Origin of the sequence: Chromobacterium vaccinii (genome assembly GCF_001855275.1) — a bacterium.
Classification (GTDB): domain Bacteria; phylum Pseudomonadota; class Gammaproteobacteria; order Burkholderiales; family Chromobacteriaceae; genus Chromobacterium; species Chromobacterium vaccinii.
Window position 1 is genome coordinate 898,841 of the sequence record NZ_CP017707.1, and the last position, 57,671, is coordinate 956,511.

Annotated in this window: 48 protein-coding genes (2 of these 48 running past the window's edge); 15 read left to right on the forward strand and 33 right to left on the reverse strand. The window is 64.7% G+C overall.

Going from position 1 to position 57,671, the window contains the following annotated elements; all coding sequences use genetic code 11:
- From BKX93_RS03975 to BKX93_RS03990, 4 genes are all read right to left on the reverse strand, one after another.
- Positions 1-270, reverse strand: the 5' portion of a protein-coding gene (locus BKX93_RS03975) for an ABC transporter permease (RefSeq protein WP_046159047.1). It extends 783 nt beyond the left edge of the window; the window shows 270 of its 1,053 coding nt (coding positions 1-270); the start codon lies at positions 268-270; the stop codon falls past the left edge of the window.
- Positions 271-282: 12 nt separating this feature from the next.
- Entirely contained in the window at positions 283-1,224 is a 942-nt protein-coding gene (locus BKX93_RS03980; protein ID WP_046159048.1) for an ABC transporter permease, read from the reverse strand.
- Positions 1,225-1,274: 50 nt separating this feature from the next.
- Positions 1,275-3,071 (reverse strand): ABC transporter substrate-binding protein, encoded by a 1,797-nt coding sequence (locus tag BKX93_RS03985; protein WP_046166578.1) that lies wholly within the window; start codon positions 3,069-3,071, stop codon positions 1,275-1,277.
- 179 nt (positions 3,072-3,250) lie between these two features.
- The gene (locus BKX93_RS03990) at positions 3,251-4,087 is read right to left on the reverse strand and encodes an SDR family NAD(P)-dependent oxidoreductase (RefSeq protein ID WP_070978822.1); all 837 of its coding nucleotides are present in this window, start codon (positions 4,085-4,087) and stop codon (positions 3,251-3,253) included.
- A 152-nt stretch (positions 4,088-4,239) separates the two neighbouring features.
- Here BKX93_RS03990 and BKX93_RS03995 point away from each other — a divergent pair, with 152 nt between their 5' ends.
- From BKX93_RS03995 to BKX93_RS04010, 4 genes are all read left to right on the forward strand, one after another.
- Positions 4,240-4,473, forward strand: coding sequence for an exodeoxyribonuclease VII small subunit (locus tag BKX93_RS03995; RefSeq protein ID WP_021476069.1), 234 nt, complete (start codon positions 4,240-4,242; stop codon positions 4,471-4,473).
- Positions 4,463-5,359 carry a polyprenyl synthetase family protein gene (locus BKX93_RS04000; protein ID WP_070978823.1) on the forward strand — a complete coding sequence of 299 codons (897 nt, stop codon included), beginning with the start codon at positions 4,463-4,465 and terminating at the stop codon, positions 5,357-5,359. Before BKX93_RS03995 ends, BKX93_RS04000 begins: the two co-directional genes overlap by 11 nt.
- A 68-nt stretch (positions 5,360-5,427) precedes the next feature.
- The gene (gene dxs / locus BKX93_RS04005; protein ID WP_046166582.1) at positions 5,428-7,278 is read left to right on the forward strand and encodes a 1-deoxy-D-xylulose-5-phosphate synthase; all 1,851 of its coding nucleotides are present in this window, start codon (positions 5,428-5,430) and stop codon (positions 7,276-7,278) included.
- Positions 7,278-7,865, forward strand: coding sequence for an ion channel (locus BKX93_RS04010; protein WP_046159053.1), 588 nt, complete (start codon positions 7,278-7,280; stop codon positions 7,863-7,865). The genes dxs and BKX93_RS04010 overlap by 1 nt, the downstream gene beginning before the upstream one ends.
- On the opposite strand, the gene BKX93_RS04015 is transcribed toward BKX93_RS04010, so the two are convergent.
- The 5 genes from BKX93_RS04015 to BKX93_RS04035 form a co-directional block, all read right to left on the reverse strand.
- Entirely contained in the window at positions 7,847-8,368 is a 522-nt protein-coding gene (locus tag BKX93_RS04015) for a DUF2165 family protein (protein WP_231177733.1), read from the reverse strand. The genes BKX93_RS04010 and BKX93_RS04015 overlap by 19 nt on opposite strands.
- 110 nt (positions 8,369-8,478) lie before the next feature.
- Positions 8,479-9,933: an aminoacyl-histidine dipeptidase gene (locus tag BKX93_RS04020; RefSeq protein ID WP_070978825.1), complete on the reverse strand. Its 1,455-nt coding sequence runs from the start codon at positions 9,931-9,933 to the stop codon at positions 8,479-8,481.
- Positions 9,934-10,300: 367 nt separating this feature from the next.
- A complete protein-coding gene (locus BKX93_RS04025) occupies positions 10,301-11,620 on the reverse strand; it encodes a TldD/PmbA family protein (protein WP_145929258.1) in 1,320 nt (439 codons plus the stop codon).
- Positions 11,617-13,077, reverse strand: a complete 1,461-nt coding sequence (locus BKX93_RS04030; RefSeq protein WP_070978828.1) for a TldD/PmbA family protein — start codon at positions 13,075-13,077, stop codon at positions 11,617-11,619. The genes BKX93_RS04025 and BKX93_RS04030 overlap by 4 nt, the downstream gene beginning before the upstream one ends.
- 134 nt (positions 13,078-13,211) lie before the next feature.
- Positions 13,212-13,679: a nuclear transport factor 2 family protein gene (locus BKX93_RS04035; RefSeq protein WP_046156949.1), complete on the reverse strand. Its 468-nt coding sequence runs from the start codon at positions 13,677-13,679 to the stop codon at positions 13,212-13,214.
- A gap of 89 nt (positions 13,680-13,768) precedes the next feature.
- Here BKX93_RS04035 and BKX93_RS04040 point away from each other — a divergent pair, with 89 nt between their 5' ends.
- Positions 13,769-14,326 (forward strand): TetR/AcrR family transcriptional regulator, encoded by a 558-nt coding sequence (locus BKX93_RS04040; RefSeq protein ID WP_070978829.1) that lies wholly within the window; start codon positions 13,769-13,771, stop codon positions 14,324-14,326.
- Positions 14,327-14,383: 57 nt separating this feature from the next.
- A complete protein-coding gene (locus tag BKX93_RS04045) occupies positions 14,384-14,878 on the forward strand; it encodes a prolyl-tRNA synthetase associated domain-containing protein (protein WP_046156951.1) in 495 nt (164 codons plus the stop codon).
- A gap of 42 nt (positions 14,879-14,920) precedes the next feature.
- Here the strand turns inward: BKX93_RS04045 and BKX93_RS04050 are convergent, their stop codons facing one another.
- The 4 genes from BKX93_RS04050 to BKX93_RS04065 form a co-directional block, all read right to left on the reverse strand.
- Positions 14,921-16,273, reverse strand: a complete 1,353-nt coding sequence (locus tag BKX93_RS04050; protein ID WP_070978831.1) for an efflux transporter outer membrane subunit — start codon at positions 16,271-16,273, stop codon at positions 14,921-14,923.
- Positions 16,274-16,275: 2 nt separating this feature from the next.
- A complete protein-coding gene (locus tag BKX93_RS04055) occupies positions 16,276-18,210 on the reverse strand; it encodes a MacB family efflux pump subunit (RefSeq protein ID WP_070978834.1) in 1,935 nt (644 codons plus the stop codon).
- A complete protein-coding gene (macA, locus tag BKX93_RS04060; protein WP_244887234.1) occupies positions 18,207-19,313 on the reverse strand; it encodes a macrolide transporter subunit MacA in 1,107 nt (368 codons plus the stop codon). The genes BKX93_RS04055 and macA overlap by 4 nt, the downstream gene beginning before the upstream one ends.
- A 215-nt stretch (positions 19,314-19,528) precedes the next feature.
- The gene (locus BKX93_RS04065; protein ID WP_235429274.1) at positions 19,529-20,422 is read right to left on the reverse strand and encodes a LysR family transcriptional regulator; all 894 of its coding nucleotides are present in this window, start codon (positions 20,420-20,422) and stop codon (positions 19,529-19,531) included.
- Between the two features lie 144 nt (positions 20,423-20,566).
- On the opposite strand from BKX93_RS04065, the gene BKX93_RS04070 reads away from it, so the two are divergent.
- Complete coding sequence (locus BKX93_RS04070; RefSeq protein ID WP_070978836.1) at positions 20,567-21,325, forward strand: SDR family oxidoreductase; 759 nt, start codon at positions 20,567-20,569, stop codon at positions 21,323-21,325.
- Between the two features lie 197 nt (positions 21,326-21,522).
- Positions 21,523-22,218 (forward strand): Crp/Fnr family transcriptional regulator, encoded by a 696-nt coding sequence (locus BKX93_RS04075; RefSeq protein WP_046156956.1) that lies wholly within the window; start codon positions 21,523-21,525, stop codon positions 22,216-22,218.
- Here BKX93_RS04075 and BKX93_RS04080 read toward each other — a convergent pair.
- From BKX93_RS04080 to BKX93_RS04095, 4 genes are read right to left on the reverse strand one after another with little or no spacing between them, the layout of a single operon-like run.
- Positions 22,194-23,477 (reverse strand): hypothetical protein, encoded by a 1,284-nt coding sequence (locus BKX93_RS04080; RefSeq protein ID WP_070978838.1) that lies wholly within the window; start codon positions 23,475-23,477, stop codon positions 22,194-22,196. The two genes, BKX93_RS04075 and BKX93_RS04080, sit on opposite strands and share 25 nt — an antisense overlap.
- Positions 23,477-23,689, reverse strand: a complete 213-nt coding sequence (locus BKX93_RS04085) for a DUF2249 domain-containing protein (RefSeq protein WP_046156958.1) — start codon at positions 23,687-23,689, stop codon at positions 23,477-23,479. The genes BKX93_RS04080 and BKX93_RS04085 overlap by 1 nt, the downstream gene beginning before the upstream one ends.
- Positions 23,679-24,110 carry a hemerythrin domain-containing protein gene (locus tag BKX93_RS04090; RefSeq protein WP_186009487.1) on the reverse strand — a complete coding sequence of 144 codons (432 nt, stop codon included), beginning with the start codon at positions 24,108-24,110 and terminating at the stop codon, positions 23,679-23,681. The genes BKX93_RS04085 and BKX93_RS04090 overlap by 11 nt, the downstream gene beginning before the upstream one ends.
- A 31-nt stretch (positions 24,111-24,141) precedes the next feature.
- A complete protein-coding gene (locus BKX93_RS04095) occupies positions 24,142-25,326 on the reverse strand; it encodes an NnrS family protein (protein ID WP_070978840.1) in 1,185 nt (394 codons plus the stop codon).
- A 164-nt stretch (positions 25,327-25,490) separates the two neighbouring features.
- Between BKX93_RS04095 and trpC the strand changes: the two genes are divergently transcribed.
- Complete coding sequence (trpC, locus tag BKX93_RS04100) at positions 25,491-26,288, forward strand: indole-3-glycerol phosphate synthase TrpC (RefSeq protein WP_070978842.1); 798 nt, start codon at positions 25,491-25,493, stop codon at positions 26,286-26,288.
- Positions 26,289-26,347: 59 nt separating this feature from the next.
- Here the strand turns inward: trpC and BKX93_RS04105 are convergent, their stop codons facing one another.
- The 3 genes from BKX93_RS04105 to BKX93_RS04115 form a co-directional block, all read right to left on the reverse strand.
- Entirely contained in the window at positions 26,348-27,259 is a 912-nt protein-coding gene (locus BKX93_RS04105; protein ID WP_052717324.1) for a lipase secretion chaperone, read from the reverse strand.
- Between the two features lies 1 nt (position 27,260).
- Positions 27,261-28,193, reverse strand: a complete 933-nt coding sequence (locus tag BKX93_RS04110; protein WP_144408713.1) for an esterase/lipase family protein — start codon at positions 28,191-28,193, stop codon at positions 27,261-27,263.
- 173 nt (positions 28,194-28,366) lie between these two features.
- Positions 28,367-30,601: a patatin-like phospholipase family protein gene (locus BKX93_RS04115; RefSeq protein ID WP_186009488.1), complete on the reverse strand. Its 2,235-nt coding sequence runs from the start codon at positions 30,599-30,601 to the stop codon at positions 28,367-28,369.
- Positions 30,602-30,705: 104 nt separating this feature from the next.
- On the opposite strand from BKX93_RS04115, the gene BKX93_RS04120 reads away from it, so the two are divergent.
- The 3 genes from BKX93_RS04120 to BKX93_RS04130 all read left to right on the forward strand — a co-directional run bounded on the left by BKX93_RS04120 (position 30,706) and on the right by BKX93_RS04130 (position 34,700).
- On the forward strand, positions 30,706-32,223 hold the full coding sequence (locus tag BKX93_RS04120; protein ID WP_046156963.1) for a hypothetical protein: 1,518 nt from the start codon (positions 30,706-30,708) through the stop codon (positions 32,221-32,223).
- Between the two features lie 213 nt (positions 32,224-32,436).
- Positions 32,437-34,236, forward strand: coding sequence for a S8 family serine peptidase (locus BKX93_RS04125; protein WP_046156964.1), 1,800 nt, complete (start codon positions 32,437-32,439; stop codon positions 34,234-34,236).
- Positions 34,233-34,700 (forward strand): hypothetical protein, encoded by a 468-nt coding sequence (locus BKX93_RS04130; RefSeq protein ID WP_046156965.1) that lies wholly within the window; start codon positions 34,233-34,235, stop codon positions 34,698-34,700. The genes BKX93_RS04125 and BKX93_RS04130 overlap by 4 nt, the downstream gene beginning before the upstream one ends.
- 170 nt (positions 34,701-34,870) lie before the next feature.
- Here BKX93_RS04130 and BKX93_RS04135 read toward each other — a convergent pair whose 3' ends face one another.
- The 13 genes from BKX93_RS04135 to BKX93_RS04195 all read right to left on the reverse strand — a co-directional run bounded on the left by BKX93_RS04135 (position 34,871) and on the right by BKX93_RS04195 (position 52,605).
- The gene (locus BKX93_RS04135; RefSeq protein ID WP_070978845.1) at positions 34,871-36,073 is read right to left on the reverse strand and encodes an acetyl-CoA C-acyltransferase; all 1,203 of its coding nucleotides are present in this window, start codon (positions 36,071-36,073) and stop codon (positions 34,871-34,873) included.
- A 194-nt stretch (positions 36,074-36,267) separates the two neighbouring features.
- The gene (locus tag BKX93_RS04140; protein ID WP_070978847.1) at positions 36,268-38,643 is read right to left on the reverse strand and encodes a 3-hydroxyacyl-CoA dehydrogenase/enoyl-CoA hydratase family protein; all 2,376 of its coding nucleotides are present in this window, start codon (positions 38,641-38,643) and stop codon (positions 36,268-36,270) included.
- 422 nt (positions 38,644-39,065) lie between these two features.
- On the reverse strand, positions 39,066-40,514 hold the full coding sequence (locus BKX93_RS04145) for an OmpP1/FadL family transporter (RefSeq protein WP_070978849.1): 1,449 nt from the start codon (positions 40,512-40,514) through the stop codon (positions 39,066-39,068).
- Positions 40,515-40,691: 177 nt separating this feature from the next.
- Positions 40,692-41,069: an acyl-CoA thioesterase gene (locus tag BKX93_RS04150; protein WP_021476037.1), complete on the reverse strand. Its 378-nt coding sequence runs from the start codon at positions 41,067-41,069 to the stop codon at positions 40,692-40,694.
- A gap of 112 nt (positions 41,070-41,181) precedes the next feature.
- The gene (locus BKX93_RS04155) at positions 41,182-43,635 is read right to left on the reverse strand and encodes an acyl-CoA dehydrogenase (RefSeq protein WP_046156969.1); all 2,454 of its coding nucleotides are present in this window, start codon (positions 43,633-43,635) and stop codon (positions 41,182-41,184) included.
- A 74-nt stretch (positions 43,636-43,709) separates the two neighbouring features.
- Positions 43,710-44,351, reverse strand: coding sequence for a TetR/AcrR family transcriptional regulator (locus BKX93_RS04160; protein ID WP_046157005.1), 642 nt, complete (start codon positions 44,349-44,351; stop codon positions 43,710-43,712).
- 196 nt (positions 44,352-44,547) lie between these two features.
- Positions 44,548-45,732, reverse strand: coding sequence for an O-succinylhomoserine sulfhydrylase (locus tag BKX93_RS04165; RefSeq protein WP_046156970.1), 1,185 nt, complete (start codon positions 45,730-45,732; stop codon positions 44,548-44,550).
- Positions 45,733-45,853: 121 nt separating this feature from the next.
- Positions 45,854-46,297 carry a MarR family transcriptional regulator gene (locus tag BKX93_RS04170; RefSeq protein ID WP_021476033.1) on the reverse strand — a complete coding sequence of 148 codons (444 nt, stop codon included), beginning with the start codon at positions 46,295-46,297 and terminating at the stop codon, positions 45,854-45,856.
- Positions 46,298-46,367: 70 nt separating this feature from the next.
- On the reverse strand, positions 46,368-46,751 hold the full coding sequence (locus tag BKX93_RS04175) for a DUF488 domain-containing protein (protein ID WP_046156971.1): 384 nt from the start codon (positions 46,749-46,751) through the stop codon (positions 46,368-46,370).
- A 166-nt stretch (positions 46,752-46,917) separates the two neighbouring features.
- Positions 46,918-48,051 (reverse strand): L-threonine dehydrogenase, encoded by a 1,134-nt coding sequence (gene yiaY / locus BKX93_RS04180; RefSeq protein ID WP_046156972.1) that lies wholly within the window; start codon positions 48,049-48,051, stop codon positions 46,918-46,920.
- 113 nt (positions 48,052-48,164) lie between these two features.
- The gene (locus BKX93_RS04185; RefSeq protein WP_021476030.1) at positions 48,165-48,866 is read right to left on the reverse strand and encodes a MarC family protein; all 702 of its coding nucleotides are present in this window, start codon (positions 48,864-48,866) and stop codon (positions 48,165-48,167) included.
- A gap of 104 nt (positions 48,867-48,970) precedes the next feature.
- Positions 48,971-50,497, reverse strand: coding sequence for an amino acid permease (locus tag BKX93_RS04190; RefSeq protein WP_046156973.1), 1,527 nt, complete (start codon positions 50,495-50,497; stop codon positions 48,971-48,973).
- Positions 50,498-50,745: 248 nt separating this feature from the next.
- Positions 50,746-52,605: a potassium transporter Kup gene (locus BKX93_RS04195; protein ID WP_244887235.1), complete on the reverse strand. Its 1,860-nt coding sequence runs from the start codon at positions 52,603-52,605 to the stop codon at positions 50,746-50,748.
- 472 nt (positions 52,606-53,077) lie between these two features.
- On the opposite strand from BKX93_RS04195, the gene BKX93_RS04200 reads away from it, so the two are divergent.
- The 3 genes in view from BKX93_RS04200 to BKX93_RS04210 are tightly spaced (at most 15 nt apart) and all read left to right on the forward strand, a layout consistent with a single transcriptional unit that may run on beyond the window.
- A complete protein-coding gene (locus BKX93_RS04200) occupies positions 53,078-54,328 on the forward strand; it encodes an MdtA/MuxA family multidrug efflux RND transporter periplasmic adaptor subunit (protein ID WP_070978853.1) in 1,251 nt (416 codons plus the stop codon).
- Between the two features lie 15 nt (positions 54,329-54,343).
- A complete protein-coding gene (locus BKX93_RS04205) occupies positions 54,344-57,445 on the forward strand; it encodes an MdtB/MuxB family multidrug efflux RND transporter permease subunit (RefSeq protein ID WP_070978855.1) in 3,102 nt (1,033 codons plus the stop codon).
- On the forward strand, positions 57,442-57,671 hold the 5' end (the start) of the coding sequence (locus tag BKX93_RS04210; protein ID WP_046156977.1) for a multidrug efflux RND transporter permease subunit. Its footprint extends 2,875 nt past the window's final position; only the first 230 of its 3,105 coding nucleotides appear in the window; it begins with the start codon at positions 57,442-57,444; its stop codon lies off the right edge, out of view. Before BKX93_RS04205 ends, BKX93_RS04210 begins: the two co-directional genes overlap by 4 nt.

Here is a 57,671-nt window from a genome sequence, read left to right on the forward strand (position 1 = left end):
CTCGGCTTTTTTCGCGCCCGATGCCTGGGCAGCGTTGTGCGCCTGTTGATACAGGAAGGTGGGCGGCGCATAGGACACCGCCACTTCTGCGTTCCAGCCGCGGCCGATCAGGCCAACCCAGCTGCACAAGGCCAGCAGCATGAAGCCGCTCACAATCCACAAGCACGCGAAACCGATGCGGTCGCGCTTCAAGCGTTGCCAGCCCAACGCCCACAGGCTGCGGGACGGGGCGGCCGGCGCGGCGCCGGCGGTATTCTGCAATGTCGTCATCGTCTCTTCCCCTTACTTCAGCTGGACGCGCGGATCGATCCACTTGTACAGGACATCCGCCAGCAGGTTGAACACCATGGCCGCGGCGGCGATGGTGATGGTGATCGCCTTGATCACCGGGAAGTCGCTCTTGTCGACGGCGTTCAGCAGCTCATTGCCCATGCCGGGAATGCCGAAGAAGCGCTCCAGCAGCATCGAGCCCAGCATCAGGAAAGGCAAGGACATGGTGATGTTGGTGACGACTGGGATCAGCGCGTTGCGCAGCACGTGCTTGAACAGCACCCGCGACTCGGGCAAGCCCTTGGCGCGCGCGGTGCGCACGTAGTCGTGGTTCAACTCCTCCACCACGAAGCTGCGGTAGAAGCGCACGCTGGGCGCCAATGCCACCAGGATGCCCAGTATCAGCGGCAGCGGCAGGTAGACCAGCAGATTGGTGGCCAGGCTGTTGTCGTCCCAACCCATCACCGGGAACCAATCCATCGCGAAGGCAAGCTGGTATTGGCCGACGATGATGTAGACCAGCGAACTCACCGACATCGCCACCGTGCAGATCATGGTGACCAGGCGGTCGGTCAGCGTGCCGCGGAAATAGGCGACGGCGACGGCGATGGGCAGCGCGGTCAGCAGCTCCAGCACCAGCAGGCTGCCCGCCAGCGTCAGCGACGGGCCGACGCGGTTGGCCAGCGTGCCGGAAACCGACTGCTGCGTGGCCCAGGAATTGCCGAAGTCGTAAGTGAACACCTGCTTGACGAACAACAGGAACTGCTCCGGCAGGCTCTTGTCCAGGCCCAGCTGCACGCGGATATTGGCCAGCATCTCCGGCGTCAGGCGCTTGCCTTCCAGAATGAAGGTGGGGTCGCCGCCCACCCAGTTGAACAGCACGAACACCAGCAGCATGACGCCCAGCATGGTGGGGATCATCTGCCAGAGCCGGCGAATGATGAATGCGAACATGTTTTTTCCTTGCTCCGTCCGGCCATCCGGCGGAGTCGAACGAGATGGACTCAGCGCCGGTTGACGTCGACGTAGCGCCAGAAGCCGCCGACCGTGTAAATCGGGTGGGGCTTGTAGCCGAGCACGTAACCTTGCGACAACGAATTGGTGAAGCGGGTAACCCCCAAGACATAAGGCTGGTATGCCGCCACCACCCGGTTCATCTGCTCGAACTTGGCTTCGCGTTCCGGTCCGTTGGGCAGCAAGCGCGAGGCTTCGAAAAGCTGGTCAAACTTGGGCCGGCTGAAGGCGGACAGATTGCTGCCGCTGGCGATGCTGTCGGTCCATAGCTCCACCATGGTATCGTCGCCGTCCGGCATCGAGGCCGACCCGCCCAGACTCCACATCTGCAGCTTGTGGCCATAAGCGCTCTTCAGGTTCTCGTTCCACTTGGCCACCTTGAAATTCACCCGGATCTTGAGACTGTCGAATGTCTTCTGCCAGATCTGGTTGAACTGCTTGTCCAAAGCCGAGGCCTGGGTCGCCTGGGTGATCTGCAGCGGCTTGCCATTGGGCAGCGTGCGGTAGCCGTCCGGCCCTATCTTGTAGCCGAACTGGTCAAGCAGAGCGTTGCCCAGCGCCGGGTCGTACTTGACTTCGCCCCGGAAGCCCGGGCTGGACCCTGCCATCCCGGTCGACACAGCGCCCTGCATCGGCACCGCCTGATTGCCGTAGAGCAGAGGAACCACTTCCTGCTTCAGCGGATAAGCCAGCGCGATCGCGCGGCGCAGCGCGATCTTGTCCTTGCCGTATCCGCCGACGACCGGGTCCAGCATGTTGAAATAGGCGTAGGTCACGTCCAGATTCAGCACATGGGACAGCTTGATGCCCCGCTTCGCCAGCACTGGGTTCAACGTGGTCTGAAAAGGATCGTTGTCCATCACGTGCAACGCCGTCTTCATCGCGGCCTTGGGCACCGCGACCACATCCAGCTGCTTGTTCAGGAAAGACAGCCAGCGCGGCTGATCCTCCTCGATCACGCGGATCTCCACCCGGCCGACCACGGGCAGGGTCTTACCGGCCATTTCCCTGGCGATCTCCTGATCACGCGGGTCGCCGCCCGGCTCGCCATCGAACACCATCTTGCGGTAGCCCGGATTCGCCAACAGCACGATCTTGCTGCCCTGCTTCCATTCGCTCAGCATGAAGGGACCTGTGCCGACCGGGTGGGACATCGTGTCCTTGCTGTAGGCCTCGATAGCCTCGCGCGCCACCGCGCCGAATTGCTTGGCCGCCAGCGTGTACAGGAAGATGAAGTTGGTCTTGGTCAGCGTCAGCCGCAAGGTGTAGCGATCCAACACCTGGATGCCGGGAATCGGCGACGCGTAATCGAACTTGCCGGTCTTGCTCGCCCGCTTGCCGGCTTCCGCCAGGCCCAGCACCCAGTCGGTCATCATATTGGAGACCGGCGAATTGACGACGGGATCCGCGAAGCGTTTGAAGGAATAAGCGTAGTCCTCGGCGGTCAGCTCCCGCTTCTTGCCCTTGAACACCGGGTCATCGGCGAAATAGATGCCGGGCTGGATTCGTATCGTGTACACGCGGCCGTCGGCCGAAACCTCCGGCATCGCCGCCGCGGTGTTGGGCTTCATTTTCAACGGCCGGGCCAGATAATCGTATTTCAGCAGCGGCTCGAAAATGTTTTCGATCACGCCGATCGAATACACATCATTGACCTTGCCGGGGTCGAAGCCGGTTTCCGGCACCGGAAACGATATCCTGAGCACTTTGTTGGGGTCGGCTGCATGAGCGGACAGCGCGAGCGAGCCGCCCAGCATCAGCATGGGCAGCCATTTCAGGTGCGTCATCTTGAATTGTTCTCCTTCGTAGCGCGGGGCCTTCCCGGCCCGCTTTATTCTTTGCGCCCGCCATCGCCAACTGCCGCAGCCATGACAAGCGCGAATGAATGTAAAGCCAATTCGCTACGCGGATCAACAAAAAAATATCAAGATGGCATCAGGAAAATTCAATTAAGGACTTGGATGCCTCATGTCGCGCCGCGGCAAGCGCCGTCGTACCAGCGCTGGGGCAGGAAACGCCGCAGGAACCAGAACAGTTTGGTGGGAAAGGTCACCCGGTAGCGGGCGCGTGGCCGGCGGCTGGTCGCGGCGCGCCACACGGCCTCGGCCACCGCGCTGGCCGGCAGCGTGAACGGCGCGGCGTGGCCTTCCTTTTTCAGCCTTTCCAGCTGCTGCTGATAATTGTCGCGATGCACGCTGCCGTCGATGTCGACATTCTTCAAAAAACGCGCCAGCGCGTTGGGGCGGAAGCGGCTTTCGATCGGCCCCGGCTCTACCAGCGAGACATGGATGTCCGTGCCGTGCAGTTCATGGCGCAAAGTGTCGCACAGACCCTCCATCGCGAATTTGCTGGCGTTGTAGGCGCCGCGCCAGCGCATCGCGGCGAAGCCGAGAATAGAGCTGTTGTAGACGATGCGGCCATGGCCCTGCGCGCGCATCACCGCCATTACCGCGTTGGTCAGTTCCCACGGGCCGAACAGATTGGTCTCGAACTGCTCGCGCATCGCCTGCCGTGAAATGTCTTCCACCGCGCCGGGCTGGCCAAAGCCCGCATTGTTGAACAAGGCGTCGAGCGTGCCGCCGGTACGCGCCAGTACCTCGTCCAGCGCCGTGCGGATCGAACCCGCGTCGTCCACGTCCAGCCGCAGGCTTTCGAAGCCTTCCGCGCGCAGACGCTCCACATCTTCCTGTTTGCGGCAGCTGGCGAACACTCGCCAGCCTTTCTCACGAAACCACTTGGCTGTGTGATAGCCGATGCCGCTGGAGCAGCCGGTGATCAGGATGGTGCGGGCGGATTCGGACATGTCAGGCCTCGGGAAAGAAAGGGAGCCGCCACCCTACACCATTCGCCGCCGCGCCGAAACCGCCCCATCTGACGCACATCGGGCTGGAGCACTGTCGTTTTTCATCGGAATTGGACTAGAATGTCGGCCTGACACGCACGAGGAACTCCGCCATGGCAAAAGCCGCAAAAGCGCCGGCCAGCTTCGAAACCGCGCTGGGCCAGCTGGAGGACATCATCCAGGCGATGGACAGCGGCGACATGCCGCTGGAAACAGCCCTTGCTTCCTACAAGCAAGGCACCGAATTGATCAAGTTCTGCCAGGGCAAGCTCGCCGACGCGGAACAGCAGCTGAAAATCCTGGAAAACAACGAACTGAAGGCGCTGGATCTGCCCAATGGCCAATGAAACCTTCATCGGCTGGATGACCTCCATCCAGCAATACATGGAGCAGGCGCTGGAAAAGTTGCTGCCGGCCGCCAGTTGCGCGCCGCAACGCCTGCATGAGGCGATGCGCTACGCGACGCTGGAAGGCGGCAAGCGCGTGCGCCCGCTGCTGGTGTTCGCCGCCGGCGAACTGGTCGGCGCGGAGCGCGACAATCTGGCCCGCGTCGGCGCGGCGCTGGAAATGGTCCACGCCTATTCGCTGGTGCATGACGACATGCCCTGCATGGACAACGACGTGCTGCGCCGCGGCAAGCCCACCTGTCACATCGCTTATGACGACGCCACCGCGCTGCTGGTCGGCGACGCGCTGCAAACCCGCGCCTTCGAGCTGATCTCCCAGCCCATGCCCGGCATCGCCCCGGCCAGCCAACTGGAAATGGTCCGCACGCTGGCCCACGCCGCCGGCCATGCCGGCATGGCCGGCGGCCAGGCGATAGACCTGGCCAGCGTCGGCCTGCCGCTGACGCTGCCTGAACTGGAATTCATGCACATGCTGAAAACCGGCGCGCTGATCCGCGCGTCGGTGCTGGCGGGATCGATGGCGGGCCGCGAGCTGTCCGGCGCGGAGAAAGAAGCGCTGGACGCCTTCGCCAAGCGCATCGGCCTGGCCTTCCAGGTGGTGGACGACATTCTGGACTGCGAGGCGGACACCGCCACGCTGGGCAAGACCGCCGGCAAGGACGCCGCCAACGACAAACCCACCTATGTCAGCCTGCTGGGCCTCGCCGAGGCCAAGCGGATGGCGAAGGATTTGCACGACCAGGCTTTCGCCGCTCTGCAGGGTTTCGGCCCGCAGGCTGATCGCCTGAAACAACTGGCCGACTACATCGTCGCCCGCTCGTTTTGAACCGCTCGTGGAGAAACCATCAGGACGGACCACCGCCCGGCGAGCCACCTCACTGCAGAATCACAACAATGTATCCGCTGCTTGAAAACATAAACAGCCCCGCCGACCTGCGGCAGCTGCCCCGGACCCAGCTGCCGCAGCTGGCGGGCGAATTGCGCGAATTCCTGGTGGAGTCGGTCAGCAAGACCGGCGGCCACTTCGCGTCCAACCTGGGCAGCATCGAGCTGACCATCGCCCTGCACTACGTGTTCGACACCCCGAACGACCGCCTGGTGTGGGACGTCGGCCACCAGACCTATCCGCACAAGATCCTGACCGGCCGCCGCGAGCGCATGCATACCATGCGCCAGCATGACGGCCTGGCCGGCTTCCCCAAGCGCGAGGAATCCGAGTACGACACCTTCGGCGTCGGCCACTCGTCCACCTCCATCGGCGCGGCGCTGGGCATGGCGGTGGCGGCCAAAACCTTGGGCATCGAGCGCAAGAGCGTGGCCATCATCGGCGACGGCGCGATGACCGCCGGCCAGGCCTTCGAGGCGCTGAACAACGCCGGCGCGATGGACACCGACCTGCTGGTGGTCCTGAACGACAACGACATGTCGATCTCGCCCAACGTCGGCGCGCTGAACAACTACCTGGCAAAGCTGATGTCCGGCCGCTTCTACGCCGCGATGCGCGAAGGCTCCAGCAAGGTGCTGGGCATCGCCCCGCCGCTGAAGGAGATCGCCAGCAAGGTGGAGGAGCACGTCAAGGGCTTCTTCACGCCGGGCACGCTGTTCGAGGAGTTCGGCTTCAACTACATCGGCCCGATCGACGGCCACGATGTGGATGTGCTGGTGGACACGCTGAAGAACATCCGCAGCCTCAAGGGCCCGCAGTTCCTGCACATCGTCACCAAGAAGGGCCAGGGCTACAAGCTGGCCGAGAACGACCCGGTCAAATACCACGGCGTCACCAAGTTCGATCCGGCCAACGGCCTCGCCGGCGGCAAGAGCGGCGGCGGCAAGCCGCAATACACCCAGGTGTTCGGCGACTGGCTGTGCGACATGGCCAAGCTGGACAAACGCCTGGTCGGCATCACGCCGGCGATGCGCGAAGGCTCCGGCATGGTGCGTTTCGAGAAGGAACACCCGGACCGCTACTACGATGTGGCGATCGCCGAACAGCATGCGGTCACCTTCGCCGGCGGCATGGCCTGCGACGGCCTGAAGCCGGTGGTGGCGATCTACTCCACCTTCCTGCAACGCGGCTATGACCAGCTGATCCACGACGTGGCGCTGCAGAACCTGCCGGTGATGTTCGCGCTGGACCGCGCCGGCCTGGTCGGCGCCGACGGCCCGACCCACGCCGGCGCCTTCGATCTCAGCTACCTGCGCTGCATCCCCAATATGACGGTAATGGCGCCGTCCGACGAAAACGAATGCCGCCAGCTACTGTACACCGCCTTCCAGCTCGACACCCCGACCGCCGTCCGCTACCCGCGCGGCACCGGCCCCGGCGCGGAGATCCAGCAGCAGATGGAGGCGCTGCCGATCGGCAAGGGCGTTGTCCGCCGCCAAGGCGAGAAGATCGCCATCCTGGCCTTCGGCAGCATGGTGCATCCCGCCCTCGCCGCCGCGGAGCAGCTGGACGCCACCGTCGCCGACATGCGTTTCGTCAAGCCGCTGGACGCCGAACTGATCCGCAAACTGGCGCAAACCCACGAGCTGATCGTCACCGTCGAGGAAAACGTGGTGATGGGCGGCGCCGGCTCGGCCTGCGTCGAAACGCTGCAGGCGATGCGCCTCGCGGCGCCCGTGCTGCAGCTGGGCCTGCCGGACGATTACGTCGAGCACGGCGATCCGGCGCTGCTGCTGTCGCTGTGCGGCCTGGACGCAGCCGGCATCGAAAAGAGCATCCGCGAGCGCCTGGCCGGCTGATGGCCTCGCTGCCGCTGCCCAGCCTGGAGACCCGGCTGCAACTGCACGCGGAAACAGCGCTGTCGCTGGTTTGCGCCGCGCTGTTCACATTGTTGTGGCGCGGCGCGGATCTGCATGCCCTGCTGCCGCGCCAGGGCGAGCAATGGCTGGCGTGGGCGGTGTTTTTCTGGCCGCTGTGGCGCACCGGCCGCCACATCCTGCGGCGGCCGCGCCAACGCCAGCTGGGCGACCTGATCGGCCTCTACATCGGCCTGGTGCTGCAGTTCGCCGTGGTGTACTACCTGTTCGCGCTGCTCTTGAGCGGCGGCAGCGCCTTCCACGGCATGACGCCGCTGTACGACCGCCAGGGCGGCCCGCTGCCCGGTTTCTACGGCAAGGCCGCCCTGCTGTTTCTGGACTGCTTCCACCTGTCCATCGCCACCGCGGCCACCGTGGGCTATGGCGACATGTACCCCACCTACTGGCCGGTGCGCTTGCTGGCCGACCTGCAGATCATCTTCACCAGCGCGCTGGTGATCATAGGCTTCGGCCGCCACTTCTCCGGCCAGGGGCCGCGGAGCGCCGGCGATCAAGCCTCTTCGCGCTGACGGATGTAAACCAGGCTGAGCAGAATGAAGCCGACGAAGGCGTAGGCCTTCATCTGGCCATTCCACTTGCTGGCCCACATCGCGAAATACTCGCCGCCCACCACCGCGAAGCCGAAATACCAGACCAGCACGGCGACCAGCGCGCCCAGCGTGAACAGGCTTTTGCCCCAAGCCAGGCCGTCGCGGCCCGCCGCCGCGCGCAGCATGCCGATACCGCCCGCCGCGCATAGCAGTCCGCAGATCATTTCGCCGGCGATGATGGCGAAGTAGGCCAGCTGCTGCCCGAACGGATCGCGCACCGCCCGGCCCTCCAGCGCCGCGCCATTGAACCACGGCTCCAGCGCGTCCATCGCCAGCACGCGGCGGACGAACTGCCAGTTGGAGTCGTAATCGATGATGTTTCCGCTCGCCACCAGCAGGCCGAACGCGCCGATCGACAAGGCCAGCGCGGCCTTGCACAGGTACTGGATGCGCAGATGGATGCTCAATTGTTCTTTTTTCACGGATTCCTCCAGCATTTTGACAAACCCGCAGCATGCCATGATTGGCCGGCGGCCGATATAAAAAACGGCCTGGCAAAGCCAGACCGCTTTTTCATTGCGAGAAAAGCCGATCAACGCGCAGGAATCGCCTTCAGCACCGCCTGCAGCAGCTGCCAGGCCTTGCCCACCGACTCCACTTCCACGCGCTCGCCCGGAGCGTGCGCGCCGCGGATGTTCGGGCCGAACGACACCATGTCCAGATTCGGGTACTTGGAGCCCAGGATGCCGCACTCCAGGCCGGCGTGGATCACCTGCACTTCGGCCTCGCCGCCGAATTCCTTGCGGTAAACGTCCTTGAACAGCGCCAACAGCTTGGAGCCCGGATTCGGCGCCCAGCCCGGATAGCCGCCCTCCATCTCCACCTTGAACGCGGCAAGCCCAAACAGGCTTTCCACTTCGCGCGCCAGCATCCAGGTGCCGGAGTCCAGCAGGGAGCGCACCATCAGGTTGGCGAACACTTTGCCGTCGACCACGTGCACCACGCCCAGGTTGTTCGAGGTTTCCACCACGCCCTCGACGCGCTGGCTCATGCGTTTGACGCCGTGCGGCGCGGCATGCAGCGCAGACAGGATGGCGTTCTGGTCGGCGCGGGCCAGCACGCCGGCGGCGGAAGCGGCCTCGGACAGCACCGCCACGCCTTCGTCGACGCCAGCCAGCTCGAAGCGCATCAACGCCTGGAACGCGTCCAGCTTGGCCGCCACCTTGGCGGCGTCGGCGGCCGGATAGGAGACGACGGCGAAAGCCTCGCGCGACAGCGCGTTGCGGGCGGTGCCGCCCTGCAAGGAGACCAGGCGCAACTGCGTTTCAGTCTCCAGCTCGCGGACCAAGCGGATCAGGATCTTGTTGGCGTTGCCGCGGCCCAGATGGATGTCGGCGCCGGAGTGGCCGCCCTTCAATCCCTTGATGGTCAGGCTGGCCACTTGGTAGCCGGCCGGAACCGGCTCGACCGCGTATTCGCGGGTGACGTTGACGTCGACGCCGCCGGCGCAGCCCATGTAGAACTCGCCCCACTCTTCGGTATCGATATTGATCAGGTATTGGCCATTCAGCAGGCCGGTTTCCAGACCCAGCGCGCCGCCCATGCCGGCCTCTTCGTCCAGCGTCAGCAGCACTTCCACCGGGCCGTGGGCGACGTCGTCGCCGGACAGCACCGCCATGCCCAGCGCCACGCCGATGCCGTTGTCGGCGCCCAGCGTGGTGTTTTCGGCGATCAGCCAGCCGTCCTTCAGCACCGGGCGGATCGGGTCCTTGAAAAAGTCGTGCTCGGTGCCGCTATTGGCCTGGCAAACCATGTCCAGGTGGCTCTGCAGCACCACGCCGGCCCGGTCCTCATAGCCCGGCGTGGCCGGCTTGCGGATGATCAGATTGCCCACCTGGTCGACCACGGTTTCCAGGCCGCGCAGCTCCGCCCAACCTTTCATGTAGTCGCGCACCTGCTCCTCATGCTTGGACGGGCGCGGAATGTCGCACAGGGTTTGGAAATGTTCCCAGACGGCGGTCGGTTCGAGCTTGGCGATATCAGTCACAACGCATTCCTTGATTCGGTGTCGCGGCGCGGCTCACGTTTGGCCGCGCCGCCGGATACAACATCCGCCATCCGGCGAAGGCTGGAAATATAGATGCCACATCGACATGCCGCGCCCGGCGCTCAGCGTTTTGCCGGCCATGTCTGGTGGTTCGCGATGGGATCATTCTACACCATGCGCGATGAAGAGAAAGCATGCCATCCGCGCATGCCCTCTTGCGGTTTTTCTTGGCGAAACATAGCGGACATTGAGCATGTTGCATGACCGTGCCGCCATGCCAAACGCATCAATCATGTAAAAACCGCATACGTTACGCCCGCGCGAGCAGCCGGAACAAGGCAAGTCAGCCTCGCCCCGGCAACCGCTCTTACAAGCTGAAACGCAATGACTTGACTAGCGCGCCAGGCAACAGCTTGCTCTGGGTCGCGCGGCCGCCATAGCTGCCGGCGTCCACCAGCAGCTCGCGCTCCGCGGTCAAGGCTTCCAGCTGCTCGCCCAGCAGGCTGTACAGGCTGTCGTCGAAGCGCATCACGCCCAAGGGGGCGGCTATTTTTCCATTCTCCACCCAGAAGCAGGCGAAGCGCGTCATGCCGGTGATGCGGCAGGCGGCGCGGTCGGAGAAATTCAAGTACCACAGATTGGACAGATAGACGCCGGTGCCCAACGCCTTCAAGGCTTCGTCGCGCGGCAGCTCGCCCGGGGCCAGCTGCATGGACTCCGCGTACTCGTCGGCTCCGGCATTCGGCTCCAGGCCGAACTCCCGCGCGCTGCGCGGGCCGATCAGGCTGTTTTGGTGCGCGCCGCCGGCAATCAGCTCCACCCGCTCCGGCCGGATGAGCCCCTCCGCCTGAAACAGCGGCGACAGCCCTTCCCCGGCCGCCTCAGCCAGGCTGACCCGCGGCGACAGCTTCGCCTCGCCGTCGACCAGCTTCAGCAAAGGGCTGCGCTTGGCCCGCGCCTCTTTTTCCGACAAGCCGCCCCAGTTCAGCATGGACAGCAGGCCGCCCAAAGCGGTGGGGGTGAAATAGGCGCGGTACTCGCCCGGCTCCAGCGTTTTGGCCGGCAGCTTCAGCAAGGCCAGTTGCTCGGCGGCCTCGGCGATGCCGCTCCGGATCGCGCCGGCATCCCAGACGCTGCCGGCCTGGCTGCGCTTCACCGCCTTGTCGCCATGCGAATACAGGCTCCAGTCGAAGTTCCAGCTCTCGCCCTGCTGCCAGTTGAACTGGCCCAGATGGTTGGCGAAGCCGAAGCTCATCTCGCCGCTGGCCAGGATGCCCACCAGATCCAGCCCTTCCGCTGCGGCGAGAATGTCGGCCACCATTGCTTCCGCCGGCGGCAACGCGCCGGGAACGATCCTTTCGGTGCAGCTGGGCTGCTCGCTCAACAGCAGGAAGGGATCGTCCTCCACCTGCTCCAGCGCCTCGCGCAGCGCCGGCAGCGAGGCCTCCAGCAAGGCCAGGTCGTCATCGCCACCGCACAGCGACAGCTGTTGCGTGGCCTGGCGCTTGCCGCGGATCAGCCTCAGATCCAGGTAGGCCTGCTCCACCCCGCCGGCCTGGCGCACCTTGCCATGGTTGAAACGGACGAAATCGGTGCGCTCCGCCTCCAGCCACAACGTGAATCCCTCTTCCTCGCGCAGCAGCCCGCTCAGTGCCGCCGCCAGTCTTTGCAAATGCGCGCGCATCATGCCGCTCCTCCGAATACGTCCACCTCGCCGAACACGCAGGCCGGCGAGGCATGCCCCACCCGCACCACCTGATTGGGTTCGCCCTTGCCGCAATACGGCGTGCCCATCACCGTGAAGGTGCTCGCATCGCCCACCGCCTTCAGCGAGCGCCAGAAGCTGGCGGAAACGCCGCGGTAGTTGGGATTGCGCACCACGCCCTTCAGCTCGCCGTTTTCGATCAACCGCCCCCATTCGCAGCCGAACTGGAATTTGTTGCGCGAGTCGTCGATGGACCAGCTGACGTTGGTCTGCATCAACACGCCGCGCTCGATGCCGGCCACCAGTTGCGCAAATGTTTTGTCGCCGGGCTCGACATTGAGATTGGCCATGCGGTCTATCGGCGCGCGGTTCCAGTTGCAAGCGCGGCTGTTGGCCACGCAGTCCAGCGCAAAGCCGTTCAATCTGGCGCGGGCGGACGAGATGTCGCCGCCTTGCGGGCGCTCCAGGACGCCGTTACGGATCAGCCACGCCTTCTCCGCCGGCTTGCCGTCGTCGTCCCAGCCGTAGCTGGCCAGCTCATTGCGTTGCAGCGGGTCGAAAGTGACGTTGAGCAGCTCGGAGCCGTAGCGATAGCTGCCGAACATGTCCGGCGTGACGAAGCTGGTGCCGGCGTAGTTGCGCTCGTCGCCCAGGATGCGGTCCAGCTCCAGCGGGTGGCCTATGCTTTCGTGGATCTGCAGCATCATCTGCTCGGGCATCAGCAGCAAATCCATCTTGCCGCTCGGACAGTTGGGCGCGGCCAGCAGCTGCAGGGCTTCGTCGGCGACGCGGCGGCCCGCGCCGCGCAAGCCGGCCTCGGCGATCAGCTCCAGCCCGCCCTGGCGGCCCAGGCCGCCGTACTGACCGCCTAGGCTGCGGGTTTGCACCCGCCCCTTGTCGAATGCCGTCACCGCCAGCGAAGGCGTCAACGCGCGCATGCGCTGCTCGGCTTCGCCGCCTCCGGACGTCAGATACAGCTGGCGGATATCCTGCCGCCACAAGCTGGCCGACCAATCCACCACCCGGTCGTCGCAGCCTTTGGCCGCCGCCGACTCGCTGAGCAGCAGATCCAGCAGCGCGGCGCGCGGCCACTCCGTCTCGCCGTCGCATCCCGGCCCCTGGTAACGGCCCTGCGGGCTGGGCAGCTGGATCTGCCGATAATCGAACACGCCCCGCTCCGCCGTGGCGCGCGCCCAGTTCCGGGCGCGCTCGAAAGCCGCGCGCAGCCCGGCTTCGCTCAAATCGGCGGTGGCCGCATAGCCGTAGCCGCCGCCATCGAGCACCGTGATCATCGCGCCGCGGTCGTGTCGGCGCACGAGCGGCTGCTGCCGCCCCTGGCGCACGCTCAGGCGCTCGTTGTCTTCCTCCACGTAGCGCAGCGAACAGAAGTCCGCCTGCGGCTGCAACGCCAGAAAACGCTGTCGGATGGTTTCAAGCATGGTCAAGTCTCCGGAAGAGGCCGCAATGTCAACAGCATCGATACTAAGCAGCCAGGCCGCATCCTGTCCATGCCGCGCGCGAAAGTCGCAACGCGCAAGATGCTGCGCCCGGCCGTCCGGCTTGCATGCCGCTCTTACAAACCCAGCTCGCCAAGACCGGGATGATCGTCCGGCCGCCGGCCCAGCGTCCAGAAGAACTTGCGTTCCGCCTCCCGGATCGGCATGTCGTTGATGCTGGCGTGCCTGTCGGTCATCAGGCCGTCGGCGCCGAATTCCCAGTTCTCGTTGCCGTAGCTGCGATACCACTGGCCTGCGTCGTCACGCCACTCATAAGCGAAGCGCACGGCGATGCGATTGCCGTCAAACGCCCAAAGTTCCTTGATCAGCCGGTAATCCAGCTCTCGCTTCCACTTGCGCTCCAGCATCGCCTGCGCCTCGGCCCGGCCGCGCGGGAAATCGACGCGGTTGCGCCAACGGGTGTCCAGGCTGTAGGCCAGCGCCACGCGCGCCGGATCGCGGCTGTTCCAGCCGTCTTCGGCCAAGCGGATTTTTTCGATCGCGGTTTCACGGGTGAACGGCGGCAGCGGAGGACGGGTTTCCATATCGGTTTCCTTTTCAAATTAAGTAGACAGACCTGTCTACATGAAAACCAGTCTAGACCAAAGTAGACAAGCCTGTCTACAATCACTTCATGAGATCAATTCCGCCCACCGACATCGCCGCGCTGCCCGCCCGCGACCGCATCCTCGCCACCGCCCGCCGGCTGTTCTACCAGGAAGGCCTGCGCGCCACCGGCATAGACCGGCTCATCGCCGAGTCCGGCGTCACCAAGGTCACCTTCTACCGCCACTTCCCCAGCAAGAACGACCTGATCCTGGCCTATCTGGCGCAACGCCACAGTCTCTGGATGGGTTGGTTTCGCGCCGCGCTAGCGCGCCGAGACGGCCCCGCCGCGCTGGCGGACGCCATGCGCGAGTGGTTCGCCTCGGACGACTTCCGCGGCTGCGCCTTCATCAACGGCGCCGGAGAAATGCCGGTCGAGCCGGCGGTGATGGACGCCGCGCGGCGGCACAAGGCAGAGATGCGGCAGGCGATCGCCGAGCGGCTGCCGGAAGGCCCAGGCAAGGCCGAGATGGCTGAAATGCTGTCCCTGGCCGTAGACGGCGCCATCGTGCGCGCGCAGCTGGACGGCCAGCCGGATGCCGCGCTGGCGGCGCTGGAACTCTTGATCGGAAAACTGGTGTGGTGACGCGCCAACGCCGGCCGTGATAGTTTCGAAGGGAACGAAAACGCCGGAGACGCCCGCATGGAACATGCCCTGTACCGCTTGCTGGACGAGCAGCGGATCCCCTATCAACGCTTCGAGCACCCGCCGGTCTACACCTGCGAGGAGGCCGCCCGGCTGATCCCGGACCTGCCGGGCGCGGAGTGCAAGAACCTGTTTTTGTGCGACGCCAAGGGCCGCCGCCACTTCCTGGTGGCGGTGCCGGCCAATGCCGGCGTGGATATCAAGGCCTTGGGCGAAACGCTGGAGGTCAAGGGCCTGCGCTTCGCGTCGCCGGAGCGGCTGAAGAAATATCTGGGGCTGGAGCCGGGATCGGTGACGCTGCTGGCCGCGGTCAACGACCGCGATCATCAGGTGGAAGTGGTGGTGGACAATGCCTTATGGGCTCGGGAGGCGATACTCTGCCACCCGCTGGTCAACACCGCCACCCTGAGCGTGCCGGTGGAAGGATTGGCGCGGCTGCTGGCGCACACCGGCCACGCGCCGCGCGTGATCGCGGTGCCCCGCCGCGGCTAGCGCGGCCTGACGGCCGCCGAGTCAGCGGCCGGCCATTGCCGCTCAAGCGGGCGAAGCGCCTCCGCCCAAAGCCTTGTACAGATATGCCAGGTTCTTCAGCCGCTCCAGATTCAAATCCAACAGCTTCTCCCGCGCCTGGCGCTCACCGCGCGCGGCCTCCAGCCAGGATTGGATATCGGTTTCTCCGGCAAGGTAGCGGCTCTGGGCCAGCTGGGCGTTTCGCCCCGCCAAGCGCAGCGCCTCGCTTTGCAGAGCGGCACTGGCGGCCAGGCGGCGTCGTCCATCCAGGCCCTCTTCCACCTCGCGATAGGCGCCGTACAGCGTCTTGCGGAACTCCACCTCCGCCAGTTGGTAGTCGGCCTCGCTCGATTTCAGCTTCAAATCCAGCCGCCGCCAGTCGAGAAAAGGCAGGGACAGCGTCGCGCCCAGGCCTAGCTGCGCGCCGGGGACGGCGCTGTCTCGGCCAAGATCTCCGTTCAGGCTGAAACGCGGAAAGAAATCCGCCCGGCGCTGGTCCGCATCGGCCAGCTTGCCTCGCAGCCGCGCTTCGGCCGCCTGCAAATCCGGCCGGCGGCGCAATAAGTCTCCCGGCAGGCCCGCGGCGATGCCGGGCAGCGACGGCTGCTCTGCCAGCGGCGGGATCTCCGGCAACGACAAACCCGGCGGCTCGTCCAGCAGCAGCGCCAGCGCGTTTTCCTTCTTGCCCAGCTCTTCCCGCTGGCTCAGCAGGCTGGCGCGCTGCGCCAGCGCCTCGCTGTCCGCCTGGGTCGCATCCTGTTCGGCCAGCGCGCCCGCCTTCCGCCGGGAATGCGCCAGCGCCTGCATGCGGACCGCGTCGGCCAGCGCCGCCTCGGCCAGGGCGAGCCTGGCCTTCTGCGCGGCGATGTCCCAATACAAGCCGGCGGCGGCGCTGTCGGACAGCAAGTCGGCGCTGATCTGGTCGTAGCGGCTGGCGACGAAGGCCTCTCCCGCAGAACGCTGCGCGGCGTCCAGCCGCCCCCACAGGTCGACCTCGTAATCCACTTTCAGGCCGGCGCTGCGGCTATTCGACCAATCGCCGCCATCCAATGGACGGCTGCGGCTGCCCGACAGCGAGCCGCTCAGCGTCGGCCGCGCTTCGCTGTCGGCCAGGCCGGCCTCCAGCTGCGCCTTGCGCAATTTCAGCAGCGCGATCTCCAGATCGGGATTGCGGCTGCGCGCCTGGCTCAGTACCCGCAGCAGCGCCGGATCGGCGAAACCGCCCCACCACGCCTCGCGGCCCATGTCCTGCTCCGCCGTGTTCGGCTGCGCCCACTGCGCCGGCGTCCGCAAGGGCTGCCGCTGATACGGCGTGGCCTGGCAGCCGGCCAGCAAGGCAGCCAGCGCCAGCCATGTCCATTTCTTGCGCTTGTCCATTTTCACTCCCGCGCCAGCGCGTCTATCGGGTTCAGCCTGGCGGCGCTGCGCGCCGGCAAAAAGCCGAACAGCACGCCGATCAGCGACGAGCACGCCACCGCCAGCAGGATGGCCGTCGGCGACAGCGACATCTTCCACGAGCTGACGAATAGCGCGAACACGAAGCTGATGCCATAGGACAGCATCACGCCGATGGCGCCGCCGACCAGGCAAACCAGCACCGCCTCGGTCAGGAACTGCTGCAGCACATCCCCCTGGCGGGCGCCCACCGCCATGCGGATGCCGATCTCGCGGGTGCGCTCGGTCACCGAGACCAGCATGATGTTCATCACGCCGATGCCGCCCACCACCAGCGAGATCACCGCGATCAGCGTCAACAGCAAGGCCAGCGTGCGGCTGGTGCTCTCCACCGTTTTCAGCACATCTTCCATATTGTGGGTAAAGAAATCCTTGCCGCCATGGCGCTGAGTCAACAGCGTGGTGATGGCTTTTTCCGCCAGCTTGGTCGGCTGGCCGTCTTTCACCCGGATCACGAAACGGTCGAAATGCTGCTGGCCAAACAAGCGGCTGGCGGTGGTGGAATACGGCATCCACAGCTGCAGCGAATTGCCGCCGAAGCCGCGGTCGCGCTGCGCCACCACGCCGATCACCGTCGCCGGCACCGTGCCCACCAGAATCACCCGCCCCACCGCCTCGCCGTCGCCGAACAGCTTGCGGCGCGCGTTCTTGTCCAGCAGCGCCACCTGCCGCTGCTGGCGGATGTCGTCGCGGCTGAAGCCCTGGCCCTCGGCCAGCTTCATGCCCTGCACGCGGAAGAAATCCCGCCCCACGCCGCTGACCGAGCCGTTGACGTCGACATTGCGGTAGCGGATGCGCTGCGGCTGCGTGGTTTCCGGCGTCACGCTGTCCACGTAGCCCTCTTCCGCCAGCGCGGCGATGTCGCCCGGCAGGAAGGTGCGGATGCCTTCGGCCTTGTCGTCGCCCCAGTCCTTGCCGCGGAACACGGTGATGGTCTGGGTGCCCATCGCGCGGATGTCGTTGAGCACGTAGTCGCGCGCGCCCTCGCCGATGGCGATGATGGACACCACCGAGGTGATGCCGATGACGATGCCCAGCATGGTCAGCGCGGTGCGCAGCCGGTTGGACAGCATGGCCAGCAAGGCCATCTTGAACGCCTCGGCCATTCGTTCGCGCAGCGCCGGGCCGCCATCGCCCCGCGCTTCCTCGCCACCGGCTTCGGCAACAGGCTTCGCCGCGCCGCTGTCGCGCAGGATTTCGCCGTCGCGGATTTCGATCACGCGGTCGGTTTGCGCGGCGATGGCCGGATCGTGGGTGACGATGATCACGGTATGGCCGGCGGCGTTCAGCTCCTTCAGGATCCGCATCACCTCTTCGCCGCTGCGGCTGTCCAGCGCGCCGGTCGGCTCGTCGGCCAGAATGATGCGCCCTCCGTTCATCAGCGCGCGGGCGATGGATACCCGCTGTTGCTGGCCGCCGGACAGCTGCCCGGGCCGATGATGCTCCTTGCCCGCCAAGCCCAGCCGCGCCAGCAGCGCCTGCGCCCGCTCGCGCCGCTCATGCAGCGCCATGCCGGCGTAGACGGCGGGCATGGCGACATTGTCCAAGGCCGACAGATGCGGCAGCAGGTGGTAGCGCTGGAAGATGAAGCCGAAATGCTCGCGCCTGAGCGCGGCCAGCTGGTCGCCGTCCAGGCGGCCGGCATCGCGCCCGGCCACCCGGTAGCGCCCGGCCGACGGCTGGTCCAGGCAGCCCAGAATATTCATCAGCGTGGACTTGCCGGAGCCGGACGCGCCGACGATGGCCACCATCTCGCCCGGCGCGATGCTCAGCGACACATCCTTCAGCACCGCCACCTCGTCCTCGCCGGACGGAAAGCGCCGCCAGACGCCATCCAGCTGAAGGCCGGCCCCGCTCATGCGCTCACCATCACGGCGCCGCCCTCTTCGGGCTTGTCGGGCTGCTCCCCGGTCACCACCAGCTCTCCCGCCTTCAGCCCGTCCAGTACCTGGGCGCGGGTGGAGGTTTTCATGCCGATGCGCACCTGGCGCTCCTCCAGCCTGCCGTCCTTGCCCTTGACCTTCACCGCGTGGCGGCCGTCCCTGCCCGCAGCGCCCAATGCGGACAAGGGGATGCTCAAGGCCGTGTCGACGCGGGACAAAACGATGCTGACCTGGGTGGTCATGTCCACCCGCAGCTTGCCATCGGGATTGGGCACGTCGAACAGCGCCTTGTAGAACATGGCATTGTTGATTTTCTCCGGCATCGGCAGGATGGCGCGCAGCTTGCCCCAGTGACGCTGGTCCGGCGCGCCCAGCACGGTGAAGAACACCGGCAGGCCGGCCTTCACCCGGATCACATCGGCCTCGGCCACATAGGCCCGCACTGTCACCTTGCTCAGATCGGCCAGCTTGAGGATTACCGGCACCGTCTGGGTGGCGATCACGGTCTGGCCCTGCTGGGTGACGATCTCCAGCACCTCGCCGTCCATCGGCGCCTGGATGCGGGTGTAGCCCAGCTTGGTGCGCTTGCTGTCCAGTTGCGACTGGTCCTGGCGGATCTGCGCCTGCAGCTCCGCCAATCCAGCCTTCAAAGTCTGGTAATTGGTATCGGCGGCCAGCAGGTCCTTATCCGAGGTAGAGCCCTCGGCATGCATGCGGCGCTGGCGCGCCAGCTCCTGCTCGGCCTGCCGAAGCGCGGCCTGCTTGGCCTGGCGCTGCGCGACGCGCGCGTCCAGCGAGGCTTCGGCGGCGCGCAAATCGTTGAGGCTGTCTTCCGGATCGATTTCGGCCAGCAGCTCGCCCTGCTTCACCTTGTCGCCCGCCTCCACCTTCAGCGATTTCAGCTGGCCGTTGGCCTGGGCGCCGACATCCACCTGCCGCAAGGCCTGGATCACGCCGCTGGCCAGCACCAGATCCTCCAGCTCGCCGCGTTCCACTTTGGCGGTCAGCACCGGCGGCGGCGGAGCCTCCGCCAGCCAGCGGTGCGCGCCCCAGCCGGCCAGAGCTAGAACCGCCAACAAGGCCGCGGCGTTCCGCCACGGCCGCTTGCCTAAGCCCCAACCCCGGAAGCGCCGCCACAAGGCGGCCAACCCGCGCACGGGGAGCAACAAAATGCCAAACCATTGCCTGAACCGCATCATCACCAACAATTCGTTAACAAAAGCAAACTTTGTCAGGCAATTTAGTTACAAAGTAGTTCCGTTCCCATCTATTTAAGCACATTCACATAAAGCCGCTATTCCAACCGCAAACGCTCGCGCAGCAGCGCGGATGCCCACTCGACAAACACCTGCACCCGCCGCGACAGATGCCTGCGGTGCGGATACAGCACCGATACCGGCATCGCCGGCGGCGGCCAATCGGCCAGCACTTCCACCAGTCGTCCGGCGGCGACATGCGGCTCGGCGTCGTAGCGCGGCAACTGGATCATGCCTAGCCCGGCTAGCGCGCAGGCGATATAGCTTTCCACCTGGTTGACGCTGACCTGGGACTTCAACGCCAGCTCGCGCCGTTCGCCTTCTTGCAGATACTCCCAGGCAAACACCTTGCCGGTGGACGGCGACGCGTAGTTGACCGCGCGATGGCCAACCAGCTCGTCCGGCGAGGCCGGCGCGCCGAAAGCGGCCAGATAATCCGGGCTGGCGTAATTGCCCTGCGGCAACAGGCCGATCCGGCGCGCCACCAGGCGCGACTCGGCCAGCGCGCCGACGCGGATCACGCAGTCGACGCCCTCCTGGATCAAGTCCACCGGCCTGTCGGTCACCCCCAGCTCCAGCTCGATATCGGGATACTGCGCAAAGAACGCCGGCAACGCCGGCGCCAGCACCTGCCGCCCTATCGGCCCCGGCACATCTATCCGCAACTTGCCGCGCGGGCTGGCGCCCTGCTGGCTGAACAAGGACTCCAGCTCGTCGAAATCCGCCAATAGCTGCTGGCAACGCTCGTAGAAAGTGCCGCCGTCCAGCGTCAGCTGCACCCGCCGCGTGGTCCGGTGCAGCAGCCGCGCGCCCAATTGCGCCTCCAGTTGCTGCACCGCGCTGGACACCGTGGCCCGCGGCAGCTGCAACTGCTGCGCCGCCCGGGTGAAGCCGCCGCAATCGACGACGGCGGCGAAAACCCGCATCGCCATGACCCTATCCATAGCCGCTCCAATTGGTACGATTTTCTGGATAGTGTAAACAATAAAGCGCCGTTTATCCGGATCAAACCCGGCAATACACTGCAAAGCGTCAACAGCAAGCCGCGCCAGCGGCGAACCCAACGGAGAACTGACATGAGCCAAGCCAACTTTGCAGGACAAGTCGCACTGATCATCGGCGCATCGCGCAATATGGGCCGCGCCTTCGCCGAAGCGCTGGCCGCCGACGGCGCCGCCGTCGCCATCCACTACCACAGCGCAGGCTCCCGCGCCGGGGCGGAAGAAGCCGCCGCCGCGATTCAAGCCGCCGGCGGCCAGGCCTTCGCGGTACAGGCCGACGTCACCAAGGTGGCGGAAGTCCGCCGCCTGTTCGACGCGGTGGAAGACCGCTTCGGCCACGTCGACATCCTGATCAACACCGCCGGCATGATGGTGAAGAAAGCGATCACCGAGGTCAGCGAGGAAGAGTTCGACGCCATCTTCGCGCTGAACGCCAAGGCCGCGTTCTTCGCGCTGCAGGAAGCCGGCCGCCGCCTCCGCGACAACGGCCGCATCGTCAGCGTCGGCACCTCGCTGCTGGCCGCCACCACCGGCCACTACGGCGCTTACGCCGGCAGCAAGGCGCCGCTGGAGGACTTCACCCGCGCGCTGGCCAAGGAAATCGGCCACCGCGGCATCACCGTCAATGTGGTCGCCCCCGGCCCGATGGACACCGAGTTCTTCTACGCCGCGGAAACGCCGGAAGCGGTCGCCTACCTGAAGCGCGCCAGCATCAACGGCGAACTGGGCCAGGTGGCCGACCTGGTGCCGCTGGTCAAGCATCTGGTTTCGCCGGAAAACCGCTGGACCACCGCCCAGACCTTGTTCATCAATGGCGGCTTCGTCTCCCGCTAAGCTCCCTCTGCTCAGAAAAGCCGCCGCCAGGCGGCTTTCTCACTCATGCGGCCTGGGCAAGGGGCCCGCTCCCGCATCGCGCCTTCCTGCGCCAGGCGCCTGAAAAAACCTGTCGGCTGTCAAATATCGCGCTTTGCTAATAATTCGCGGGATGAGTTAGCATCCACCATCGCCACACCGCTTCCGAAAGCCCCGCCATGTCCCAGATCGACATCATCCAGCACCTGCGCCACCAACCCTTGTTCCAGCGCTTGTCGGACAGGCAACTGGCCACGCTGGAGCCTCATGTCCACGCCAAGCGCGGCGATCGGGGACTGCTGCTGTTTCAGCGCGGCGACGAATGCGACGGCATGTATGTGGTGGTGTACGGCAAGGTAAAGCTGGCGATCCCCTCGCCGCAAGGCGTGGAGAAGGTGGTGGAGATCATCCACCCCGGCCAGAGCTTCGCCGAGGCGGTGATGTTCCTGGGCAAGCCCTATCCGGTGCTGGCCCAACTGCTGGAAGACAGCCTGCTGCTGCACATCGGCGCAGCCGGCGTGTTCCAGGCGTTGGCCGAGGACCCGGGCTTCGCGCGCAATATGCTGGCCGGTATGTCGCTGCGCCTGCACGGCATGGTGCGGGACGTGGAGCGCTACTCGGTGGAAACCGCGCTGCAGCGCGTGATCGGCTACCTGCTGCAGCAAATGGACGACGCGCCCGCCGGCGAGAAAGTCGTGCTGACGCTGGAAGCCAACAAGAACCTGATCGCTTCCCGCCTGAACCTGACGCCGGAAACCTTCTCCCGCGTGCTGCAGCAATTGAGCAAGGCCGGCCTGGTGGAGGTCGATGGCAAGGACGTCGCCCTGCTCGACCCCGCCGCGCTGGCCGACTACGGCATGACGCCGGCCTCCTGAGCCTCTCTCCAGTTTCGCGCGCAGGCGCGGTGGCGCCATACCGCCCTGCCCGCGTCCCAAGCCACTAGCGCGGCCAGCGCGCATGTTCCGACGCCTGCCGCCGCTCCAGGCAGCACCCCCAAGGCCAGTGCGCAACCCATCGCCAGGCAGGCTGAAAACACAAATAGGCATCGACGCTGCGCCGATTCCGGCAACAGCGCCAGCGTGGCCGGCGGCCTCGCTCCGGGCGGCGCCTTGCGCTGCAGGTCCAGCCACAGCAGGAAGGGCAATATCTTGTAGAACATGCCCAGCACCGCGCCTGCGCCCAGTCCGAACAGCAGCAGCCAGCCGCTCAACGCCGCCCAGCCGGCGGCCAGCAGATCCGCGGCGACAAGCCAGGCCGCCAGCAGCCCAAGCGCCAATGCCGCCATCGCCATCTGCCAGAAGCGCCGCCCGCAGTCTCCGGGACGCCGGCTTCGCCGCTGCAAGCTCCAGGTCATGGCGGCAAAGGCCAGCGCCGCCATCCATGCCGGCAGCCAGGCCAGCCAACTCGCCGTCAACTGCCATCCCAAACCGGACGCCAGCAACGACGCCGGCCAAATCATCGCGGCATGCCGCATCCAGCGCCCCGGATACGCCGGCGTGATCTGGAACATCGGCACCACCGTGGCCGCCACCGCCATGACCAGGCCCAGCAGCCATCCGCCCAGCGCCCACAGCGCATGCCAATCCAGCAAGGTTTTCCAAGGCAGCGGCCAGGCCGCGCCCAGGGTGCCCGCCAGGGCGATGCCCAAACCGACGGCGACCAACAGCGCGGCCAGCGCCGACGCCATGCCGCGGGTGGTCGCGTCGCGCGCCGGACTCTTGGCGATGCCATGCAGGCCGAAGCCGGCGAAAACCAGCAAGGCCCAGCCCAACAGCGCGGCGGCCGGCAGCAACAGCGCCGGCAGGAAGCCATTCAGAAAAGCCGCCGCCAGCAGGCCGCAGCCAAGCTGCAACGGCCAGAACAGCGCATGCAGCAGCAAACGGGGGCGGGAAAACGATACTCCGGCCACCACCGCCAGGATCTGCAGCGCCGCGCCGAACATCGCGTTGCCCAGCGCGCCCAGCGCCAACAGGTGCGCGGCGGCCAGCGCCGCCGGGTCGAAGCGGTCCAGCGGACCGGGCCCCGCCAACATCAGGCACAATCCGGCAATGAACAACCAGCACGGCGACGCCAGCAGAAAAGGCAGGGGAAGGCTCAGCGGCGGCGCCCGGTCATAGGACGGCCACCCCTGCATCAACTGCGCTCCATGATCAGCAGCACGCCGCCGTCGCCCGATAATTCGAAGCGGTAAGCCAGGCCGGCCATCCTGTCCAGCAAAGGCAGCAAGGGGGTCGGAAAATGCGGCAGCACGAAGCTGGCGGACTGGCCAGGCGACAACCGCTCCGCCTCGCCCAGCACGATGTCCATCGGCTCCGGCGGCGGCAGATCGCGAAGGTCAAGCGGCATGGCCGGCCTCCTCCAGCAAGCGCCCCAGATCCGGCAGGCATTGCTCGCACATCGGATACAGGATGTTCTCCTCCTTCATATTGTGCTGCTGGGTCAGGATCAACAGCGTGTCGGCCTCGGCCAGGAAGCCGCCGCCATCGCGCGCGGCCAGCGCCTGGGCCATGCCGTCCAGCAATTGCCGCATCTGCGCATGCTCGGCGCGCATCACCACGGTGGGGCCGGCTCGCATGCCGCTGGCCTGTTCGAAGGCGGGGAACAACCTCTCTTCTTCCAGCCGGAAGTGGCCCTCCATCTCGCCGCGCATCGCGGCGAAAGCGGATTCGGCAGCGGGCCAGTCCTGAGCGCGCGCGGCTTGCTCGGCGTCGGCAAAACGGGCGTCGCAATCCCGGTGCTGGCCGGTCAACAGTTCGGATGGGGTCATGATGGTCTCCAGTTTGAAATTTGTAAGCCGATCAACCCTCTTTGCCGTCGGCGCGCGGACGCAGGTAAACCGGCAGGAAGCGGCTGCCCCACAGCAGCAGGGTCAGCAGCCATCCCGCCGCGGCCAGGCCGTACATGCCGGCGCGCCAGCCGGCCGGCAGCAGATCCGCAACCACGCGGGCCAGCGCCAGCCACTGAGCGGCCAGATACAGCCCCCACAAGGCCTTGCCGGCCTCCAGCGGCTGCCCGGAATGGCCCAGCGATACCCGCGACACGAACGCGATCATCATGGTCAGGAAGAAGCCGACCGAGATCGCGTGCAGCGGCGCCCAGGCCAGGCCGCCCAGCGCGCCCTGCCAGGCGTACAACGCGAAGCCGGCAGCCAGCCAGGCGAAAGACAGATGCAGCATGGCCAGCAGCTTCACCCGCAGCGAGGCCAGCAGCCCCCAGCGCCAGCTGGTATAGCCAAACAAGACGGCCAGCGCCAGATCCAGGCTCCAGGACGGCCAGCCGGCGATGGACAACAGACCGTGCCCCAGAGAGCCTCCCAGCATCGCCGCCAACAGCCACCACGGCCGCCAGGGCTGATACGGCGCCAGCACGCTGGAGGAGAAAAACGGCAGCATGCGGTGGCACACGGTCAGGAATACCGGCAGCAAAAAGCCCCACAAGGCCAGGTCCCGCATCCACAGCCAACCGCGGACATCGCCGCTCAACAGCCAATAGCCGGCCGCGCCAAGCGCCAGGACGCCGATGCCGAAAGCCGACAGCACCGCCCAGGCATGGCGCCGATCCGGCGCCGGGCTGGCCAGCAACAAGCGCGCGAAGCCTCCGGCCAGGCCGAGAAAACCCAGGCTGTACACCAGATGGCCGGCCAGCAGCCAAACGCCTCCGACTGCCGCGCCGGCCAGCCACAGCAGCAGGCCGGCGGCCAGCAACGCCGGCGTCAGCAGATAGGCCCCGCGTCCGGGCGGCGGCACATTCAGCCAGCGCGGTCCGGCGGTGAACAGAAAGCCGGTCATGAACAAGGGAAAGAAACCGAACAGCATCAGGAAACCGTGGGCCAGCATCGCCGGCAGCGCCAAGGGCAGGCCAAGGCCAAGCAGGCGCGCGGCCAGTTCGGCGCTCCAGCCCGCCAGCAGCAGGATGGCCAGCAGCATGCCGGGCAGGAACGCCGCCCGGTGCGGGGCGGAAAAGAAAGGATGAGCGCGCGCCATGGCGAAACTCCGACGGGTGGGGGTGCCCGCAGTATCCGGCCCGGCCAAGAGAACGAGAATGATTTGAATCAAGCATCCGAAACGATGTCCGTCCCGCCGGGCTTGCCATCCCGCCTGATGTTCTGCATGATTGCCCATTCGTTGTTGTCAACATAGAAGCCAGCATGTCCGACATTCTCAACACCATCATCGCCACCAAACATCAGGAAATCGCCGCCGCGCAGGCCAGCCGGCCGCTGTCCTCGGTACGGGCCGACGCCGAAGCGCGCGGCGACCGCCGCGATTTCGTCGCCGCCCTGCGCGCCAAACACGCGCTGGGCAAGGCGGCCGTCATCGCCGAGATCAAGAAAGCCAGCCCCAGCAAAGGCGTGATCCGCGAGGACTTCCAGCCGGCCGCCATCGCCGAGGGCTATGCCGCCCACGGAGCGGCCTGCCTGTCGGTGCTGACCGATCGCCAGTATTTCCAGGGCGACGCGAGCTACCTGGAGGCGGCGCGCGCCGCCTGCCACCTGCCCGTGCTGCGCAAGGATTTCATCGTCGACGACTACCAGGTGTACGAAGCCCGCGCGATGGGCGCCGACTGCATCCTGTTGATCGCCGCCGCTCTCGAACTGCCCAAGATGAAGGCGCTGGAGGCATTGGCGAACGAGCTGGGCATGGCGGTGCTGGTGGAGGTCCACAACGAAGAAGAGCTGGATGCCGCGCTGCAGTTGAAAACCGAGCTGGTCGGCGTCAACAACCGCAACCTGCGCACTTTCGAGGTGAGCCTGGCCACCACGCTGAAGCTGCTGCCGCGCATCACCGACGGCCGCATCGCCATCACCGAGAGCGGCATCGCCACTATCGAAGACGTGCGGCTGATGCAGGCCAGCGGCGTGCACACCTTTCTGGTCGGCGAGGCCTTCATGCGCGAGACCGAGCCGGGCGAGGCGCTGCGCCGTCTGTTCTTCGCCCACGCCTGAGCGAAGCCGCTCCGCGAAAAACAGGCGCTCTTGGGCGCCTGTTTCGTCTCCCGCATCGGTCAGTTGGGCAAATACGCCGGCAGGCGCAGCGCCTCCTGCGGCGAAAACCGCTGAGACTGCAGTTGGGCGACCGCTTGCTGCCGCTGCTGCGCGCTCAGTCCGCCGTTGGCGAGAATGGCCGTCCGCTCGCTCTTGAAGTCGTCCAGCCGCTTCTGCCAGCCGGCCTGCTCACGATCCAGCTCCCCCAGCCTGTCCGCCGCCGCCTGTCCCACCATCCCGGCGCGCAATTGGTAAAGCTGCTGTTCGCCGCCTCCGCCCTGCTTCAACCGGGCTTCCGCGTCGGCTAGCGCCAAGTGCTTGACCGGCTCCTCGCGCGCGGCGCGCAGCGCGGACGGCAGCCGGCTCTCCAACTGCGCGACCATCCGCTGCTTGTCGGCCGCGCTCAGCGCCGGATTGGCCTCGATCGCCAACCGCCTGGCGGTAAAGTCGTCATAGCGGTCTTCGTCGCCGAACAAGCCGTCCAGTTCAAGCTGGCTGAAATACTGCCGCCTGGCCGCCTGCACCAACTCCAGCCGGCGCGGCAGATTCGCGGCCGCCGCCGCCTCCTTGCCGGCGAGCGAACGCTTGTAGGCGACATAACGGTCGAACAACCCCATCGCCTGCGTCAGCGCCCCGCCTCCCAGCGCTCGCTTGAGCTGGCTCCGCAACTCGGTACGGATGGCAGCCAGATCGCGCTCGCCCAGCGTGGCCAGGTAGTAGTCGAACAGCTGGCGCAACTGCTGATCGACCACCAGCTTCCCTCCGGTTTCGGCGGCGGCGCCGTCCGGCCGAGTGCCGACCAGCGACGCCGCGAAGCCGCCACGCGCCGCCTGGCGGGCCGCGGCCGCTTCCGGCTGCGCGCCATCCGGCCAGGCCCACCAGGCCAGCAAGGCGGCGCAGGCCGCCGCCAGCGTCAAGCCGAGGCGGCGCATCTCACAGCCCCGCGTTTTTCAGCCGGTTGGCCTGCTGGCGGTACAGCGAGACCGGGCTCACCTCGAACAGGCTGACCAGGCCGAAGCTCTGATTGATCTCGTTGACGTGGTTCATCTTGTAATCGTCGCGGATCACCTGGCCCAGGTGGGCCGAGCATACGCTGACCAAGCCATCCGACGGCGTGGAGCCGAAAGCCAGGCCCAGCGCGCCCATCGGCACGGTCAGCGGGTCCAGGACATTGGTGGTGGTGGCGGCGCCGGTCCACGAGTAGTAACGCACTCCCTTGGCCTCGTAATCGCCCTCGCCGCAAGCCGAAGTCGGCACGCCGCCCGGGAACTTGGCGCTGAACGCCAGCGAACCGGCCGTGGTCAGGGAATTCAGCGCATCGATAGGCTGCTGCGGCAGATCGCTGGTGCCCGAGAAGAAGGCCAGCACCTTGACGAACGCCCCGGTCACCGCGGCGGCCACGGCTTCGCTGACCGATCCCGGAGGCGCCACGCCGCGAACGATATCGGCCACGACCGAACCCTTGTTGACGCCGCCGACGGTGGTGACCGAGGCCACCAGGTCCGGCCGCACGCCCGCCACGTAGCGCGCGGTGGGCGCGCCCTGGCTATGGCCGATCAGGTTGACCTTCTGCGCGCCGGTGATGGCCAGGATGCGCTGCACCTGCTGCAACAGCTGCTCGCCGCGCGCCTCATTGCTGCCGGTGGCCGACACTTCGGCTACGAACACCTGTGCGCCATCCTCCTTCAGGGCGGCCGGCACGCGGTAGAAGTAATCGACGCCCAGCACCTGGCCGAAGCCGAACAGGCCGTGCACCAACACGATGGGGTAGCGGGTCTGGGTATAGCCGGAGGATGCGTGGGCCGAAGCGAACGGCAGCAGCAACAAGGCAAGCAAGAAGGCAGTGCGTGACAACAGCTGTTTCATTATCTCTCCCGTTATATCGTGATTGCGGGCCACCGGGATGGCGGCCCTTAACCGGGATAGATCATGACATTGGCAAAATCCAGGGTTAATTCAAACGTTTGTCTCAGACGTCGGGCGATCCCATACCTAAGGACAGGCCATCCGCGCGACATCAGCCGCGCGGATGGTCCGGATCAATAGTCTACGCCGAGATAAATGTAGCCGGTCAGCCTGCCCCCCTGCGCGCTGCCCATGCCGACGAAGAACGGCCCGAGAATAGTATCCGCGCCCAGGAAAACCGAACCGGCCGGAATCCAGCGGTGCGCAAGCTTGCTAGTAGCGAAGTCATTGCCCCAAAGCTTGCCAGCCTCAAGCGACACGCCCGCATATACTCCAGACCCCAGCACAGCTGGCAACGATGCCGCGCGCCAGTACACCATCAGCCTGGCCAGCGCCACCTGGCTGGCCAGGAGTTCGCCATTCTGATAGCCCGTCAGGTTCAGGAAGCCGCCCAGGGTTTCCGGGATGAATTCGTCGTCCGATTTGGTATCGACATAGCCTTTGGCCTTGGCAGTGAAGCGCGCGGTGAAATCTCCGTAGGTATGCGCCACTTCGCCGGTGAAATCATAAAGCTTCTGGTTGACCTCGCTACCCAGCCTCGGCAAGCCGGCCGCCAGCTTGCCGCTGAAGTAATAGCCGGAACGCGGCCAGCGCGGGTTATCGAACTGGTCCACCACCAGGCGAGTCTGCACGCCGACATCGCGGAAACGGAAATTGTTAGCGTAGTCAGGAATGCCTTGCGACAAGGTGAAATCGTTATCCTGCCGATAAAGGCCTAATCGCCACTCGCCATACTTGCCCAGCGCCACGCCCGCATTCACCTGCGTTTCGACTATGCTGTTGTTGAATGTGGCAAACACAGTGTGGTCATCATTGAACAGTTTGAACGGACTCTGCTGATACCCTAGCGAAGCGGCGACGAACATCGGGCTGCCGCGCCACAACGGCTGGTACAGTTCGGTCTTGAAGGCCTTGTCGTCGCCAATGGCCACATCGTTGCGCCAGGAGCCTCCCGCAGCGTTCAGCGATGTCCACTCATGCGCGGCGCGCAGCGTGAAGCGGCTGTCGCCCGGCGTGTCGCTGCTAAGATTTAGACCGAAATGCAGGGTGTTCTGGCCTATGCTGCGCTCCACCGGCATCACCATCATCACGTTGCGCCCGGAAACGCTGTCCACGCGATAACCCAGCTTGTCGTATTCGCCGCCGGTGAAGATTTCCGCCAGCCGGTTGCGCGCCTCGCCTACCGGTATCGTGTTCGATGAAAAAGCCAGCGACTCCTGCAAGGACGATACCTTGGTGAAGTCGCCGTCCTTGCCGTCCACCTTGACGTCATCCAGCACCGGGTAGCGGGGCCGGCTCAGCTTGCTCTTCCAGGCCTGGTACTCCGCCTCCGAAACCGAATAGGTAGACAATTGCCGCGCCATTTTGCGGGCCGCCTCGGCGCCGCGCTCGACAATGGCCTTGTGGTCGCCGAAAGACGCCACGGTATAGCCGCTCAGATCCGGCCGGATCACGATGTCGCGCTTGTCCAACCGCTTCATTTGCTCCTGTTGATTGCGCATCACCGCCAAGTTGGAACTTTGGTCGACTACGTCGAACAGCGTGTGTATCTCGTCCGCCTTCAACAGCGGCGTGCTCACGTCCACCACGATCACGTGCTCGGCGCAGCGGCCCTTCACTTCCTGCACCGGGATATTGCGGGCGATGGCGCCATCCACCAGCAGCTTGCCGTCGTCCTCCACCAGGTCGAACACGCCGGGAACCGCCATGCTGGCGCGCAAGGCGCGCGATAGCGAGCCCCGGTCGAACACCACCGCGTCGCCGGTCAGCAAATCCGCCGCCACCGCGCGGAACGGGATGGGCAGCTTGTCGAAACTGTCGATGTCTCGATCGCGCGTCAGCTTGTGGATGTAGAGTTCGATGCCCTGGGAGTTGATCGCGCTGCGCGGAACCCGCAGCGCGCCGCCCTTGAGCCCGAAGCTGACATCCAGATAGTTCTGGTAGTCGTTGCGCTTTCGATCGTATGGGATGTCGGTTCGCGCCGGCTTGCCGGACAGCATCTGGTCCCAGTCGGCGGCATTGAACTCGCGCTCCATCTCATCCAGCGGCAGGCCGTTGGCGTAAATGCCACCGATCAGCGCCCCGGCGCTGGTCCCGGAGATGCAGGCCACGGGTACCCGCAGGCGCTCCAGCTCCTTCAGAACGCCCAGGTGGGCGAAGCCGCGCGCGCCGCCGCCGCCGAGCACAACGCCAACACCCTCAGGCACTTGCGTCGCATCCGCGGCGTCCACAGCTGTCGAAATGAACAGTCCGGCCGCGCACAAGGCGAGAATCAGACGACGATAGGGGAAAAACTTGCTTTTTGGCATGCCCGATAAATTTGCGATTATGGTTTCACCAGCATCAATGCGTGACGTAAGATAGAGTGACATATAAGTGAGAACATAAATCCCATATCCAGAAGCCCGGTTCAATGTTTGACTTCAAATCTCTAGTCAGCTCACTTCTCAGCAAGAACACGCCCGCCTCAGGCGTGGCGCAATCTGCCACCCTGCTGGTGCGCGATCTGCCGCAGGCTGAATACTTTACCGCCCTGGTGGAAATCATCAAGGCCGTATCCAAAATCAACGCAGATAGCGAGATGTCGTTGAAGGAACGCATCAAGACGCTGCTCTACGTCGACGACAAGGCTGCCGGCATACACCACCAGCTATGCCAGGATTATCTTCATTCCAGAGGCGGCAGCAAAGGCTATCTGCCCACCATTCTCGCCTATTGGCACGAATTGGCCAGCGCCTACCAGATCTGCCTGCGCCTGCACCGCGGCTCCTCCAGCCAGGCTGGCGACGCGGAGCTGCAGCTGGTCACCACCCGCGGCCTGCATCACCAGATGCGGCTGCTGGCCTGGAACGCGCTGCGTTATCTGAAACCAGAAGGCAACGCCTGGCAGCAAGGCTTCCGTTTCTACACCTACGCGGAGGAAGCGGGCTTCGCCCGTTCGCCCATCCTGCTGTATCCGGATGCCAAGCAGGAAATCAGTTGCGAGCACCTGCTGGTTCAGGCCGGCATGCTGCACCTGGCTCAGACCGAGAACATGCTGCACAAGGAAATCGTCGCGGTGGACCAGCTGTTGATGCTGATTTGCCAGAACATCCCGCTGGACAAGCAGCCGCCGACCGAAATGCCGGTCTTCGTCTACAACCTGTCCCTGCCGGAACCTCCGCAGCCGATGCTGCGCGGCATGGCCGGCAAGTGGCACCGTTACTGGTCCTCCTACGAGATCACCACCCGCCTGGCCGATCTGATGTTCGACCTCGATGTCCGCATCCCCTCGCAAATCGCCGCGCTGGATTGCGAGCTGGAGCGCGAGGAGTGGTCGGTGTTGTGCGAAAAGCTGGCGGTCCGCTGGTCCAGCGATGGCGGCAAGTCGCTGCGCAAATCGGAACGCTCGCTGCACTCCTCCAGCGCTCAGGTATCGATAGGTTTCGACCGCGTGGCCTTCCACATCAAGGTTCAGGATGTAGGCGGGCTGGAAGCCGACCGCATCGATGAATGGCGCATCAACGACATCAGCAGCACCGGCATGGGACTCACCTTCATCGGCAAGACCATAGACCAGTTGGCGATAGGCCGGCTGATCCTGGTCAAAACCGAGACCCACCCGCTGCTGCTGGGCGTAATCCGGCGCATTCTACGCCAGAATAACGGCACCAAGGTGGGCATCGAAATATTGGGACAAACGCCGGTCGGGGTCTCGCTGCAAGATCCGTCGCAACCTGACAGCGCGCCTTTCTCGGCCATTTACATCACGCAACCGAACTCGCGCAAGGGCCAGCGCTGGTTCCTGATGCCCAAGACGCTGCTGGACGATGACAAGCAGCTGGTGCTCAGCGCTCAAGGCAAATCCTATCAGATCAAGCTGAAAGACCCGCAACAGGAATTCGAAGACTGCAGCCACAGCAACTTCGACACGCTGTCCAAAATGGATTGACCCCGCCGCCGGCCCGACATGGGCCGGCGCTTCTTGCTTTTCTTCTTGCCGCTTTCCCCAGCTCTCCCTTCTTTGCCCATTCGCGCGAGAACCGCAAATTCTTGCCGCCGATCTTAATATGACAAAAAGATATTTGTGCAATAAAAATTAACAAATATGATCTTCTGGCGACCACAGTCGCAAAACAACAAAGGCAAATAGAGGATCTCAATCATGCACGTTCGCATCACCAGCAGCGCAGTCATGCTGGCGCTGGCCTCCCTGGCCAGTCATGCCGCCCCTTCCGCGCCGGATCGCAGCGTTCCATTGCTGCCGGGCGACCCTCTGGTCAACCAGCAATGGCATCTGAAAAACACCGGTCAGAACGCCTTCTCCAAACGCGGCGGCGTCAAGGGCGTCGACCTCAATCTCGCCTTCACCCACTTGCGCGGCATCCGCGGCATCGGCACCACCATCGCCGTCATCGACGACGGTCTGGAAATCAAACACCCCGACCTGGCCGCCAACATCGTGCCCGGCTCCAAGAACCTGGTGAACGGCAGCAACGACCCAACGCCCGAGTCAGGCGGCAACGGCCACGGCACCGCAGTGGCCGGCATCGCCGCGGCGGTAGCCTTCAACGGCATAGGCGGCCGCGGCATCGCGCCTTCGGCCGGCCTCAAGGGCTTCAACTGGCTACTGGCTCAAACCCTGGACGGCTGGCTGCTGGCGCACGGCAAAAAACCGAATGGCGGTCCGCTGGAAGCCTTCACCGACGCCCGCGTATTCAACCAGAGCTACGGCTCCTCCACCCTCACCTCCGTCCCCGGCAACCCGGATCAGGACATCGAGCTGAAAACCGAGGAAGAAACCTACGAAGACGTCAGCCGCAACAGCCACTGGGGCCGCGGCGCGGTATTCGTCAAGTCGGCCGGCAACGCCTACAACTCCTTCCGCCTGAGCAGCACCGAGGTGATATTGGGTTACCAAGGGAACAACGGCTTGCCGGTGCAGGACGCCAACCTGTCCACCGACAACAACAACTACTGGAACGTGGTGGTGTCGGCGCTGAACGCCGACGGCGTGCGCTCCTCCTACTCGTCGGTCGGCGCCAATGTGCTGCTCACCGCTCCCGGCGGCGAGTACGGCACCGATTCGCCGGCGATGGTCACCACCGACCTGTCGGGCTGCGCCCGCGGCTACAACGTCACCGGCAACACCGCCAACGGCCTGCACGGCGGCACCGCGCTGGATCCCAACTGCGACTACAACGGCATCATGAACGGCACGTCGTCCGCCGCGCCGTCCACCTCCGGCTCATTCGCGCTGGTGATGTCCGCCAATCCGGCGCTCAGCGCCCGCGACGTGCGCCACATCCTGATCACCACCGCCCGCCAGGTGGACGCCGCCCAACCGGGCGTGACGCTGGCGTTCAAGGACAAGAACGGCGGCCCGCACAGCTACCAGGCCATTTCCGGCTGGCAGAAGAACGCCGCCGGCCTGCCCTTCCACCAGTTCTACGGTTTCGGCCTGATCAACATCGACAAGGCGGTGGAAAAGGCGCTGTTCTACAGCAAGCCGCTGCCGCCGCTGCAGAAAACCCGCTGGCAGACTGTCTCGGCCCAGGCCGCCATCCCGGATGCCGACGAACGCGGCGTGGAAAGCGCGTACAACCAACCCGACGACCTGACTGTCGAGGCGGTGCAGGTCCTGGTGGACGCCGAGCACGGCCGCGCCAACGATCTGGCGGTGGAACTGATCTCGCCGTCCGGCACCCGCTCGGTGCTGCTGTCTCCGCGCACCGCTCTAGTGGCTGAAACCTACGGCCTCAACCAGCAACGCCTGCTGTCCAATCAATTCTACGGCGAACAAGCCAAGGGCCAGTGGCGGCTGCGCGTGATCGACACCAATGGCGCCGAATACCAGTACGTCTATCGCGCCAATGGCCAAAACAACGTCTACTCGCTTCCCAACGCGGAAGGCAAACTGAAATCGTGGTCGATCCGCTTCTTCGGCCACCGGAGCGCAGCATGAAACAGATCATCCGACTCATTCCCCTCGCCCTGCTGACCCTGGCCGCCAACAGCCAGGCCGCCGAGCCGCCCTTCCTGGCCCAACCCGCTGGCCAGGCGGTCGTGATCAACGGCAAGACCTACTATAAGCAGGCTCCGCAATCCAAGATCCCCAATGGCGTTTCCGCCCGCAGCACCGGCACCCCGGCGCCGTCGCTGAAGCGCGGCGATGTGGTGCAGGCCGCCAAGCAACGCGTGCCGGCCACCGTCAGCGGCACCGTGCTGGTGCAACTGGCATCGCCCAACGACGAAGCCGCCGTCGCCCGCGATCACGGCCTGACCGTGCGCTACCGCACCGCCAGCATCGTCATCTTCAACACGCCGGCCCAGGCCGATCTGCTGGCGCTGCAGCAAAAGCTGTCCGCCGACAAGCGTGTGAAAAAGGCCCAGCTGGAGTTGGCCAGCAACGACAAACAGGCTGAATAAGCCCCGGCTCGCCGCTCGGCACACGGCCCCGATCATCGATCGGGGCTTTTCTCCGCCTTGCGCACACTACCGCCGAGAGCCCTCGCCCTCACGTCGCGCAAACTGAAATAAAAAACGCCACAGCGCAAGGCTGTGGCGTTTCCATAAACCATCAGTTCAATGAGCTTGGCTTACAGCACCTCAATGATGCCGGCGGCGCCCATGCCGGTGCCGATGCACATCGTCACCATGCCGTGGCCCTTCAGGCCTGCGTCGCGCATGCCGTGCACCAGCGTGGCGGTGCGGATCGCGCCGGTCGCGCCCAACGGGTGGCCCAGAGCGATCGCGCCGCCGTGCGGGTTCACCTTGGACATGTCGAGCTCCAGATCGCGCGCGACGGCCAGCGCCTGGGCGGCGAAGGCTTCGTTCAATTCGATCCACTTCAGGTCGTCCTGCTTCAGGCCGGCCTGGGCCAGCGCGGCCGGGATGGCTTCCTTCGGACCGATGCCCATGATTTCCGGCGGCACGCCCTTGACCGAGAAGGTCACGTAGCGGGCCAGCGGCACCAGGTTGAACTCCTTCAGCACGCGCTCGGACACCAGGATCACCGCGCCGGCGCCATCGGACATCTGCGAAGAGTTGCCGGCGGTGACCGAACCCTTGGCGTCGAACACGGTCTTCAGCTTGGCCAGGCCTTCCAGCGTAGTCTCGCGGCGCGGGCCTTCGTCGGTGTCCAGCACGCGGGTCTTGGCGATGACTTCGCCGGTTTCCAGGTTAGGCGTGCGGTAGGTCACTTCCAGCGGAGTGATCTCGCTCTTGAACTTGCCGCCGTCGATCGCGGCCAGCGCGCGGCGGTGGGATTCCACCGCGAACGCGTCCTGGTCTTCGCGCGACACGCCCCATTGCTGGGCCACTTTTTCAGCGGTCAGACCCATGCCGTAGGCGATGCCGTAATTCTCGTCCTTGGCGAAGATTTCCGGGTTCAGCGACACCTTGTTGCCCATCATCGGCACCAGGGACATCGATTCGGAACCGGCTGCGATCACCACGTCGGCTTCGCCGAGGCGGATGCGGTCGGCCGCCATCTGCACGGCGTTGATGCCGGACGAGCAGTAGCGGTTGATGGTGATGCCGCCCACTGTGTTGGGCAGACCTGCCAGCAACACGCCGATGCGCGCCATGTTCAGGCCCTGCTCCGCTTCCGGGAAGGCGCAGCCGACCACGCAGTCGGAAATCAGCTTCGGATCCAGGTTCGGCACTTGCGCCAGCGCGCCGGTGATCACATGCGCCAGCATATCGTCCGGACGCACATTGCGCATCATGCCGCGCGGCGCCTTACCCACCGGAGTGCGGGTGGCGGCGACAATGTAAGCTTCTTGTACTTGTTTGCTCATTTTCGATTCTCCTGTCGGTCGCCCGATCTGCTCTGCGGCGATCAAGCGACCTTTCATCTGGCTATTGGCCGTGTCTGCGGGAGGATTCGTCGCGAGCGGGCCGAGATCGAAGCGAGAAGCGCAGCCGTACATGTGGTACGGCGAGCATCGCAGCATTCGATATCGGTCCGCGCAGCAGAATCATCCCCAAACACTTAGTTGCGCAGCGGCTTGCCGGTCGTCAGCATATTGGCGATGCGGTCCTGGGTCTTGGAGTTCTTCAGCAAGGTCATGAAGGCCTTGCGCTCCAGTTCCAGAATCCATTGCTCGTTGACCAGGGTGCCGGCCTCCAAGTCGCCGCCGGTCATCACGTCGGCGATCTGCGAGGCGATGAAGAAGTCGTGCTGGCTGATGAAATTGCCTTCCAGCATGTTCACCAGCTGGCCCTTGATCGACGCCGCGCCGGAACGGCCGGCAACCGGGAAGCCCTTCACCTTCAGCGGCGGACGGTAGCCGGATTCGGCCAGAGCCAGCGCCTGCTTCTTGGCGACGTACAGCAGCTCGTAAGCGTTGAACACCACCGGATCGCCCTTGCGGAAGAAGCCCAGCTCCTGCGCTTCCACGCCGCTGGTGGCGACCTTGGCGGTGGCGATGTTCATGAAGTAATCCTTCAGCGCGGCCAGCAGATCGCCCTTGGACTCCTGCGAGGCGCGCAGCGCGAATTCCTTGCAGCCGCCGCCGCCCGGCAGCAGGCCGACGCCCACTTCCACCAGGCCGACATAGGATTCCAGCGCGGCCACGGTCTTGTCGCAGTGCATCGCGAACTCGCAGCCGCCGCCGAACACATAGCCCTGGGTGGCGGCCACGGTCGGAACCTGGCTGTAGCGCAGGCGCAGCGCGGTGGACTGGAAGCGGCCGATCATCGCGTCGATCGCGTCCCAGTCGCCCATCATGAAGGCCGGCATCATCGACTGCAGGTCGGCGCCGACAGAGAACGGCTCTTCGGTCTGCCAGATCACCAGGCCCTTGAAGCGGTCCTCGGCGATGTCCAGCGCGGTGTTCAAACCATCCAGCACGGCCGGGCCGATGGCGTGAGCCTTGGACTTGAACGATACCACCAGCACTTCGTCGCCGGTGGTGAAGGCGCGCACGCCCTCGTTCTCGAACACGGTCTCGCCCAGCAGCTCGGACTTCTCGCCCAATACCTTGGCCGGAGCCAGCTGGCGCTGGTAAACGTCCAGGGTGGAGCGGCCAACCAGCTTCTTGTCGGCGGCATTGTAGGAGCCGTCGGCGAAATGCACGCCGGCGCGGTCGCCTTCCAGCACCCAGGCCGGCAGCTCGGCCTTGGCCAGGGTCTTGCCGGCGGCGATGTCTTCCTTCAGCCACTTGGCCACCTGCTGCCAGCCGGCGGATTGCCAGGTTTCGAACGGACCGGCGGACCAGCCGAAGCCCCAGCGAATGGCGAAGTCCACGTCGCGCGCGCAGTTGGCGATGTCGCCCAGATGGAAGGAAATGTAGTGGAACACGTCGCGGAAGCAGGCCCACAGGAATTGCGCCTGCGGATGCTCGCTGTCGCGCAGCTTCTGGAATTTCTCGGCCGGATCGGCGATCTTCAGGATGTCCTTGACCGCGTCGTCGCCCTTTTCGCCGGAGCCTACGTACTCGCCCTTGGCCGGGTCGAGCACCAGCATGCGCTTGCCGTCTTTCTTGTAGATGCCGGCGCGGGTCTTGGCGCCCAGCGCGCCGTTGGCGATCAGCTGCTGCATCCAGTCCGGCGTGGCGAACAGGCTGTGCCACGGGTCTTGCGGCAGCGTGTCCTGCATGGTCTTCACCACGTGGGCGAAGGTATCCAGGCCCACCACGTCGGCGGTGCGGAAGGTGGCGGACTTCGGGCGGCCCAGGCGCGGGCCGGTCAGGTCGTCCACCACATCGAAGCGGATGCCGTACTTGGCGGCATTGGCGATGGTGGCCAGCATCGAGAATACGCCGATGCGGTTGGCGACGAAGTTCGGGGTATCCTTGGCGCGCACCACGCCCTTGCCCAGCGAGGACACCAGGAAGCGTTCCAGGTTGTCCAGGATGTGGGCGTCGGAGGTCACGCAGGGGATGATCTCAACCAGGTGCATGTAGCGCGGCGGGTTGAAGAAGTGCACGCCGCAGAAGCGCGGGCGCACCGAATCCGGGCAGCCTTCGGCCAGCTTGTTGATCGACAGGCCGGAAGTGTTGGTGGCGAAGATGGTGTGCTCGCCCAGATGCGGCGCCACCTTGTGGTACAGGTCCACCTTCCAGTCCATGCGCTCGGCGATGGCTTCGATCACCAGATCGCAGTCCTTCAGCAGGTGCAGGTGGTCGTCGTAATTGGCGGGCTGGATGTGGGCGACCACATCGCTGCCGGCCAGCGGAGAGGGTTTCAGCTTCTTCAGACCGTCGATGGCCTTCAGCGCGATGCCGTTCTTGTCGCCTTCCTTGGCCGGAAGGTCGAACAGAATGGTCGGTACCTTGGCGTTAACCAGGTGGGCGGCGATCTGCGCCCCCATAACGCCAGCGCCGAGCACGGCAACCTTGCGTACATTGAATTTGGTTTGAGACATGGTTTCCTCGTTTTGTTGAAACACACATGAGACAGGCCCCTCTCAACCTGTCCTGCTTGCTTCAAGGACGGGCGTTGAAATCGTCCTTGCCCATTGCCCTGCGCCGGCAGGGGCTGACGCGGCGCGGGCGGGTACTGCTTGATAGAAACGACCGGGGATAATCGCTATTGTTCCGGTCTGGACCGCAATCGGCTCTCCTCGAGCGCAAACAACGGCCATATCGCGGGCATAGATAAAATATCAAACACTCGCTTTTATGCTGGATTAGTCTAACCCATTTTGGGCAAAATCAAAGCAGGTTTTGCAAAAAAATCGCATGCGGCGCTGGCGCGAGCGCAACACCGCCAAACTGTCCGCTAAAACAAACGGGGCGAACGCCTGCGCGCCCGCCCCGAACCGGTTTCACGACGGCATGCCGCCGCTTAGAAACGGTAGTTGTATTGCACGCCGATCAGTTGCAGATAAGTCTTGTAGCTGCCCTTGACCGTGCCGCCGTTGCCGGTACATGCCGCACCGGTAGTCGGGCTCACGCCAGCCGGGGTGCAGCTGTCAGTATAGTTGACGTTGGCGTTCTTGAAATCGATGAAGCTGTAAGCCAGATCGACCGAACTCTGCTTGTTGATCTTGTAGTTGGCACCGAACGACAGCCAGATGCGGTCGCTATCCGGAATCGCCGGGTGGCGCTGGTCGTCGGACTGCAGCGGCGCCTGCTCCCAAGCCACGCCGCCGCGCAGCATCCAGGAATCGTTCAGCTGGTAGTTGGAGCCGAACGACACGCGCCAGGTATCCTTCCAGTTCTGGTGCAGCACCAGATCGCCCTGGGCAGGCGTGCTGTATTGTTTGATGTCGATCTGCTGCATGCGCGAGTTGCGCACCCAGGTCACATCGCCCATCAACGCCACCTTCGGGTTCAGCTGATGGAAAAAGTTGGCGGACGCGGTTTCCGGAGTTGTAACATCAACCGAGGCAGAAGCATTCGGGTGCTTGATTTTTGCAACAGCACCCAAGGAGTTTTGTTGAATTGGACCAAAAGCATTGTTGGTCACATTTCCAAACGTCCATGTAGACGAACCACTCAAGGACTGCTTCACACTAGAGCGATAAGCCAAGCCAAAGCGTGTGTTTTCATCCAGCTGGAACATATATCCAATATTCCAACCGAAGCCCCAGTCATTGCCTTCCACATGCGCCAAACCATCGCCCTTCACACCGACAGCAGCAAGCTGGGCATTGGTCAAGCCGTAATTTTGTTTTAGATAGGCATTAATACCTGTTGTCGCATCCGCCATCTGCTCCAGCGTCGCATCCATATACTGGGCGGACACGCCGAAACCGAAGGAATGGCGCTCATCCAACTTGAAAGAGATGGACGGATTGATGTTCAGCGACTGCAGGTTGATGCTCTTCAGCGCGTAGCGGCCGGCCCAGTCGAAGCCATAATCCAGCTTGGCGCCGTAAGGCACATACATGCCGATGCCGGCGGTGATCTTGTCGTTGATCTTGTGCGACAGATAGAAGGTTGGTGCGGCCACGGCCTTGGGCGCGAACGTGCCGCCGTTGCCGCCGCCGGTTGCGTGCGCGGGAATACCAAGAGCTCCAGTGGTGGTAGAGCCATTATCGGTATATTCGGAGTGCGGAACCACCAGGGTGCCGCCGATGACGAGCTGGGTGCCGTCCAGCCGGGACAGGCCGGCCGGGTTGGTGAAGATGGTGGAAGGATCGTTGGCCTCTGCTCCGTTGGCGTGGGCGGTGCCCTGGCCGGAGACGCTCTGCGAGCCGAACTGATAACCCGAGGCCGCAGCCTGAGTCGATGCCAGACCGAGCGCGGTGCCCATGATCATCACGGACAGGCTGAGATGCTTGAGCTTCATGCTTCCCTCTCTATTGTAGCTTGGATATTTTCATTAACGATGACTCGGTCATTGACCGCAGCATCATCGATGCTACCAGAGAATTAGAGCAATCCAACCAGATATCAGAGCTTTTGTTCCAAACGTTCGTTTAATGCAACATTTCCACAACAATTTGTTTCCGCCACCACATTTAGGCTAGGAATCGCCCAGCAATCTGGACTTTCCATCAGGGTCGACCGCGACGAAAGTGGCGATCACCTCGGTGATGCGGATGTGCGAGCCGTCCATGCGCTCGGCCTCGACGGAGATCTTCAGCGTGATGGATTTCTGGCCGATGCGCAGGCGCTCCACATACAGATCCACCACGTCGCCCAACAGGATGGGCGCAGCGAACTGGAAGGCATTCACGGCCACCGTGGTCACCGGACCGCGGGACAAGCGCTCGGCGTCCAGACTGCCCGCCATGTCGATCTGGCTCATCAGCCAGCCCGCCTGGACCCGGCCATAGGCATTGGTGCTGGTGGGCAAGGCGCGCACCCGCAATACCGGCGTCCGGTGTTCCTGCTGTTCCATCCCCTACCCCCTTGAAAGCGAAGCGCTGAGAAAAACGGCCGCAACAGACGCGGCCGCTTTGCTCAACGCCGGATGCATGCGGCATCCGGCGCATGGTACCACGTTGCCGGATTTAGAAAATCAGGCGCTGCAGCAATTGCTCGTCATGCTGATCCAGCTTCTTGTCGAAGTCATCCACCATGATCACGTCGCGCTTCAGCTTGCGGGCGCGAGTGACCGCGTCGAACTCTTCCTGATTGATCAGGCCGGTCTGCAGCGCCTCAGCCAAGCGCTCGCGCGCGGTGATGGTCTTGAACTTGCCGTCACGCGCCAGCTTGCGCAGCTTCTGCTCCACCGGCTCGGTAGCCAGGATAGCGTGCAGCGCGTGCTCCAGCACGCCCACCGGATCGGTCTCGGACTTCGGCACATACATGCCGTGGGTCAGGCGGTCGCGGGTGGCGCCCGGCTCCATCATCGCGCGGGCCACCTTGGTGCCGATGCGGTCGGAGGCCGGCTTCAGGGTCAGGCCCCACGGGAAGATCACGCGACGCAACACCCAGGCCAGACCGCGGCTAGGCAGGTTGGCCAAGAAGCCGTCCATCGCCACCTGAACATCGTACAGCGCGTTTTCCACCGCCCAGCTCATCACCGCGATGTCTTCCTTCGGCGCGCCTTCACGCTCGAAACGCTTCAGACTGGCCGTAGCGATATAGAGGCCGGACAGCATGTCGCCCAGGCGCGCGGACAGCTTCTCGCGGAACTTCAGCGAGCCGCCCAGGCTGAACATCGCCATGTCGGACAGCAGCGCGAAGGCGCTGGAAAGACGGGTGACGCGCTTGTAGTACGCCGCGGTGGCGCCGCCCTTCGGGCTCTTCGCGAAGCGGGCGCAGGTCAGGCCCAGCCACAGCGAACGGACGAAGTTGCTGATCACGAAATTGATGTGGCCGGTGATGGCCTTGTCGAACTCTGCGCCGTCGTTGGCCATCGCCGACTTCATCTCGCGCAGCACGAACGGATGGCAACGGATCGCGCCCTGGCCGTAGATGATCATCGAACGGGTCAGGATGTTGGCGCCTTCCACGGTGATGCCGATCGGCACCGCCTGATAGCCGCGCGCCAGGTAGTTGCGCGGCCCCAGCACTACGGTCTTGCCGCCGTGCACGTCCATCGCGTCATTCAGCGTTTTGCGCATGCGCTCGGTGTTGTGGTACTTCAGGATGGCGGACAGCACCGACGGCTTTTCGCCGTTGTCGAGCGCGGTCAGCGCCAGGTCCTGCGACGCTTCCATCTGGTAGGTGAAGCCGCCGATGCGGGCCATCGCCTCGTCCACGCCCTCGAACTTGCCGATGGGCAGGCCGAACTGATCGCGGATGCGGGCGAAGGCGCCGGTGGTGTAGGTGGTCAGCTTGCCGCAGGCGACGGACATCGCCGGCAGCGAGATGCAGCGACCGACCGACAGGCACTCGACCAGCATGCGCCAGCCCTGGCCGGCGTATTCGCGTCCGCCGATGATCCAGTCCAGCGGAATGAATACGTCCTTGCCCCAGGTCGGGCCGTTCATGAAGGCCGAGCCGCCCGGAAAATGGCGACGGCCGATTTCAACGCCCTCGTGCTCGGTCGGCACCAGCGCGCAGGTGATGCCGATGTCTTCCTTGTCGCCCAGCAGACGCTCGGGGTCGTACATCTTGAACGCCAGGCCCAGGATGGTGGCGACCGGCGCCAGCGTGATCCAGCGCTTTTCCCAGCTGACGCGCACGCCCAGCACGTTCTCGAAACGCTCGCCGGTGCGCGGGTGAGTGTAAGAGCCGCGGCAAACCACGCCGTAATCCGGAATGGCACCGGCGTCGGAGCCGGCGTACGGGCTGGTCAGCGCGAAGCATGGCACTTCCACGCCCTTGGCCAGACGCGGCAGGTAGTAGTCTTTCTGCGCCTCGGTGCCGTAGTGCTGCAGCAATTCGCCCGGTCCGAGCGAGTTGGGCACCATCACCGTCACCGCGGCGGTGCCGCCGCGGGTGGCGATCTTGGTCACGACTTTAGCGTGGGCGTAGTTGGAGAATTCCAGCCCGCCGTATTTCTTTTTGACGATCATGCCCAGGAAGCCATGATCTTTGATGAACTGCCAGACCTCCGGCGGCAGATCCTTCAGCTCGTGAGTGATCTTCCAGTCGTCGATCATGCCGCACAGCTGTTCGGTCGGGCCGTCGATGAAGGCCTGCTCTTCCGGCGTCAGCTTCGGATCCGGGAAGGACAGCAGGCGGTTGTAATCCGGCTTGCCGGAGAACAGGTCGCGATCCCACCAGACGGTGCCGGCGTTGATGGCCTCCTGCTCGGTCTGCGACATCGCCGGCGTGATTTTCTTGAACACGCCGAACACCGGACCGGTGAAAACGGCGCGGCGCAGCGGCACGATGTTGAGCGCCGCGGCGACCACGGCGAACACCGCCCAAGCGGCGACAGGCACCGGACAGTGGAATACGAACTGGAGCGCGGCGAGCCAGGCGGCGACACCAACGGTCCAGACCAGCACCGGCGCGGCGAAATACGCCAGCGCGCCGAGCAGCACGACCAGAAGAACGGCAGCAATCATTGTGTTTACCCTCGTGTTGACCCCTCAGTTCCGCATGCGCCGCCGTGATCTTGTAATGGACTGGCGATGCGGAATCAGCCTTCGATGGGCGCGACCAGACCGGCAATCACAAAAGGCACCAGATACTTGACGATCATGTCCGGATCCCGGGCGGTAACGATCTGGCTGCGCGTGAAGATTTTCAGCACATCGTTGCCGGCGAAGGCGTTGAACATGACGCTGAAGGCGAGGTGCATCCGCCAGGCGAGCTGCTCCGGCTCCAGGTGCGGCAGCGCCCGTTGGAAGGCGCTGGTATAGCGTTGCACGAACACGCTGTACTGCTGCGAGATGGTCTCGCGCAGGAGGCGGTGGTTCTCCACCAGGGTCCGCGACAGCAAGCGCACGAACATGGCGCCGCCGCGCGACGGATCCTTGGACAGAGCCAGACAGGGCCGTATGAAAGACAGCACCAGCTGCTCCAGCGGCAAGTCTCCTTCCCGCGCCTCCAGCGTATCCAGTTCCGCCAGGCACCCTTCCAGCAAGGGCGCCAGCCTGCGCAGAAACACGGATTCGAACAACGCATCCTTGGAGCCGAAGTGATAATTCACCGCGGCCAGATTCACCTCGGCCTGCTGGGTGATCATTCGCAGAGAAGTCGCCTCGAAGCCGTGCTCCACGAACAGACGCTCCGCGACGTCCAGGATGCGGGTTGCGGTATCGGGACGGTTGCCCTCCATGATCTCCAGAGCCTTTATTGTGTTTTGTGATTTGGTCTTGCTCATCTCAGCTTTCGAACAAGCGTTTCAAACTTACGTTTTAACTTGATCGATGTCAAGGCATGTCCCACTTGCCTCGCCACCCATCCCTCAGGGCAAACAAAAACGGCAATCTAATTTTAGACTGCCGTTTGAATGAAACACGCGTTAAAAGCGCTTAGTCAAGGCCTCGCAACAGATCTTGTTGAAGGTCACGCACATTTTCCAGGCCGACGCTGACGCGCAACAGCCCCTCGACGATGCCGGCGCGCTCCCGCGCCTCCGGCGTCACGCGGGCGTGCGTGGTGCTGGAGGGGTGGGTGATGGTGGTTTTCACATCGCCCAGATTGGCGGTGCGGGAAATCACCTGAACGCCGTCCACCACCCGCCACGCGGCCTCTCTGCCGCCCTTGACCACGAAAGACACCACCGCGCCGCCGCTCTTCTGTTGGCGTCGCGCGATCTCATGCTGCGGATGGCTCTCCAGGCCCGGATAATAGACACGCTCCACATTGGGCTGAGCCTCCAGCCAACGCGCCAGCTCCAGCGCGTTGGCGCTGTGCTTCTCCATCCGCAGGTGCAGCGTCTCCATGCCGGACAACAGCGTCCAGGCATTGAACGGCGCCAGCGACGGGCCCGCCGCGCGCACGTGCAGATAGATCTGCTCGATCAGCTTGTCGCTGCCCACCACCGCGCCGCCCATCACCCGGCCATGGCCGTCCAGGAACTTGGTGGCGGAGTGCATGACTAGATCGGCGCCCAGTTTCAGCGGCTGTTGCAGTGCCGGGGAACAGAAGCTGTTGTCCACCACCAACAACGCGCCATGCGCGTGGGCGATATCGGCGATGGCAGCGATGTCGGCCACCTCGGTCAAGGGATTGGACGGCGTTTCCAGGAACAGCAGCTTGGTATTGGGCCGCAGCGCCTCGCGCCATAGCGACAGGTCGCGCGCGTCGACGAAAGTGGTGGCCACGCCGAACTTGGACAGCTGATTGGCGAACAGATTGGTGGTGGAGCCGAACAGGCTTTGCGACGACACGATGTGGTCGCCGGCCTGCAGCAAAGTCATCATGATGGCCTGGATCGCGGCCATGCCGGTGGCGGTGGCGATGGCGCGCTCCCCCTCTTCCATCTCCGCCAGCCGCTGCTGGAACGCCGCCACGGTGGGATTGGTGAACCGGGTGTAGGTGTAGCCGTCGATCTCGCCGAGAAACATCGCGGCGGCCTGGGCGGCCGAATCGTAAGTGAAGCTGGAAGTGAGGTACAAGCCCTGGCTGTGCTCGTTGAACTGGCTGATCTCCCGGCCCGCGCGGATGGCCAGGGTTTCGGGATGCAGCGGAAGTTGCGGCGCGTCGGATGCCATGATGATTCTCTCTTTCTTTCTTGTCCGCCCGTCGGCGGACCGCATCCCGACATCTTGCCTGAAAACGGCGAGTTTACTAAATGCCATCAAGCCATATGCAACACGGCTCCGCGCTATTTGCCTAGCCCAGCTCCTCCGGCAGTTGCAATTGGCGCTTGGTCTGCAGCAACAAGTCCAGCGACAGGTAGCCGCCATCCTCCTGCAAGGCGATCAGCTCGTCCCGATGCGCGCCGGCCAGCCTGGCCACCAGCTCTTCGCCCTTGGGCTGCAGGTGCACCTCCACGCAGCGCCTGTCCTCTCGCCCAGGCTGGCGCCGCACCAGTTGCTGTCCCTCGCAGCGGCTGACCAGCCCCACCACGCTGTGATGATGGGACTGCAGCCGCTCCGCCAGCTCAGCCACCGTGGCCCAGCTGCGGCCCGGGTAGCCCTTCAGTTGCAGCAGCAGCAGATACTGCAGCGGCGTGATGCCGCTATCCTGGGCCAGATCCTCGCTGAACCGCAGAAAACGGCGCAGCCGGTAACGAAAATCCGCCAGACGTTCGAAATCTTCCTTGCTCAAGCTCATGCCATGACTTCAATGACAGTGGATCATGCGCGGCAGTCTAGCGCATCCCCTGCCGCCGATGCGATCCTGCTCACGCCTCCGCCATTTCACCCTGGCGCTCGCGGTAGCGCTGCTGCAAAAAGGCCTTCAGCGCCATCACCGGGCTATGCTCGTCCGGCTCGCCGCTATGCAGCAACGCCAGCTCGCCCTGCTCCATCGCTTTCAACAAGGGCAGCCAGCGCGCGGGATTGTTGCCCATGTCCGCCCAGTAGATGTCGCAGAAGGTCGCCCAACGCAGCGGCTGGAAACGCATCCAGGCCACCAATTCGTCGGTCGGCATCACCCTGGGCAGCCAGTGCCCGGCTGCCAGCGCGGAACGCGGCAACCCTCGCGGCCACTTGCTGTCCACCAGAAACGCGCCAGCCGGCGGATTCCGGCACCCCTCCACTCTTTCCAAACGTATTTCGATTCCCATGATCGTTACCTCCTGTCTTGCTTTCGCATGCGCAAACCAGTTCCTCCGGCCCTAGCCGCCTACTTTAGCTTTTAATTAAACTATCGCAATACGATATATATCGGCAAAAAATTTTTCTCTGCGGAGCGGCCGATCTCACGCATCGGCCGCTCCGCCCTGTCATCGGCTACATCGCCGCGCGGAAAATCGAGCAGACATCCTGATGGCTGCCCTTTCGCGGATTGGTCAACCCGCAGGCATCCTTCAGAGCATTCTCAGCCAGCGTCGGGATATCCGCCTCCTTCACGCCCAGCGCGGCCAAGCCCGCCGGGATGCCGACATCGGCGGCCAAGCGCTTGATCGCGGCGATGGCGGCCTCGGCGCTGCGCGCTTTCTCTCCCAGCGCGATGGCCACATCGCCCAGCCGCTCGCCGGCGACGGCGGCATTGAAAACCTGGACATGCGGCAGCAGCACCGCGTTGCACACGCCATGCGGCAGATCGTAGAAGCCGCCCAGCTGATGCGCCATCGCGTGCACATAGCCCAAGGAAGCGTTGTTGAAAGCCATGCCGGCCAGGAATTGCGCGTAAGCCATCTGCTCGCGCGCTTCCATGTCTTGGCCGTCCTTCACTGCGCGGCGCAGAAAGCCGGCGATCAGCTCCACCGCCTTCAAGGCGCAGGCGTCGGTGATGGGAGTGGCGATGGTGGACACATAGGCCTCCACCGCATGGGTCAGCGCGTCCATGCCGGTGGCCGCCGTCAACGCGGCAGGCATGCCCGCCATGGTTTCCGGATCGTTGACCGACAGAATGGGGGTGGTGTGCTTGTCGACGATGGCCATTTTGATGTGGCGCGACTCGTCGGTGATGATGCAGAAGCGGGTCATTTCGGACGCCGTGCCGGCGGTGGTGTTGATCGCCACCAGCGGCAGTTGCGGCTTGGCCGACTTGTCCACGCCTTCGTAATCCTGGATCTTGCCGCCGTTCACCGCCACCAGCGCGATGCCCTTGGCGCAATCGTGCGGCGAGCCGCCGCCCAGCGACACCACCACGTCGCACTGTTTTTCCCGCAGCAGCGCGAGGCCGGCGTTTACGTTGGCGCAGCTGGGGTTGGGATGGACGCCGTCGAAGATCACCGGCTCGATATCGACCGCGCCCAGCATTTCGGCGACTTTACCCGCCAAACCTGCTTTGACCAGGCCCTGGTCGGTGACGATCAGCGCGCGGCGGAAGCCGTGGCCGCGCATGGCGTCGACGGCTTGTCGCAGACAGCCCGCGCCCATCAGGTTCAGCGAGGGGATGAAGAAAGCGCTTGTGCTCATGTCCGTCTCCAGTCAGTGGATTGCCATTGAACACAGTCTGCCGCCTTCTCCCTTCGTCAACCTTGCCTCAAGTCAATAAATGCCGGCCCGGCGGCACGCGGATGGAATGCCGATCAATGCAGCATCGCGGCGTTGTCTCGCAGCCACTGGCTGGCCAGCTCGCCGAAGCCGTCCCACATGATCTGCACGCCCAGGCACAGCAGGATGAAGGCGGACAAGCGCAGGAACACCACCGAGCCGGTCTGGCCCAAGTAGCGCAACAGCTTGTCGGCATTGGCGTAGCACAGATAGACCAGCGTGCTGCACACCAGCACCGCCGTGAGACCGGCGACCGGACTGATCACGAAACGCACCAGGCCCTTGCCGCTGCCGGTCAGCGTGGCGCCGATGGTGATGGCCACCGACACCGAGCCCGGCCCCACGGTCAGCGGAAAGGTCAGCGGATAGAAGGCGCGTTGCTTGAGCTCGGCCTGGCTGTCCACCCTGGCCTGCTCGGTGGACGGCTGGCTTGATTCGGCCGGCGTGTCGTTCAGCATGCGCCACGCGGCGAAGGTGATCAGCAAGCCGCCTGACATCTGCACCACCGGCAGCGACACGCCGAAGAAGGACAGCACGTAGCCGCCGACAAACATGCTGCCGATCAACAGCAGCGCGCAATAAACGGCGATTCGCCGCGCCAGGTAGCGCCGCTGCTGCGGCGTATTGCGCGCCGTCATCGAGATGAAGATGGGCACCAGGCCGGGCGGGTTCATGATCGGCAGCAGCGCCGCCATCACGAATAGAAACTTGGTAATGAAGGTGGACAGCAACTGCATACGGCACCCCGCCTGGAAGGTTTAAAATGTTGTCAGGATAGCGGATGAAACCATAAAAAAAGCCCGCTTGCCAGCGGGCTTTTTCAAGCATTTTTCCAGGCCGATCACGCCTGCGCGGAAACCGGTTTGCCGCCGCGGGTTTCTTCCCGCAGCATCAAGGCGTTGCGATGCGCTTCGGCCAGCTCCACCTTATCCAACGGCACCATGCGGGTGTTGTGCTTGACGCGGTATCCCCACCACAGCGCCACAAACAGCGGGATGCCAAGATAAGTGGCGATGACGCCGTTCCAGTCCACCTTGGCCGCAGTGAAGGCGGTGTAGTTCTGGCCCAGCATGATCAACAGGCACAAGACGAAGGCGAACACCGGGCCCAGCGGGAACCACTTGGCCTTGTACGGCAGATCATCCAGGCTGTAACCCTGCCTCACATAGGCGCGGCGGAAGCGGTAGTGGCTGATGGCCACGCCCAGCCAGGCGATGAAGCCGGTCATGCCGGACGAGTTCAGCAGCCACATATAGACCGCGTTGCTCTGGAACAGCGAGGTCAGGAAGCACAGGCAGGCCACCAGCGTGGTGGCGTACAGCGCGTTGCGCGGCACGCCGTTGTCGGTCAGCTTGCCGAAGACCTTGGGCGCCATGCCGTTCTTGGCCATCGCGTACAGCATGCGGGTTGACGCGTACATGCCGGAATTGCCGGCCGACAGGATGGCGGACAGGATCACTGCGTTCATCAGGCTGGCGGCGAAGGCCAGGCCCGCGCGGTTGAACACCAGCGTGAACGGGCTGGCGCCGACGTCCTTCATGTCGTTCTTCAGCAGCGACGGATCGTTGTGCGGCAGGATCAGGCCGATGATCAGGATGGACAGCATGTAGAACATCAGGATGCGCCAGAAAATCTGGCGCACGGCGCGCGGAATGGTGCGGCCCGGATTGGCCGATTCGCCGGCGGCGACGCCGATCAGTTCGGTGCCCTGGAAGGAAAAGCCGACCACCATGGCGACACCGACGAAGGCGGCCAGGCCGCCGACGAAGGCGCCGTCGCCCTGCATCATCACATTCAGGCCCGGCGCGATGCGGTTCGGGTTCGGCTCGGTCATGATGCCCAGAATCATCAGGAAGCCGATGACGATGAAGGCGATGATGGTGGCCACCTTCAGCATCGAGCACCAGAACTCGGCCTCGCCGAAGCCCTTCACCGAGAAGTAGTTGAGCGCGAAGATGATGGCCAGGAAGCCGCCGCTCCACACCACGCCCGGTATGCCGGGATACCAGTAGTTCATGATGATGGCGGCCGCGGCCAGCTCCACCGCGACGGTGATCGCCCAGTTGTACCAGTAGTTCCAGCCCTGGGCGAAGCCGAAGGCCGGGTCGACGAAGCGCGAGCCGTAAGCCTGGAAGGAGCCGGACACCGGCATGAAGGCGGCCATTTCGCCCAGACTGGTCATCAGGAAGTAAACCATCAGGCCCACCAGCGCGTAAGCCAGCAGCGCGCCGCCGGCGCCCGCGCTCGAGATGGTGGCGCCGGACGCCAGGAACAGGCCGGTGCCGATGGAGCCGCCGATGGCGATCATCGACAGGTGGCGCGCCTGCAGCGTGCGCCGCAGCTCGGGCGCGTCTTGTTTCTTGCTCATATCCAACTCACTCTGTTGTTCTGCCGCGCGGACCGGAACCGGCGTCGCCCAGGCTCTGCGCCGGGCGGATGACAATCAAAGCGGCAAAGAATGACATCGATCGCCGGCATTGCCTAGCCCGGATTAGGCGATTTACGCAAAAAACGAAGATGTCATGTTCGGAAATGAACGCAGAACCCAGAGCAGGCAAGGCGAAGCCGGCGTCGCGGCGCGCCCTGCCGGGTCGGAAATTTCATGAGGCCGACACGCTACAATTCGATGCGCGCGCCCAGCTCCACCACCCGGTTGGGCGGCAGGCCGAAGTACAGCGTGGCGCTGCGTTCATTCTGCCTGAGGAAGGCGAAGACGCCGACCAGCCATCGCTTGAAGCCGCCGCTGCCCGGCGCGGCCACCAGCGTCTGCCTGCCCAGATAGTAGCTGGTGCGCAACGGTTCCAGCGGCGGCAGGCGCAGCAGCTCCGCCGCGCGCGCCATCGCTTCCGGCACGTCCGGCTCCTCCATATAGCCGTAGCTCGCCGCCACCCTGGCCACGCCCTGCCCCAGCCACTGCGCCGACACGCGCTCGCCGGCCGCCCGCGGCACGTCCAGCATCTGCAAAGTCAGCAGGACCGCGGTTTCATGCAGCGCCTGATTGTGTTTCAGATGGTGCAGCAGCACCGGCGGCGCGCCATCCGCGCTTTCGGACAGAAATACCCCTACGCCCGGAATCCGCATCAACGGATTCGCCTCCAGGCTGGAGAGCAGGGCCTCCACCGGCAACTGGCGGCCGCGGCTTTCATGCCGCTGCAGCCTCCGTCCGCCGAACCAGCACCCCATCATCGCGAAGACCGCCAGGCCCAGCAGCAGCGGCAGCCAGCCGCCATCCAAAAACTTGAGCACATTAGCCAGCCAGAAAGCCAGGTCGATCGCGAACAATCCTCCCGCCACCAGCGCCACCGCCCACCACGGCCAATGCCAGCGCCGGCGCGCCAGCACCGCGAACAGCACGGTGGTGATGGCCATGGTGGTGGAGACGGCCAGGCCGAAGGCCGCGGCCAGCTTGCCCGATTCGCGGAATCCCAACACCACCGCGATCGTGGCCAACATCAAAATCCAATTCAGCAAGGGCAGGTAAATCTGGCCCTTTTGGCTGCCCGAGGTGTGCAGCACCTTCACCCTGGGGAAAAAGCCCAGCTGCACCGACTGGTGGGTCAGCGAGAACACCGCGGTGATCAGCGCCTGCGAGGCGACGATGGTGGCCAGGGTGGACAGCGCCACCATCGGGTACAGCCCCCACTCGGGCACCATGGAATAGAAAGGCCTGCCGGACAGCTGCGGGTGCGCGAGCAGCAGCGCGCCCTGCCCCAGATAGCTCAGGATCAGCGACGGCAGCGCCAGGCCATACCAGGCCAACCGGATCGGCCGCGCGCCGAAATGGCCCATGTCGGCGTACAGCGCTTCCGCGCCGGTCAGGCACAGCACCACCGCGCCCAGCGAAACGAAGCCGGCAAAGCCGTTGCGCTGGAAATACGCGATGCCGTGCCAAGGGTTGGCCGCCTGCAGAATGACCGGGTTTTGCCACAACTGGGCCAGCCCCAGCGCGGCGATGGCCACGAACCACGCCGCCAGTATCGGGCCGAAGGCCACCCCCACCCGGCCGGATCCGAAAGGCTGCACCATGAACAGCAAAGCCAGGATGGCGACGGTGGCGGGCACCACATAGGCGGCCAGGGCCGGCGTCGCCACCTGCAGCCCTTCCATCGCGCTCAACACCGACACCGCCGGCGTGATCACCCCATCGCCGTACAGCATCGCCGCGCCGGCCAGGCCCAGCAACACCCAGCCCCAGGCGGCGCGCCCCTTGCCATCCGTCCGTCCGCCGGTAATCTGGGCCAACAGCGCCAGGATGCCGCCCTCGCCCCGGTTGTCGGCCCGCATCAGCACCAACACGTACTTGATGCTGACCATCAGGATCAGCGACCACAAAAATAGCGACACCACCCCTATCACATTATCGGGCGTCGGCCGCACACCGTGATCGCCATTGAACGCCTCCTGCAAAGCGTACAACGGGCTGGTGCCCAAATCGCCGAACACCACGCCCAGCGCCGCCAGCGCCAGCATGGCCATGGGCGGGTTCCGGCGCTTTCGGTCGGCCGCCGAAATGGCCATGCTTCTGAATGCAGCCAACATGTTTGCTCCTTGCAACGCCATCATCCAGGTAATTGACACTTCATTCAGCATGCTAGGGCCGCCAAAATAAAAGCCAGGTAGAGATTCCGCCCGGCGCATGTAAACAAATGGTAAAAACACCGCCCCCGCCATTCCATGGCCGGCAACTTCAGAATGTCATAGCAGCCAAAGCCTTAGCCTATCGAGCTTTTACCCTAACCTCATATTAAAAAGCGGATGCTCGTTTTCCATTAACAATTCACAACACAAAGCCATTTCCCACTCAAACCAGGCTAATACAATGCGCTCACTCTTATACATGCGTATTCAGCACTAAATCGCTGTTTTCACACGTAAGCGCAGCACAAAGCATGTAAAAATGTCATGCTTTGCCTACAACAACACTCAACGTCCGCCCGGAGCTTTCCGCATGTCCACCGCCGCGCCAGCCCAATCCAAACGCCTGCCCCTGATCCTCATCCTGCTCGCCGCACTGGGCGGCGGCTGGTGGTGGCACCAGCACAATCAAAGCGTCAAGGAAGCCGCCGCCCGCAACAAGGGCGCCGCGCCGATGGCGGTGGGCGTGGCCGACGTGCGGACGATGGACGCGCCCCTGCAGTTGAATGCGCTGGGCACTGTCTCTTCCACCAATACCGTGACCGTGCGCAGCCGCGTCGACGGCCAGCTGGACAAGATCCACTTCACCGAAGGCCAGCAGGTCAAGCAGGGACAGCTGTTGGCCGAGCTGGACGCCCGCCCCTACCAGGCGGCGCTGACCCAGGCCGAGGGCCAGTTGCTGCGCGACCAGGCGCTGCTGGAAAACGCCCGCCTGGATCTGGCGCGCTACAAGCAACTGGCCGGCCAGAACTCCATCTCCAAGCAGCAGGTAGACACCCAGCAGGCGCTGGTGCGACAGTACGAAGGCACGGTCAAGGTCGATCAGGGATCGGTGGCCGCCGCGCGCATCAATGTCGACTACACCCGCGTTGTCGCGCCGATCAGCGGCCGCGTCGGCCTGCGCCAGGTAGACCCGGGCAATATCGTCCACGCCAGCGACGCCAACGGCTTGGTCACCATCACCCAGACTCAACCGATCAACGCGGTGTTCGCCGTTCCCGAAACCAGCCTGGCTTCGGTGCTGCAGGCCGCCCGCGCCGACAAGGCGCTGAAGGTCGAAGCCTGGGACCGAGACAACCGCCACAAGCTGGCCGACGGCAAATTGCTGGCGCTGGACAATCAGCTGAACACCAGTACCGGCACCATCAACATCAAGGCCTCTTTCGCCAACGAACAGCAGCAACTGTTCCCCAACCAGTTCGTCAACATCAACCTGCAGTTGGGCGTGCGCAAGGACGCGGTGGTGGTCCCCACCGTCGCGGTGCAGCTGGGCAAGGTGGGCAGCTACGTCTACACCGTCGGCGGCGACTCCACCGTCAGCATCGCCAAGGTCAGGACCGGTCCGGCGTCCGGCAGCGACACCATCATCGAGAACGGCCTGAAACCCGGCCAGCGCGTGGTGATAGACGGCGTGGACAAGCTGCGCAACGGCGCCCAGGTCAAGGTGATAGACCGCGCCGCACAGGCGCGCGAAGCCGCCTCGGCCGCCTCCGGCGAGGCCAAGGGACAGAAAAAGCACGGCGCGGGCGCCTGGGGCAAGAAACACGCCTCGACGGCCAACTAAACGGGAGGACTGCGCATGAACCCCTCCCGTCCGTTCATTACGCGGCCGGTGGCCACCACTCTGATGATGGTGGCCATCCTGCTGACCGGCCTGGTCGCCTGGAGAATGTTGCCGGTATCGGCGCTGCCGGAAGTCGACTATCCGACCATCCAGGTGGTGACGCTCTACCCCGGCGCGAGCCCCGACGTGATGACCTCGTCGGTCACCGCGCCGCTGGAACGCCAGTTTGGCCAGATGCCGGGCCTGTCGCAGATGTCCTCGTCCAGCTCCGGCGGCGCCTCGGTGATCACGCTGCAGTTCAGCCTGGACCTGACGCTGGACGTGGCCGAGCAGGAAGTCCAGGCGGCGATCAACGCCGCCGGCAACCTGCTGCCGTCCGACCTGCCCAGCCCGCCGGTCTACAACAAGGTCAATCCGGCCGACACGCCCATCCTTACTGTCGCCATCAGCTCGCCTACCCTGCCACTGACCAAGCTGGAGGACATGGTCGACACCCGCCTGGCGCAGAAGCTGTCGCAGGTGCCGGGCGTGGGCCTGGTCAGCATCAGCGGCGGCCAGCGGCCGGCCGTGCGCATCCAGAGCAACCCCAAGGCGCTGGCCGCGCGCGGGCTGACGCTGGAAGACATCCGCACCGCCGTCGCCGCCGCCAACGTCAACCAGGCCAAGGGCAGCTTCGACGGTCCGACCCAGGCCTCCACCGTGGACGGCAACGACCAGCTGCAATCGGCAGACGAGTACAGGAACGTCATCGTCGCCTACCAGAACGGCGCGCCGGTCTACGTCAGGGACGTGGCCAAGGTGGTGGAATCGGCCGAAAACACCCGGCTAGCCGCCTGGTCCGGCGCCACGCCGGCCATCATCCTCAACGTGCAGCGCCAGCCGGGCGCCAACGTGATCCAGGTGACCGACCGCATCAAGTCGCTGCTGCCGCAATTGCAGGGCACCCTGCCCGGCTCGGTGGACGTGCACGTGCTGAGCGACCGCACCGTGACCATCCGCGCCTCGGTGGAGGACGTGGAGTTCGAGCTGATGCTGGCCATCGCGCTGGTGGTGATGGTGATCTTCGTCTTCCTGCGCAACGTGCCGGCCACCATCATTCCGGCGGTGGCGGTGCCGCTGTCGCTGGTGGGCACCTTCGGCGTGATGTACCTGACCGGCTTCTCCATCAACAACCTGACGCTGATGGCGCTGACCATCGCCACCGGCTTCGTCGTCGACGACGCCATCGTGATGATCGAGAACATCGCCCGCTATATCGAGGAAGGCGAGAAGCCGCTGGAGGCGGCGCTGAAGGGCTCCAAACAGATCGGCTTCACCATCATCTCGCTGACCATCTCGCTGATCGCGGTGCTGATTCCGCTGCTGTTCATGGGCGACGTGGTGGGCCGGCTGTTCCGCGAGTTCGCGGTCACGCTGGCGGTGTCCATCCTGATTTCCGCCTTCATCTCGCTGACGCTGACGCCGATGATGTGCGCGCGGCTGCTCAAGCACGTGCCGGAAGAAAAACAGGGCCGCTTCTACCACGCCAGCGGCAAGTTCTTCGACGACGTCATCGCCCGCTACGGCAAGATGCTGACCTGGGTGCTGGACCGCCAGAAAACCACGCTGCTGGTTGCCGTCGGCACCGTGGCGCTGACCGCGGCGCTGTACATCTGGGTGCCCAAAGGCTTCTTCCCGCTGCAGGACACCGGCGCCATCCAGGGCATCAGCGAAGCTTCGCAGTCCATTTCCTTCACTGCGATGGCCGACCGCCAGGAAAAACTGGCCGAGCAACTGCTGAAAGACCCGGCGGTGGACAGCCTGTCGTCCTTCATCGGCGTGGACGGCACCAACGCCACGCTGAACAGCGGCCGCCTGCTGATCAACCTGAAACCCAAGGGCGAGCGCGACGACATCCGCACCGTGCTCGCGCGGCTGCAGCAGCGCGCCGACGACGTGCCGGGCATGTCGCTGTACCTGCAGGCGGTGCAGGATCTGACCATCGACGCCCGCGTCAGCCGCACCCAGTACCAGTTCACCTTGCAGGCCACCAGCCAGGACGACCTGTCCGCCTGGGTGCCCAAGCTGGTGCGCCGGCTGCAGCAGGAGCCGGCGCTGGCCGACGTGGCCAGCGACCTGCAGGACAAGGGCCTGCAAGCCTACGTCAACATCAACCGCGATGTCGCCTCGCGCCTGGGCGTCACCACCGCGGCGGTCGACAACGCCTTGTACGACGCCTTCGGCCAGCGGCTGATCTCCACCATCTTCACCCAGACCAACCAGTACCGCGTGGTGCTGGAGGTGGACAAGGAGCACCAGCGCGATCCGCTGTCGCTGAAGGGCATCTACGTGCCCACCGCCAGTGGCGGGCCGGTGCCCCTGGACGCGGTGGCCACCATCGAGGAGCGTCCGGCCTCGCTGGCCATCAACCATCTGGGCCAGTTCCCCACCGCCACCATCTCCTTCAACCTGAAGCAGGGCGCGTCGCTGGGCGAGGCGGTGGACGCCATACGCCAGGCCGAGTCCGAGCTGGGCCTGCCCGCCAGCATGGACACCAAGTTCCAGGGCGCGGCGATGGCCTTCCAGGCGTCGCTGTCCAACACCCTGTGGCTGATCCTGGCCGCCATCGTCACCATGTACATCGTGCTGGGCGTGCTGTACGAGAGCTATATCCATCCGATCACGATTCTCTCCACCCTGCCCTCGGCCGGCATCGGCGCGCTCTTGGCGCTGATGGTGTCCGGCACCGACCTGTCGGTGATCGCCATCATCGGCATCATCCTGCTGATCGGCATCGTGAAGAAGAACGCGATCATGATGATCGACTTCGCGCTGGAGGCCGAGCGCGAACAGGGCATGGCCCCGCGCGAAGCGATCTACCAGGCCTGCCTGCTGCGCTTCCGCCCCATCCTGATGACCACGATGGCGGCGCTGCTGGGCGCGCTGCCGCTGATGATGGGCGGCGGCATGGGCTCAGAGCTGCGCCAGCCGCTGGGCATCACCATGGTGGGCGGCCTGATGGTCAGCCAGGTGCTGACGCTGTTCACCACCCCGGTGATCTACCTGGCCTTCGACCGGCTGGCGCGGCGCTTCCGCCGCAAGGACAAGCCTGAGCTGGCGGAAGAGGTGGACGCATGATTCCGTCCGCCCCCTTCATCCGCAGGCCGGTGGCGACCACGCTGTTGACGCTGGCCATCCTGCTGGCCGGCGCCATCGCCTTCAAGCTGCTGCCGGTGTCGCCGCTGCCGCAGGTGGACTTCCCCACCATTTCGGTATCGGCCAAACTGCCCGGCGCCAGCCCGGAGACGATGGCCGCCACCGTGGCCACGCCGCTGGAGCGCGCGCTGGGCCGGATCGCCGGCAT

Coding starts and splice junctions, on each gene's coding strand:
- BKX93_RS03980 (WP_046159048.1), bottom strand. CDS start 1,224: ATGTTCGCATTCATCATTCGCCGGCTCTGGCAGATGATCCCCACCATG.
- BKX93_RS03985 (WP_046166578.1), bottom strand. CDS start 3,071: ATGACGCACCTGAAATGGCTGCCCATGCTGATGCTGGGCGGCTCGCTC.
- BKX93_RS03990 (WP_070978822.1), bottom strand. CDS start 4,087: ATGTCCGAATCCGCCCGCACCATCCTGATCACCGGCTGCTCCAGCGGC.
- BKX93_RS03995 (WP_021476069.1), top strand. CDS start 4,240: ATGGCAAAAGCCGCAAAAGCGCCGGCCAGCTTCGAAACCGCGCTGGGC.
- BKX93_RS04000 (WP_070978823.1), top strand. CDS start 4,463: ATGGCCAATGAAACCTTCATCGGCTGGATGACCTCCATCCAGCAATAC.
- dxs (WP_046166582.1), top strand. CDS start 5,428: ATGTATCCGCTGCTTGAAAACATAAACAGCCCCGCCGACCTGCGGCAG.
- BKX93_RS04010 (WP_046159053.1), top strand. CDS start 7,278: ATGGCCTCGCTGCCGCTGCCCAGCCTGGAGACCCGGCTGCAACTGCAC.
- BKX93_RS04025 (WP_145929258.1), bottom strand. CDS start 11,620: ATGATGCGCGCGCATTTGCAAAGACTGGCGGCGGCACTGAGCGGGCTG.
- BKX93_RS04030 (WP_070978828.1), bottom strand. CDS start 13,077: ATGCTTGAAACCATCCGACAGCGTTTTCTGGCGTTGCAGCCGCAGGCG.
- BKX93_RS04035 (WP_046156949.1), bottom strand. CDS start 13,679: ATGGAAACCCGTCCTCCGCTGCCGCCGTTCACCCGTGAAACCGCGATC.
- BKX93_RS04040 (WP_070978829.1), top strand. CDS start 13,769: ATGAGATCAATTCCGCCCACCGACATCGCCGCGCTGCCCGCCCGCGAC.
- BKX93_RS04045 (WP_046156951.1), top strand. CDS start 14,384: ATGGAACATGCCCTGTACCGCTTGCTGGACGAGCAGCGGATCCCCTAT.
- BKX93_RS04050 (WP_070978831.1), bottom strand. CDS start 16,273: ATGGACAAGCGCAAGAAATGGACATGGCTGGCGCTGGCTGCCTTGCTG.
- BKX93_RS04055 (WP_070978834.1), bottom strand. CDS start 18,210: ATGAGCGGGGCCGGCCTTCAGCTGGATGGCGTCTGGCGGCGCTTTCCG.
- BKX93_RS04065 (WP_235429274.1), bottom strand. CDS start 20,422: ATGGCGATGCGGGTTTTCGCCGCCGTCGTCGATTGCGGCGGCTTCACC.
- BKX93_RS04070 (WP_070978836.1), top strand. CDS start 20,567: ATGAGCCAAGCCAACTTTGCAGGACAAGTCGCACTGATCATCGGCGCA.
- BKX93_RS04075 (WP_046156956.1), top strand. CDS start 21,523: ATGTCCCAGATCGACATCATCCAGCACCTGCGCCACCAACCCTTGTTC.
- BKX93_RS04080 (WP_070978838.1), bottom strand. CDS start 23,477: ATGCAGGGGTGGCCGTCCTATGACCGGGCGCCGCCGCTGAGCCTTCCC.
- BKX93_RS04085 (WP_046156958.1), bottom strand. CDS start 23,689: ATGCCGCTTGACCTTCGCGATCTGCCGCCGCCGGAGCCGATGGACATC.
- BKX93_RS04090 (WP_186009487.1), bottom strand. CDS start 24,110: ATGACCCCATCCGAACTGTTGACCGGCCAGCACCGGGATTGCGACGCC.
- BKX93_RS04095 (WP_070978840.1), bottom strand. CDS start 25,326: ATGGCGCGCGCTCATCCTTTCTTTTCCGCCCCGCACCGGGCGGCGTTC.
- trpC (WP_070978842.1), top strand. CDS start 25,491: ATGTCCGACATTCTCAACACCATCATCGCCACCAAACATCAGGAAATC.
- BKX93_RS04105 (WP_052717324.1), bottom strand. CDS start 27,259: ATGCGCCGCCTCGGCTTGACGCTGGCGGCGGCCTGCGCCGCCTTGCTG.
- BKX93_RS04110 (WP_144408713.1), bottom strand. CDS start 28,193: ATGAAACAGCTGTTGTCACGCACTGCCTTCTTGCTTGCCTTGTTGCTG.
- BKX93_RS04115 (WP_186009488.1), bottom strand. CDS start 30,601: ATGCCAAAAAGCAAGTTTTTCCCCTATCGTCGTCTGATTCTCGCCTTG.
- BKX93_RS04120 (WP_046156963.1), top strand. CDS start 30,706: ATGTTTGACTTCAAATCTCTAGTCAGCTCACTTCTCAGCAAGAACACG.
- BKX93_RS04125 (WP_046156964.1), top strand. CDS start 32,437: ATGCACGTTCGCATCACCAGCAGCGCAGTCATGCTGGCGCTGGCCTCC.
- BKX93_RS04130 (WP_046156965.1), top strand. CDS start 34,233: ATGAAACAGATCATCCGACTCATTCCCCTCGCCCTGCTGACCCTGGCC.
- BKX93_RS04135 (WP_070978845.1), bottom strand. CDS start 36,073: ATGAGCAAACAAGTACAAGAAGCTTACATTGTCGCCGCCACCCGCACT.
- BKX93_RS04140 (WP_070978847.1), bottom strand. CDS start 38,643: ATGTCTCAAACCAAATTCAATGTACGCAAGGTTGCCGTGCTCGGCGCT.
- BKX93_RS04145 (WP_070978849.1), bottom strand. CDS start 40,514: ATGAAGCTCAAGCATCTCAGCCTGTCCGTGATGATCATGGGCACCGCG.
- BKX93_RS04150 (WP_021476037.1), bottom strand. CDS start 41,069: ATGGAACAGCAGGAACACCGGACGCCGGTATTGCGGGTGCGCGCCTTG.
- BKX93_RS04155 (WP_046156969.1), bottom strand. CDS start 43,635: ATGATTGCTGCCGTTCTTCTGGTCGTGCTGCTCGGCGCGCTGGCGTAT.
- BKX93_RS04160 (WP_046157005.1), bottom strand. CDS start 44,351: ATGGAGGGCAACCGTCCCGATACCGCAACCCGCATCCTGGACGTCGCG.
- BKX93_RS04165 (WP_046156970.1), bottom strand. CDS start 45,732: ATGGCATCCGACGCGCCGCAACTTCCGCTGCATCCCGAAACCCTGGCC.
- BKX93_RS04170 (WP_021476033.1), bottom strand. CDS start 46,297: ATGAGCTTGAGCAAGGAAGATTTCGAACGTCTGGCGGATTTTCGTTAC.
- BKX93_RS04175 (WP_046156971.1), bottom strand. CDS start 46,751: ATGGGAATCGAAATACGTTTGGAAAGAGTGGAGGGGTGCCGGAATCCG.
- yiaY (WP_046156972.1), bottom strand. CDS start 48,051: ATGAGCACAAGCGCTTTCTTCATCCCCTCGCTGAACCTGATGGGCGCG.
- BKX93_RS04185 (WP_021476030.1), bottom strand. CDS start 48,866: ATGCAGTTGCTGTCCACCTTCATTACCAAGTTTCTATTCGTGATGGCG.
- BKX93_RS04190 (WP_046156973.1), bottom strand. CDS start 50,497: ATGAGCAAGAAACAAGACGCGCCCGAGCTGCGGCGCACGCTGCAGGCG.
- BKX93_RS04195 (WP_244887235.1), bottom strand. CDS start 52,605: ATGGCCATGCTGGCGCTGGCGGCGCTGGGCGTGGTGTTCGGCGATTTG.
- BKX93_RS04200 (WP_070978853.1), top strand. CDS start 53,078: ATGTCCACCGCCGCGCCAGCCCAATCCAAACGCCTGCCCCTGATCCTC.
- BKX93_RS04205 (WP_070978855.1), top strand. CDS start 54,344: ATGAACCCCTCCCGTCCGTTCATTACGCGGCCGGTGGCCACCACTCTG.